Source organism: Pseudomonas sp. NPDC087029 (assembly GCF_044745345.1).
GTDB lineage: Bacteria > Pseudomonadota > Gammaproteobacteria > Pseudomonadales > Pseudomonadaceae > Aquipseudomonas > Aquipseudomonas faucium.
Genome location: NZ_JBIVAB010000011.1, coordinates 113,914 through 170,939 on the forward strand (window position 1 = coordinate 113,914; position 57,026 = coordinate 170,939).

The 57,026-nt window shown below is 64.6% G+C and carries 49 protein-coding genes and 1 other RNA gene (2 of these 50 only partly in view); 19 read left to right on the forward strand and 31 right to left on the reverse strand.

What is annotated here, in order from left to right:
* Window positions 1–189, reverse strand: partial view of a glyoxylate carboligase gene (gene gcl, locus ACIPG5_RS18120; protein WP_176517160.1) — the start only. The gene continues 1,587 nt to the left of window position 1, outside the view; the window shows 189 of its 1,776 coding nt (coding positions 1–189); its start codon is at window positions 187–189; the stop codon falls past the left edge of the window.
* 257 nt (window positions 190–446) lie between these two features.
* Here gcl and ACIPG5_RS18125 point away from each other — a divergent pair, with 257 nt between their 5' ends.
* Complete coding sequence (locus tag ACIPG5_RS18125) at window positions 447–887, forward strand: heme-binding protein (protein ID WP_176517158.1); 441 nt, start codon at window positions 447–449, stop codon at window positions 885–887.
* Between the two features lie 97 nt (window positions 888–984).
* On the opposite strand, the gene ACIPG5_RS18130 is transcribed toward ACIPG5_RS18125, so the two are convergent.
* The gene (locus tag ACIPG5_RS18130; protein WP_176517156.1) at window positions 985–1,596 is read right to left on the reverse strand and encodes a TetR/AcrR family transcriptional regulator; all 612 of its coding nucleotides are present in this window, start codon (window positions 1,594–1,596) and stop codon (window positions 985–987) included.
* A 266-nt stretch (window positions 1,597–1,862) separates the two neighbouring features.
* Here ACIPG5_RS18130 and ACIPG5_RS18135 point away from each other — a divergent pair, with 266 nt between their 5' ends.
* Genes ACIPG5_RS18135 through ACIPG5_RS18155 form a run of 5 tightly spaced genes read left to right on the forward strand, consistent with a single transcriptional unit; the run spans window position 1,863 to window position 11,455 of the window.
* The gene (locus ACIPG5_RS18135; RefSeq protein ID WP_401376919.1) at window positions 1,863–2,933 is read left to right on the forward strand and encodes an efflux RND transporter periplasmic adaptor subunit; all 1,071 of its coding nucleotides are present in this window, start codon (window positions 1,863–1,865) and stop codon (window positions 2,931–2,933) included.
* Between the two features lie 10 nt (window positions 2,934–2,943).
* The gene (locus ACIPG5_RS18140) at window positions 2,944–6,012 is read left to right on the forward strand and encodes an efflux RND transporter permease subunit (protein ID WP_401376842.1); all 3,069 of its coding nucleotides are present in this window, start codon (window positions 2,944–2,946) and stop codon (window positions 6,010–6,012) included.
* Window positions 6,009–9,095 carry an efflux RND transporter permease subunit gene (locus ACIPG5_RS18145; protein ID WP_401376844.1) on the forward strand — a complete coding sequence of 1,029 codons (3,087 nt, stop codon included), beginning with the start codon at window positions 6,009–6,011 and terminating at the stop codon, window positions 9,093–9,095. Before ACIPG5_RS18140 ends, ACIPG5_RS18145 begins: the two co-directional genes overlap by 4 nt.
* Window positions 9,092–10,498, forward strand: coding sequence for an efflux transporter outer membrane subunit (locus ACIPG5_RS18150; RefSeq protein WP_176517151.1), 1,407 nt, complete (start codon window positions 9,092–9,094; stop codon window positions 10,496–10,498). Before ACIPG5_RS18145 ends, ACIPG5_RS18150 begins: the two co-directional genes overlap by 4 nt.
* 48 nt (window positions 10,499–10,546) lie before the next feature.
* Window positions 10,547–11,455 carry a DUF808 domain-containing protein gene (locus ACIPG5_RS18155; protein ID WP_401376847.1) on the forward strand — a complete coding sequence of 303 codons (909 nt, stop codon included), beginning with the start codon at window positions 10,547–10,549 and terminating at the stop codon, window positions 11,453–11,455.
* Here ACIPG5_RS18155 and ACIPG5_RS18160 read toward each other — a convergent pair.
* Window positions 11,445–13,388 (reverse strand): LTA synthase family protein, encoded by a 1,944-nt coding sequence (locus ACIPG5_RS18160; protein ID WP_401376850.1) that lies wholly within the window; start codon window positions 13,386–13,388, stop codon window positions 11,445–11,447. The genes ACIPG5_RS18155 and ACIPG5_RS18160 overlap by 11 nt on opposite strands.
* A gap of 151 nt (window positions 13,389–13,539) precedes the next feature.
* On the opposite strand from ACIPG5_RS18160, the gene ACIPG5_RS18165 reads away from it, so the two are divergent.
* Window positions 13,540–13,848 carry a hypothetical protein gene (locus tag ACIPG5_RS18165; RefSeq protein ID WP_176517148.1) on the forward strand — a complete coding sequence of 103 codons (309 nt, stop codon included), beginning with the start codon at window positions 13,540–13,542 and terminating at the stop codon, window positions 13,846–13,848.
* Window positions 13,849–13,918: 70 nt separating this feature from the next.
* On the opposite strand, the gene ACIPG5_RS18170 is transcribed toward ACIPG5_RS18165, so the two are convergent.
* The 7 genes from ACIPG5_RS18170 to puuE all read right to left on the reverse strand — a co-directional run bounded on the left by ACIPG5_RS18170 (window position 13,919) and on the right by puuE (window position 20,874).
* Complete coding sequence (locus ACIPG5_RS18170) at window positions 13,919–14,701, reverse strand: outer membrane protein OmpK (protein ID WP_176517146.1); 783 nt, start codon at window positions 14,699–14,701, stop codon at window positions 13,919–13,921.
* Between the two features lie 354 nt (window positions 14,702–15,055).
* Window positions 15,056–15,841 carry an outer membrane protein OmpK gene (locus ACIPG5_RS18175; protein ID WP_176517145.1) on the reverse strand — a complete coding sequence of 262 codons (786 nt, stop codon included), beginning with the start codon at window positions 15,839–15,841 and terminating at the stop codon, window positions 15,056–15,058.
* 140 nt (window positions 15,842–15,981) lie between these two features.
* Window positions 15,982–17,337 (reverse strand): nucleobase:cation symporter-2 family protein, encoded by a 1,356-nt coding sequence (locus ACIPG5_RS18180; protein ID WP_176517144.1) that lies wholly within the window; start codon window positions 17,335–17,337, stop codon window positions 15,982–15,984.
* Window positions 17,338–17,508: 171 nt separating this feature from the next.
* Complete coding sequence (locus ACIPG5_RS18185; RefSeq protein WP_176517143.1) at window positions 17,509–18,837, reverse strand: urate hydroxylase PuuD; 1,329 nt, start codon at window positions 18,835–18,837, stop codon at window positions 17,509–17,511.
* Between the two features lie 43 nt (window positions 18,838–18,880).
* Window positions 18,881–19,384 (reverse strand): ureidoglycolate lyase, encoded by a 504-nt coding sequence (locus ACIPG5_RS18190; protein WP_016393761.1) that lies wholly within the window; start codon window positions 19,382–19,384, stop codon window positions 18,881–18,883.
* Between the two features lie 48 nt (window positions 19,385–19,432).
* A complete protein-coding gene (gene uraD / locus ACIPG5_RS18195; RefSeq protein ID WP_176517142.1) occupies window positions 19,433–19,948 on the reverse strand; it encodes a 2-oxo-4-hydroxy-4-carboxy-5-ureidoimidazoline decarboxylase in 516 nt (171 codons plus the stop codon).
* A complete protein-coding gene (puuE, locus tag ACIPG5_RS18200) occupies window positions 19,948–20,874 on the reverse strand; it encodes an allantoinase PuuE (protein WP_176517141.1) in 927 nt (308 codons plus the stop codon). Before puuE ends, uraD begins: the two co-directional genes overlap by 1 nt.
* A gap of 375 nt (window positions 20,875–21,249) precedes the next feature.
* Here puuE and uraH point away from each other — a divergent pair, with 375 nt between their 5' ends.
* Window positions 21,250–21,603: a hydroxyisourate hydrolase gene (gene uraH, locus ACIPG5_RS18205; protein WP_054884130.1), complete on the forward strand. Its 354-nt coding sequence runs from the start codon at window positions 21,250–21,252 to the stop codon at window positions 21,601–21,603.
* A 60-nt stretch (window positions 21,604–21,663) separates the two neighbouring features.
* Here uraH and ACIPG5_RS18210 read toward each other — a convergent pair whose 3' ends face one another.
* Window positions 21,664–22,407 carry an RHS repeat-associated core domain-containing protein gene (locus ACIPG5_RS18210; RefSeq protein WP_401376859.1) on the reverse strand — a complete coding sequence of 248 codons (744 nt, stop codon included), beginning with the start codon at window positions 22,405–22,407 and terminating at the stop codon, window positions 21,664–21,666.
* Between the two features lie 162 nt (window positions 22,408–22,569).
* Entirely contained in the window at window positions 22,570–23,919 is a 1,350-nt protein-coding gene (locus tag ACIPG5_RS18215; protein ID WP_176517138.1) for an NCS2 family permease, read from the reverse strand.
* Between the two features lie 284 nt (window positions 23,920–24,203).
* Here ACIPG5_RS18215 and ACIPG5_RS18220 point away from each other — a divergent pair, with 284 nt between their 5' ends.
* The gene (locus ACIPG5_RS18220) at window positions 24,204–24,959 is read left to right on the forward strand and encodes a GntR family transcriptional regulator (protein ID WP_176517136.1); all 756 of its coding nucleotides are present in this window, start codon (window positions 24,204–24,206) and stop codon (window positions 24,957–24,959) included.
* Window positions 24,960–25,176: 217 nt separating this feature from the next.
* Window positions 25,177–25,875: an aquaporin Z gene (aqpZ, locus tag ACIPG5_RS18225; RefSeq protein WP_176517134.1), complete on the forward strand. Its 699-nt coding sequence runs from the start codon at window positions 25,177–25,179 to the stop codon at window positions 25,873–25,875.
* Here the strand turns inward: aqpZ and guaD are convergent.
* The 4 genes from guaD to xdhA form a co-directional block, all read right to left on the reverse strand.
* Window positions 25,872–27,176 carry a guanine deaminase gene (guaD, locus tag ACIPG5_RS18230; RefSeq protein WP_314620165.1) on the reverse strand — a complete coding sequence of 435 codons (1,305 nt, stop codon included), beginning with the start codon at window positions 27,174–27,176 and terminating at the stop codon, window positions 25,872–25,874. The genes aqpZ and guaD overlap by 4 nt on opposite strands.
* A gap of 10 nt (window positions 27,177–27,186) precedes the next feature.
* Window positions 27,187–28,032 carry a xanthine dehydrogenase accessory protein XdhC gene (gene xdhC / locus ACIPG5_RS18235; RefSeq protein ID WP_236237135.1) on the reverse strand — a complete coding sequence of 282 codons (846 nt, stop codon included), beginning with the start codon at window positions 28,030–28,032 and terminating at the stop codon, window positions 27,187–27,189.
* 161 nt (window positions 28,033–28,193) lie between these two features.
* Complete coding sequence (gene xdhB / locus ACIPG5_RS18240; protein ID WP_401376866.1) at window positions 28,194–30,593, reverse strand: xanthine dehydrogenase molybdopterin binding subunit; 2,400 nt, start codon at window positions 30,591–30,593, stop codon at window positions 28,194–28,196.
* Complete coding sequence (gene xdhA, locus ACIPG5_RS18245) at window positions 30,586–32,040, reverse strand: xanthine dehydrogenase small subunit (protein WP_314619895.1); 1,455 nt, start codon at window positions 32,038–32,040, stop codon at window positions 30,586–30,588. The genes xdhB and xdhA overlap by 8 nt, the downstream gene beginning before the upstream one ends.
* 266 nt (window positions 32,041–32,306) lie before the next feature.
* Between xdhA and ACIPG5_RS18250 the strand changes: the two genes are divergently transcribed.
* From ACIPG5_RS18250 to ffs, 5 genes are all read left to right on the forward strand, one after another.
* A complete protein-coding gene (locus ACIPG5_RS18250; RefSeq protein WP_176517129.1) occupies window positions 32,307–32,966 on the forward strand; it encodes a GntR family transcriptional regulator in 660 nt (219 codons plus the stop codon).
* 3 nt (window positions 32,967–32,969) lie between these two features.
* A complete protein-coding gene (gene smc, locus ACIPG5_RS18255; protein ID WP_401376871.1) occupies window positions 32,970–36,458 on the forward strand; it encodes a chromosome segregation protein SMC in 3,489 nt (1,162 codons plus the stop codon).
* A gap of 205 nt (window positions 36,459–36,663) precedes the next feature.
* Entirely contained in the window at window positions 36,664–37,566 is a 903-nt protein-coding gene (zipA, locus tag ACIPG5_RS18260) for a cell division protein ZipA (protein ID WP_176517125.1), read from the forward strand.
* A 99-nt stretch (window positions 37,567–37,665) separates the two neighbouring features.
* Window positions 37,666–39,996: an NAD-dependent DNA ligase LigA gene (ligA, locus tag ACIPG5_RS18265; RefSeq protein WP_401376874.1), complete on the forward strand. Its 2,331-nt coding sequence runs from the start codon at window positions 37,666–37,668 to the stop codon at window positions 39,994–39,996.
* A 263-nt stretch (window positions 39,997–40,259) separates the two neighbouring features.
* An RNA gene (gene ffs / locus ACIPG5_RS18270) (signal recognition particle sRNA small type) lies at window positions 40,260–40,356 on the forward strand.
* 26 nt (window positions 40,357–40,382) lie between these two features.
* On the opposite strand, the gene ACIPG5_RS18275 is transcribed toward ffs, so the two are convergent.
* Window positions 40,383–40,856: a helix-turn-helix domain-containing protein gene (locus ACIPG5_RS18275; protein ID WP_401376877.1), complete on the reverse strand. Its 474-nt coding sequence runs from the start codon at window positions 40,854–40,856 to the stop codon at window positions 40,383–40,385.
* Window positions 40,857–40,938: 82 nt separating this feature from the next.
* Between ACIPG5_RS18275 and ACIPG5_RS18280 the strand changes: the two genes are divergently transcribed.
* On the forward strand, window positions 40,939–41,427 hold the full coding sequence (locus ACIPG5_RS18280) for a DUF2938 domain-containing protein (RefSeq protein WP_401376880.1): 489 nt from the start codon (window positions 40,939–40,941) through the stop codon (window positions 41,425–41,427).
* A 42-nt stretch (window positions 41,428–41,469) separates the two neighbouring features.
* Here ACIPG5_RS18280 and ACIPG5_RS18285 read toward each other — a convergent pair whose 3' ends face one another.
* Window positions 41,470–42,237 carry an ABC transporter substrate-binding protein gene (locus ACIPG5_RS18285; protein ID WP_176517119.1) on the reverse strand — a complete coding sequence of 256 codons (768 nt, stop codon included), beginning with the start codon at window positions 42,235–42,237 and terminating at the stop codon, window positions 41,470–41,472.
* 123 nt (window positions 42,238–42,360) lie between these two features.
* On the opposite strand from ACIPG5_RS18285, the gene dnaX reads away from it, so the two are divergent.
* From dnaX to recR, 3 genes are all read left to right on the forward strand, one after another.
* Window positions 42,361–44,391 (forward strand): DNA polymerase III subunit gamma/tau, encoded by a 2,031-nt coding sequence (gene dnaX, locus ACIPG5_RS18290; RefSeq protein ID WP_401376883.1) that lies wholly within the window; start codon window positions 42,361–42,363, stop codon window positions 44,389–44,391.
* A gap of 64 nt (window positions 44,392–44,455) precedes the next feature.
* Entirely contained in the window at window positions 44,456–44,791 is a 336-nt protein-coding gene (locus ACIPG5_RS18295) for a YbaB/EbfC family nucleoid-associated protein (protein WP_012315418.1), read from the forward strand.
* 88 nt (window positions 44,792–44,879) lie between these two features.
* The gene (gene recR / locus ACIPG5_RS18300) at window positions 44,880–45,482 is read left to right on the forward strand and encodes a recombination mediator RecR (protein ID WP_176517115.1); all 603 of its coding nucleotides are present in this window, start codon (window positions 44,880–44,882) and stop codon (window positions 45,480–45,482) included.
* Between the two features lie 132 nt (window positions 45,483–45,614).
* On the opposite strand, the gene ACIPG5_RS18305 is transcribed toward recR, so the two are convergent.
* The 13 genes from ACIPG5_RS18305 to ccoN form a co-directional block, all read right to left on the reverse strand.
* Window positions 45,615–46,163 (reverse strand): adenine phosphoribosyltransferase, encoded by a 549-nt coding sequence (locus ACIPG5_RS18305; RefSeq protein WP_236237127.1) that lies wholly within the window; start codon window positions 46,161–46,163, stop codon window positions 45,615–45,617.
* Window positions 46,164–46,263: 100 nt separating this feature from the next.
* Entirely contained in the window at window positions 46,264–46,755 is a 492-nt protein-coding gene (locus ACIPG5_RS18310) for a hypothetical protein (protein WP_401376888.1), read from the reverse strand.
* 102 nt (window positions 46,756–46,857) lie between these two features.
* Complete coding sequence (gene fnrA, locus ACIPG5_RS18315) at window positions 46,858–47,592, reverse strand: Crp/Fnr family transcriptional regulator FnrA (RefSeq protein WP_176517109.1); 735 nt, start codon at window positions 47,590–47,592, stop codon at window positions 46,858–46,860.
* Window positions 47,593–47,778: 186 nt separating this feature from the next.
* On the reverse strand, window positions 47,779–49,161 hold the full coding sequence (gene hemN / locus ACIPG5_RS18320; RefSeq protein ID WP_176517107.1) for an oxygen-independent coproporphyrinogen III oxidase: 1,383 nt from the start codon (window positions 49,159–49,161) through the stop codon (window positions 47,779–47,781).
* Window positions 49,162–49,315: 154 nt separating this feature from the next.
* Complete coding sequence (locus ACIPG5_RS18325; protein ID WP_401376892.1) at window positions 49,316–49,999, reverse strand: sulfite exporter TauE/SafE family protein; 684 nt, start codon at window positions 49,997–49,999, stop codon at window positions 49,316–49,318.
* The gene (gene ccoS / locus ACIPG5_RS18330) at window positions 49,992–50,204 is read right to left on the reverse strand and encodes a cbb3-type cytochrome oxidase assembly protein CcoS (RefSeq protein ID WP_286911996.1); all 213 of its coding nucleotides are present in this window, start codon (window positions 50,202–50,204) and stop codon (window positions 49,992–49,994) included. Before ccoS ends, ACIPG5_RS18325 begins: the two co-directional genes overlap by 8 nt.
* Complete coding sequence (locus ACIPG5_RS18335) at window positions 50,183–52,657, reverse strand: heavy metal translocating P-type ATPase (RefSeq protein WP_401376896.1); 2,475 nt, start codon at window positions 52,655–52,657, stop codon at window positions 50,183–50,185. The genes ccoS and ACIPG5_RS18335 overlap by 22 nt, the downstream gene beginning before the upstream one ends.
* Before the next feature lie 64 nt (window positions 52,658–52,721).
* Complete coding sequence (locus tag ACIPG5_RS18340) at window positions 52,722–53,252, reverse strand: FixH family protein (protein ID WP_176517101.1); 531 nt, start codon at window positions 53,250–53,252, stop codon at window positions 52,722–52,724.
* A 15-nt stretch (window positions 53,253–53,267) separates the two neighbouring features.
* A complete protein-coding gene (ccoG, locus tag ACIPG5_RS18345) occupies window positions 53,268–54,683 on the reverse strand; it encodes a cytochrome c oxidase accessory protein CcoG (RefSeq protein WP_401376899.1) in 1,416 nt (471 codons plus the stop codon).
* 281 nt (window positions 54,684–54,964) lie between these two features.
* Entirely contained in the window at window positions 54,965–55,942 is a 978-nt protein-coding gene (gene ccoP, locus ACIPG5_RS18350; protein ID WP_176517099.1) for a cytochrome-c oxidase, cbb3-type subunit III, read from the reverse strand.
* A complete protein-coding gene (locus tag ACIPG5_RS18355) occupies window positions 55,939–56,136 on the reverse strand; it encodes a cbb3-type cytochrome c oxidase subunit 3 (RefSeq protein WP_176517098.1) in 198 nt (65 codons plus the stop codon). The genes ccoP and ACIPG5_RS18355 overlap by 4 nt, the downstream gene beginning before the upstream one ends.
* 5 nt (window positions 56,137–56,141) lie before the next feature.
* A complete protein-coding gene (gene ccoO, locus ACIPG5_RS18360) occupies window positions 56,142–56,750 on the reverse strand; it encodes a cytochrome-c oxidase, cbb3-type subunit II (protein ID WP_176517097.1) in 609 nt (202 codons plus the stop codon).
* Window positions 56,750–57,026: the 3' end of a cytochrome-c oxidase, cbb3-type subunit I gene (ccoN, locus tag ACIPG5_RS18365; protein ID WP_236193459.1), read on the reverse strand. 1,166 nt of this gene lie beyond the right edge of the window; 277 of the gene's 1,443 nt are visible here — the last part of the coding sequence; its start codon lies off the right edge, out of view; it ends in the stop codon at window positions 56,750–56,752. Before ccoN ends, ccoO begins: the two co-directional genes overlap by 1 nt.

The window sequence follows — 57,026 nt, forward strand, 5'->3', positions numbered from 1 at the left end:
GCGGGTGTAACCCTCGGCCATGTGCGAGGCGCCTTCGACGTGACGAGCGAGGACGTGATCGATGCCACCCACTTTCTTCAGGGCCGAGTACAACGGGTTGATGGCAGCCCCCGGGATGCCGAACGCGGTATCTACACCTTCACGGCGCATGACCAGAACGGCTGCATCGATTGCTCTCATTTTGCTCATGGTTTGTGCCTCATCGATTTTGTAATTGTATACAACTTGCTTTGTGCCAGAGTGTATTCATGGCAGGCGGCTTAGGTCAACGGGTTTTCGTCGGCAGGCATTGCTTTCGTTCGAGCGCCCATGAAAACGGTGGTTTGCGAACTCGCATACGATCGTTTCAATTTATTGTATACAAAAAGTCATTCAGTTGTGTTCTATTGCCTTATCGCTTTTTCACCTGCCCTCAGGGCTTCTCACAACAAGAAGAGGACCTTTCCATGAACGTTTTGAACCTGAAAGTCGCTGTCAGCCTGGTCAACGCCGCGCTGGCAGCGGGCCGCAAGATCAATGCCGCGCCGTTGACGGTCGCGGTGCTGGATGCCGGCGGGCACCTGTTGGCGCTGCAACGCGAGGACGGCGCCAGCCTGATTCGCCCAGAGGTGGCCACCGGCAAGGCCTGGGGTGCGATCGCGCTGGGCAAGGGCTCGCGCCTGCTGGCGCTGGATGCGCAGCAACGGCCGGCGTTTTTCGCGGCGTTGAACGGGCTGGGTGAGCGCCCGGTGGTGCCGGCGCCGGGGGGCGTGTTGATTCGTGATCAGGACGGCAAGGTGCTGGGAGCGGTAGGGATCAGTGGCGATACGTCGGATATCGACGAGCAGTGCGCGATCAGTGCGATCGAAGAGGTGGGGTTGAAGGCGGATGCGGGGGTGGCTGCCTGATTCTTTATTGACTGGGCCGGCCTCATCGCCGGCAAGCCGGCTCCCACAGGGCGCTCAGCGCATCCTTGTGGGAGCCGGCTTGCCGGCGATCGGGCCTTCAGGCCGCTTCGGGCTCGCAGCCCTTGAGCACCAGCCGAATGATGGTTTCGGCGGCTGCTTCATAATCACTGTCGGCCAGCTTGGCCTTGCCGGTGATCACCGAAATCTGCCAGTCGAAATCGGCGTAGGTCTGCGTCGCCGCCCAGATGCTGAACATCAGGTGATGGGGGTCGACATGGGCGATCTGCCCACGCTCGATCCAGCGCTTGATGCACTCGATGTTGTGGTGGGCCTGCTCGTTGAGCTGCTCGACCTGGTTGGGCGACAGGTGCGGCGCGCCATGCATGATCTCGCTGGCGAACACCTTCGAGGCATGCGGCAGGTCGCGCGAAATGCGGATCTTCGAGCGGATGTAGGCGCTTAGCACTTCCTTCGGATCACCGTCGGCATTGAACGGCGTCGAAGCCTGCATGATCGGCGCGATGATGCTTTCCAGGACCTCGCGATAGAGGTTGTCCTTGGACTTGAAGTAGTAATACACGTTCGGCTTGGGCAGGCCGGCCTTGGCCGCGATATCGCTGGTCTTGGTGGCGGCGAAACCCTTGTCGGCGAATTCTTCACTGGCTGCGCGCAGGATCAGCTCCTTGTTGCGCTCGCGAATGGTACTCATGGTGCTGGCGGTCCTTTGACGCTGCGAGCCCGGATGGTAGCACTGAATGCCACGCTGTCGCTTGCCTGAACGAAATGCGCGTGGCCCGTTGCCGGCGCCGCCGCGCTGCTAGAGTTTCAACTCGACGACCCATTGCCTGGCAGCGGCCTGCTGTCGGCCCCACGCCCGGTTGGTCGCCTGACCCCTGGATCGACTTGAGCGGACGCACTGTCGTGGGCAAAGGCAAACGAATCACACACCGGTTGCTGCTCGGCCTGGGAGGGCTGCTGCTGGTCTTGCTGGCCTGCTGGTGGTGGTCGCGGCCCGCGCACCTGCAGCGCCCGGCAGCTGCCGGCGAGCCGGTGGCTGCGGTGGCCGTGGCGGTCCAGGATGTGCCGGTGTACATCGACGCCCTGGGCACGGTCACGCCCTCGCGCAGCGTCAGTGTCAGCACCCAGGTCAACGGCATTCTCGCCACCGTGGAGTTCCAGGAAGGCCAGGCCGTGCGCCAGGGCCAGGTGATTGCACGGATCGATGACCGGGCGATCAAGGCCCAGCTGGCGCAGGCGCGTGGCGTGCTGGCCCACGACCAGGCGGTGCTGGACAACGCCCGGCGCGACCTGGCGCGGTTTCGCGAACTCATCAAGGCCGGCTCGGTCAGCCAGCAGACCCTCGACACCCAGGCATCGACCGTCGAGCAGCTGGCCGGCACCGTGGCCGCCGACCAGGGGGCGGTGCAGAACCTTGAAGTGCAACTGGGCTATTGCACCATCACCTCGCCGGTCGATGGCGTGGTGGGCTTGCGCCAGGTGGACCCGGGCAACTATGTCAGCACCACCAGCACCACGCCGATCGCGGTGATCACCCAGATGCGCCCGGCCACGGTGGTGTTCGCCGTGCCCGAGGATGACCTGGGCAAGATCCACCAGGCCCAGGTGCAGGGGCCGGTGAGCGTGCTGGCCTTCGACCGCGACAAGCGCGTGCTACTGGCCACCGGTACGCTCCTGGCGCTGGACAACCAGGTCGACACCAGCACCGGCACGGTCAAGGTCAAGGCGCGTTTCGACACGGCCGGCAATGCGCTGTTTCCCAACCAGTTCGTCAATGCCCGGCTCAAGGCCGATACCCTGCAGCAGGTGCCGGTGGTGCCGACGCGGGCCATCCAGCATGGCAGCCAGGGCGATTTCGTGTTCATCGCCCAGGGCGCCAAGGCGCAGTTGCGCAAGGTGCGCAGTGGGCCTGCGAGTGGCGAGCTCACGGCGATTCTCGAGCAAGGCGTGCGGCCCGGTGAGCAGGTGATCACCGAAGGCGCCGACAAGCTCGACGACGGCTCGCCGATCAAGGTCGTGGCGCCATGAGCCGCAGCCAATGAATATCTCGCGCCCGTTCATCGAGCGGCCGGTAGCCACCTGCCTGCTGATGTGCGCGGTACTGCTGCTGGGCATCCTCGGTTATCGCCTGCTGCCGGTCTCGGCGTTGCCGCAGGTCGACTACCCGACCATCCAGGTGTTCACCCAGTACCCCGGCGCCAGCCCCGAGGTGATCAGCTCGTCGATCAGCGCGCCGCTCGAACGCCAGCTGGGCGAGATGCCGGGGCTGCGCTCGATGGGCTCGACCAGCTCGGACGGCGCCTCGGTGCTGACCCTGCAGTTCGACCTGACGCTGTCGCTGGACGTCGCCGAGCAGGAAGTGCAGGCAGCGATCAATGCCGCCGGCACATTCCTGCCGGCCAACCTGCCGTACCCGCCGGTGTACAGCAAGGTCAACCCAGCCGATGCGCCGGTGCTGACCTTGTCGCTGACCTCCGACGTGCTGCCGTTGACCAAGGTCCAGGACCTGGCCGACACGCGCCTGGCGCAGAAGATTTCGCAGATCGCCGGGGTCGGCCTGGTGACCATCAGCGGCGGCCAGCGCCCGGCCGTGCGCATCGAGGCCAACACCTCGGCGCTGAACAACCTGGGCCTGTCACTGGAAGACCTGCGCAGCTCGCTGGGCAGTGCCAACGTCAACCAGGCCAAAGGCAACCTCGATGGCCGCTACCAGGCCTATTCGATCGGCGCCAACGATCAGTTGCAGCAACCCGAAGACTACCGCGACCTGGTGATCGCCTACCGCAACGGTGCGGCGATTCGCCTGTCCCAGGTCGCCAGCTCCATCCTCGGCGCAGAAAACCCGCGCCAGGCGGCCTGGACCAACGGCACCCCGGCCATCGTGCTGAACATCCAGCGCCAACCGGGGGCCAACGTGATCGACGTGGTGGACCGGGTCCAGCGGCTGCTGCCGACCCTGCGCGCCAGCCTGCCGGGCACGCTCAAGGTGGCCGTGCTCACCGACCGCACCCAGACCATCCGCGCCTCGGTCAGCGACGTGCAGTTCGAGCTGGGCGTGGCCGTGGTGCTGGTGGTGCTGGTGATCCTGCTGTTCCTGCGCAACCTGGCCGCCACCCTGATCCCGGCCTTGACCGTGCCGTTGACGCTGGTCGGCACGCTGGCGGTGATCTACACCCTGGGCTTTTCCCTGAACAACCTGACGTTGATGGCGCTGACCATTTCCATCGGTTTCGTGGTCGACGATGCCATCGTCATGGTCGAGAACATCACCCGCTACCTGGAAGCCGGCGACACGCCGCTGCAGGCGGCGCTCAAAGGCGCGGCGCAGATTGGTTTCACCATCGTCTCGCTGTCCATCGCGCTGATCGCGGTGATGATCCCGCTGCTGTTCATGGGCGATGTGGTCGGGCGGTTGTTCCGTGAGTTCGCCATGACCGTGGCCGTGACCATCGTCATTTCCGCGCTCATCACCCTGACCCTGACCCCCATGCTCTGCGCTCGCCTGCTGCGCCACCGGCAGAAAAGCCAGGCAAGCGACCTGTTCACCCGTGTCGAGGGCCGTTACCTGCGCGGCCTGGACTGGGTGCTGGCGCACCGTGGCCTGGCGCTGTTGTCGGTGCTGTTGACGGCGGCATTGACGCTGCTGACCTTGCTGGCCATGCCCAAGGGCTTCTTCCCCGAGCAGGACACCGGCCTGATCCAGGGTATTTCCCAGGCGGCGCCCAGCACCTCGTTCCAGGGCATGCAGCAACAGCAGCAGCGCCTGGTCGCGCGCATTCTGCAAGACCCGGCGGTGCAGAGCCTGTCGTCGTTCGTCGGCATCGACCAGAACAACCCGACCCTCAACCAGGGCAGTCTGCTGATCAACCTCAAGCCACGCGGCGAACGTGACAGCGCCGCGGCGGTGATTCGCCGGCTGGCCGACGCCAACGCCGACGATGCCGGCATCCGCCTGTACCTGCACGGCGTGCAGGACCTGACCCTGGATGCCACGGTATCCACCACTGCCTACCGCCTGGGCCTGCAGGCCGGCGACATGCAGACCCTCGAACAGTGGACCGGCAAGCTGCTGGCGGCGATCCGCCAGGACCCGACCTTCACCGACGTGCAGAGCCAGGCGATGCAGTTCGGCAACCAGGTGCAACTGGACTTCGACCGCGCCACCGCCTCGCGCCTGGGCGTCACCCCCCAGGCCATCGACGATGTGCTGTACGACGCCTTTGGCCAGCGCCAGGTCTCGACCTTGTACACCCAGCTCAATCAATACCATGTGGTGATGGTCAGCGACCGCCCGCCACGCAACCTTGCCGACCTGCTGACAGGCCTCTACGTGGGCCTGCCCGGTGGCGGCGTGGCGCCGTTGTCGAGCATGGCCACGCAGAGCGTGCAGCGGGTGCCGCTGACGCTCAACCGGCTCGGCCAGTTCCCCTACGCCGACATCGCCTTCAACCTGGCCCCGGGGCAGTCGCTGGGGGCGGCCGTAGACCGGCTCAAGGCCATCGAAACGCAACTGGGCATGCCGGCCTCGGTGCAGCTGTCGCTGGAGGGGGCGGCGGCGACCTTTGCCGATTCGCTGGGCAACCAGGCGTTTCTGGTGGGCGCGGCGATCGTCGTGGTGTACCTGATGCTGGGCATCCTCTACGAAAGCTTCGTGCACCCGGTGACCATTCTTTCCACCCTGCTGTCGGCGGCGCTGGGCGCGTTACTGGCGTTGCTGATCACCGGCACGCAGTTCGACATCATCGGCCTGATCGGTATCGTGCTGCTGATCGGCATCGTGATGAAGAACGGCATCATGATGGTCGACTTCGCCCTGGAGCTGCAGCGCGGTGAAGGCGCCGAGCCGCTGGCGGCGATCCGCAAGGCCGCGCAGCTGCGCCTGCGGCCGATCCTGATGACCAGCCTGGCCTCGCTGTTCGGTGCGCTGCCCTTGGCGTTCGGCAGTGGCGTGGGCTCCGAACTGCGCCACCCGCTGGGCATCGCGATCATCGGCGGGTTGCTGCTGAGCCAGGCGCTGACGCTGTTTTCCACCCCGGTGATCTACCTGGCCATGAACGGCCTGGGGCAGCGCTTCAGGCGGCGCCGCGCGTTGCTGGAGGCGCCATGATCAACCTCAGCGCGCCGTTCATCCGGCGCCCGGTGGCCACGGCGCTGCTGGCCCTGGGCCTGGCCCTGTTCGGCGCCCTGGCGTTCACCTTGTTGCCGGTGGCGCCGCTGCCGGAAGTCGACTTCCCCACCATCAGCGTGCGCGCATCGCTGCCGGGCGCCGACCCCTACACCGTGGCCACCTCGGTGGCCACGCCGCTGGAGCGCCAGTTCGGGCAGATCGCCGGGGTCACCCAGATGACCTCCTCGAGCACCCTGGGCGCCACGCGGATCAACTTGCAGTTCGACCTGGATCGCAACATCGATGGCGCCGCGCGCGATGTGCAGGCAGCGATCAATGCCGCGCGCAGCAACCTGCCCAGCGACCTGTCGGGCAACCCGACCTACCGCAAGGTCAACCCGGCCGACTCGCCGATCCTGATCATCGGCCTGACCTCCGCAAGCGCCACCCCGGCGCAGATGTACGACGTGGCCTCCACCTTGCTCGAGCAGCGCCTGCTGCAGACCCGCGGGGTGGGCGATGTCACGGTTGGCGGCGGGGCCTTGCCGGCCGTGCGCGTGGAGCTCAACCCCGACCGGCTCAACCACTACGGCATCAGCCTCGAGCAGGTGCGCACGGCCATCGCCAGCGCCAACGTCAACCTGCCCAAGGGCGCCCTGGACCTGGCCGGGCAGAATCACCTGCTGGCGGCCAACGACCAGCTGTACAACCCGGGCGACTATGCGCCGCTGGTGGTCAAGCATGACGGCGGCAGCCTGGTGCGCATCGCCGACCTGGGCCAGGTGCGCGAGGATGTCGAAGACCTGCGCAACTTCGGCCTGTTCAACGGCAAGCCGGCGGTGCTGCTGGTGTTGTTCAAGCAGCCCGGGGCCAACGTGATCGACACGGTCGATGCAGTGAAGGCGCAGCTGCCTTTGCTGCAGGCGTCGATCCCGGCGACCATCAAGCTGAGCATCCTGATGGACCGCAGCACCACCATTCGCGCCTCGCTGCGCGATGTGGAAATCACCCTGCTGGCGGCCATCGCCCTGGTCACGCTGGTGACCTACGGCTTCTTTCGCGACTGGCGCAGCACCCTGGTGCCGGCCATCGCCGTGCCGTTGTCGCTGCTGGGCACCTTTGCCGGCATGTATTTTCTGGGCTACAGCCTGAACAACCTGTCGCTGATGGCGCTGACCATCGCCACCGGTTTCGTGGTGGACGATGCGATCGTGGTGGTGGAGAACATCATGCGCCACCTCGAACGTGGCGTGCCGCGCCTGCAGGCGGCGCTGGACGGCGCCGGCGAGGTGGGCTTCACGGTGTTGAGCATCAGCGTCTCGCTGGTGGCGGTGTTCATCCCGCTGCTGCTCATGGGCGGCATCGTCGGGCGCTTGTTCCGCGAGTTTTCCGTGACCTTGTCGTTGTCGATCGTCATCTCGATGCTGATCTCGTTGACCATCACCCCGGTGCTGGCCAGCGTGCTGCTGCGCCCACCGGCGCAGGCGCACGCGGGCGATACGCCAGATTCGCGGTACCACCGCTTCTACGACCGCAGCCTGTCCTGGGTGATCGGCCATTCGCGCTTGATGGGGCTTCTGACCCTGCTGGTGCTGGGCTTGGCGGTGGTGCTGTACGTACTGGTGCCCAAGGGCTTCTTCCCGCAGGAGGACAGTGGCCGGCTGTCGGGGACCATCCTGGCGTCGCAGAGTGTGTCCTATGCCGCGATGCAGGCTGACTTTCGCGAGATCAACCGCCAGGTGGTGAGCAACCCCAATGTCCAGACCGTGGGCGGGTTCGTCGGCGGTGGCGGTGGAGGCGGGTCGGGGGCGATCAACAGCGCCCAGCTGTTCGTCGCGCTCAAGCCCAAGGGCGAACGCCAGGCCAGCGCCGACCAGGTGATCGCGCAGATCCGCCACGCCCTGGGCGCGATGCCGGGTACCCGGCTGTACCTGCAGTCGGCCCAGGACATCACGGTCGGCGGCCGGCAGAGCGGCGCGCAGTTCCAGTACACCCTGACCGCGGACGACCAGGCCAGCCTCGACCAGTGGGTGCCCAAGGTGGTGGCGGTGCTGCGCGGCTTGGCGCAGCTCACCGACGTCAACACCGACCAGCAGAACGCCAGCCTGATGACGCACCTGCAGGTCAACCGGGATGCCGCGGCGCGGCTGGGGGTGAACATGGCGGCAGTGGACCAGACGCTGTACGACGCCTTTGGCCAGCGCCAGGTGTCGACCCTGTACCGCGCCGCCAACCAGTACCACGTGGTGATGAGCCTGGCGCCGTCCTACTGGAGCGACCCGGCGGTGCTCAAGACCCTCTACCTGCCCAGCAGCCAGGGCGCAACGCCACTGGTGCCGCTGGCCGCCGTGGCCAGCCAGGCGCTGGCGCGCACGGCGATTGCCATCAACCACCAGGGCACCTTCCCGGCCGTCACGGCGTCGTTCAACCTGGCGCCAGGGGTGTCGATCGGCCAGGCCACCGCGCTGGTCGATGCGGGCGTGGCGCAGCTGCGTATGCCCGCCAGCGTGGTGGGGGAGTTTGCCGGTACCGCGCAAGTGTTCAAGGCCTCGCTGGCCAGCGAGCCGTTGCTGATCGTCGCGGCGCTGGTGTCGGTGTACATCGTGCTGGGCATCCTCTACGAAAACCTGGTGCACCCGCTGACCATCCTCTCGACCCTGCCCTCGGCGGGCGTCGGTGCGCTGGTGGCGCTGCTGCTGACCGGCACGGAACTGTCGATCATCGCCTTGGTGGGGGTGATCCTGCTGATTGGCATCGTCAAGAAGAACGCGATCATGATGATCGACTTCGCCCTGCACACCCGCCGCACCCAGGGCCTGGATGCGCGGGCAGCGATCCGCCAGGCCTGCCTGGTGCGGGTGCGGCCGATCATGATGACCACCCTGGCGGCGACCCTGGGCGCGCTGCCGCTGGTGCTGGGCAATGGCTACGGCGCCGAACTGCGCCGGCCGCTGGGCATCTCGATCATTGGCGGGCTGCTGTTCAGCCAGCTGCTGACGCTGTACAGCACGCCGGTGATCTACCTGTGGCTGGACCGCCTGGCAAGCCGGCTGCGTGGCACCGGCAAGGAGCAAGGCAGATGAACCTGCGCAGCGCTTGCCTGGCCCTGTGCCTGTTGCTGGGGGGCTGCATGGTCGGGCCCGATTACCAGCGCCCGGCGATGGCGCTGCCCCAGGGCTTCAAGGAAGGCGGGCAATGGCAGCGCGCGGCCGCCAACCCGCAGGGCGCCCTGGACAGCCGCTGGTGGCTGGGCTTTGGCGATGCCCAGCTGAACAGCCTGATCGAGCAGTCGGCGCGGGCCAACCAGTCGATCGTCGCCGCCGAAGCGGCCTGGCGCCAGGCCAGGGACCAGGTGGCCATCAGCCGCGCCGGGCTGTGGCCGACCGTGACCGCGGGCCTTTCGGCGACGCGCGGCGTCGATGGCGGCGGGGCGACCTTGTCCAAGGGCACCGGCAGCGGCGTGCAGCAGACCGTCAGCGCCACCTTGGGCGCCAGCTGGGAGCCGGACCTGTGGGGGCAGGTGCGGCGTACCCTCGAATCGAGCGAAGCGCTGGCGCAGGCCTCCGATGCGCAGCTGGCCGGGGTGCGGCTGTCGATTGCCAGCAGCGTTGCCAGCAATTACCTCGGCCTGCGCCAGCTGGACCTGGACATCGCCTTGCTCGAACGCCAGCAGCAGCTCAACCAGCAGCTGCTGGACATGACCCAGGCGAGCTTCGTGCAAGGCGCCGCGTCCAACGACCAGTTGCTGGTGGCCCAGGACCAGTTGAGCACGGTGGTGGCCGCGTTGCAGACCGCCCAGCGCAGCCGCGAGCAGTTCGAGCATGCCTTGGCCGTGCTGGTCGGCCAGGCACCTGCGCAGTTCAGCATCGCGCCGCGCAGCGACTATGCCTTCGCCGTGCCGCACCCGCCGCTGAGCCTGCCATCGCGGCTGTTGCTGCGCCGCCCCGACGTGATTGCCGCCGAACGCACGGCGGCGGCGGCCAATGCCCGCATCGGGGTGGCCGAGGCGGCGTTCTACCCCACCCTCGACCTCAGCGCCGAAGTCGGTTTTCGCGGCAGTGCGCTGGGTGGCCTGTTCAGCGTGCCCAACCGTATCTGGAGCCTGGGCCCGGCGCTGGCGGCCACCTTGTTCGACGGCGGCGCTCGCGAGGCCAGCCTGCGCCAGGCGTATGCCGGCTACGACGAGGACGTGGCCAACTACCGAGGGGCCGTGCTGGCTGCGCTGCAGAACGTCGAGGACAACCTCTCGGCGCTCAACCATCTGCAGCGCCAGGCCGACACCTTCGGCCAGATCCACCAGCGCAACCAGCAGCTGTTCGCCAGCCAGCAGACCCAGCAGCGGGTGGGCGTGGTCAGCCAGCAAGCGGTGGTGACCCAGCAATTGCTGCTGTTGCAGAGCGAGCAGAACTTGCGCGATGCCCAGGGCCAGCTGAGCCAGGCCAGCGTCGCCCTGATCCAGAGCCTGGGCGGCGGCTGGGCACCCTGAGCGGCGCGGAGTATGCTGCAGGTTTTGCTTCGTAGGGAAACGTGAACCATGGCCGCAAGCAGTCTGCTGGTATTGATCGACGACATCGCCACGGTGCTCGACGATGTCTCGCTGATGACCAAGGTCGCGGCGAAGAAGACCGCCGGGGTGCTTGGCGACGACCTGGCGCTCAATGCCCAGCAGGTCACCGGTGTGCGCGCCGAGCGCGAGATCCCGGTGGTGTGGGCGGTGGCCAAGGGCTCGTTCATCAACAAGGCGATATTGGTGCCGGCGGCGCTGCTGATCAGTGCGTTCATCCCCTGGGCGGTGACCCCGCTGCTGATGGTCGGCGGTGCCTACCTGTGCTTCGAGGGCTTCGAGAAGCTCGCGCACAAGTTCCTGCATGGCAAGGAGCAGGACAGCGCCCAGCAAGAGGCGCGCAAGCAAGCCGTGGCCGATGCCAATGTCGACCTGGTGGCCTACGAGAAAGCCAAGATCAAGGGCGCGGTGCGCACCGACTTCATCCTTTCGGCGGAGATCATCGCCATTACCCTGGGCACCGTGGCCGATGCGCCGCTGACCCAGCAGATCATCGTGCTGTCAGGCATCGCCATCATCATGACCATCGGCGTGTACGGGCTGGTGGGCGGCATCGTCAAGCTCGATGACCTGGGCCTGTGGCTGACGCAGAAGGCGTCGAGCGTGGCCCGGGCGGTGGGCAACGGCATCCTGCGCGCCGCGCCCTACATGATGAAGAGCCTGTCGGTGATCGGCACCGCGGCGATGTTCCTGGTCGGTGGCGGCATCCTGGTGCATGGCATCGCGCCCCTGCATCACGCCATCGAGGCGTTCAGCGAGGGGCGCGGTGGGGCGCTGACCGGCGCGCTGCTCAACGGCGTGGCCGGGGTGCTGGCCGGCGCCGTGGTGCTGCTGGTGGTCAGCGCCGCTTCCAGGCTGTGGCGGGCGATCAGGGGCTGACCACCACGTTGCTGTCGGCCGGTTTCCAGCTCAGCAGGCCCTGGCTGAAGCCATAGGCGGCGCTCTGGTAGTAGGCGATGGCCCGGCGTACCAGCGGGTTGTCATTGCCCACGGTGGTTTCGCGGCTGTTGCCCAGGGCATCCTGGTGCACGCGCATGCCGCCGCGCGGGCTGAGGATGGCCAGGTCCTGGCCGTCGAACAGGCCCAGGTGCTGGTAGTTGCCGATCAGCACCCGTGGCGGCAGGGCATCTTCCTTGAGCAGGTCGCGGCCAAAGAAGGTCGAGGTGTAGTTCAGGTTGAGCAGGCCGAGCACGGTGGGCGCCAGGTCGATCTGGCTGGCCAGCTTGCCATCCTCGCGCGCTTCGACCAGCTTGGGCGCGTAGATCCACAGCGGGATCTGGTAGTTGTTCACCGGCAGGTCCTCGACACCGGCGCTGCCGGCGGTGTGGTCGGCGACGAAGATGAACAGGGTGTTGTCGAACCAGGGCTTGGCCTTGGCCTGTTCGAGGAACTCGGCAATGGCGTGGTCGGTGTACTTCACGGCGCCTTCACGGCCTTCACCGGACGGGATGTCGATACGCCCGTCGGGGTAGGTGTAGGGGCGGTGGTTGGAGGTGGTCATCAGCTGCAGGAAGAACGGCTGCTGCTTGGCGTGGTCGGCATCGGCCAGCTTCAGGGTCTGGCGGTACAGGTCTTCGTCGGCCATGCCCCAGGCGTTCTTGAAGCTGATCTCGCTTTCATCGACGCTGCTCTGGTCGACGATGCGGTAGCCATTGCCGCTGAAGAAGGCGTTCATGTTGTCGAAGTAGCCGCGCCCGCCATAGACGAACACCGCATCGTAGCCCACCGCCTTCAATTGCTGGCCGAGGCTGGCGTAACCGCTTTCGCGGCCGATGCGCTTGACGATCGAGCGCCCCGGGGTGGGCGGGATCGACAGGGTGATGGCTTCCAGGCCGCGGTCGGTGCGCGTGCCGGTGGCGTAGAAGTTGTTGAAGTACAGGCTCTGGCGGCGAAGTGCATCGAGGTTTGGCGTGAGGTTGCGTTCATCGCCATTGCTGCCCATGTACTTGGCGCTGAAGCTTTCGATGGTCACCAGGATGATGTTTGGCGTGCGCTGCGCACCGTCGGCGCGGACCTGGCGGCGGATGTCCTGCGGGTCGCTGCCTTCGAGCTGCACGCGCGGTTCGGCCAGCTCCTTGTGCATCTGCGCGCCGACATCGGCGGCGTCCAGGCTTGCATAGAACTGGGTGTAGTCCAGTTCGTTGTTACGGAAGGCGGCGAAGAACTGGTACGGGCCGTTGCTGGCCAGCTCGCGCTGGTAGGCGTTGCCGCCCTGGCCACGGGGGAACTGCTGGTCGATCACCAGCACGTTCAGGCCCACCAGCACGGCCAGCTGGGCAACGCCGAGCAGGCGCTGGCGCGCTGTCGCGGCGGGTGCGGCCAGGGCCTGGGCCAGCGGCTTGCGCAGCAGCAAGGCAAGCACCAGGGCGACCACGGCGATGGCGCTGAGCAGGGTTGGCAGTGGGTAGGACTCGCGGATGTTGTCCAGCACTTCCTTGGAGTACACCAGGTAGTCGACGGCGATGAAGTTGAAGCGCACGCCGAACTCGTCCCAGAACAGCCATTCGGCCACGGCGACGAACAGCATCACGAACAGGCTCAGCACCAGCAGCGCGCCCAGCAGCCAGCGATGCCCGCGGGTACGCCACAGCCCGGCGGGGCACAGTGCCACGTAAACGCCCAGCGGCAAGGCGGCGTAGACCAGGAAGCTGAGGTCGTAGAGGGCACCGCCGAAGAACAGCGAGAAGTAATTGCCGCTCACTTCATCCAGGTGGGTAACCAGCAGCACGATCCGCGTCAGCAGAAAAATACCGAACCAGAGTGAGCAAACAAGTAGCAGGTACCGCCACGGGGCGGACAGGGAATTGCGCATGGAGTTGGCCTGTTGTCTTTCTTGGATATGCGAGGACAGGCAGTGTAGAAGGGACTTTGAAAAAAATCTGTCAAAATTTCGCAGTGCGTGAAATGCAACGCGCACTTATAGTCGCAGGCCTTGGCATTTAATCGTATCGGGAGGTGGGAACATGTTTGGCAGTGTATTGACTTACGATACCTATCACTTGGCGCTCTACCTGCTCACGGCCCTGGCCTGGGCGGCCTTGGGCTTTTTCCTGCTGCTGCGGGGGCTGGATCTGCAGGCGCTGTACCGCTGTTGCGCGATGTTCGGCCTGGCCCTGGCGATCAATGCGGTAATGCTGGTGTTGGATATCTTGCGAATACTCGAACATCACCAGGTGGAATTGGCGTTGCTGGTAATTGGCATGGCCTTGCCGCTCTCGATTATTTTGACCTTCAAGGCAAATTCTTTTGTAAATAAGCGAGCGCTTAAATAAGTGTAAGTGATCGCTTACACGTTTGCCGGTGACAGCGTCGATGGCCTCGACGCTGTCACGATTCAGCCGATCAGAAGTGCACTTTGACCAGGAAGCTGGCGGTGTTCTGGTCGGTGGTGAAGCCTTCGGAATCCTTGATCCCGTACTTGTTCTTCCAGTAGTCGTACTCGAAACCGACGTACAACTGCTTCTCGCCCAGGTGCAAGGCCTTGCCCAGGTCGTACTTGACCTGCGGGTTGAAGTGCAGGTTGGCGTGGTAGTCGCCACGGCTGTTCTGGTCGTTGTCGACCACCCAGTCCATGTAGCCGTCGATGAGGATGTCGGACGAGCCCACAGGCAGGGTGTAGGACCACACCGGGGTGATCTGCCAGACGTTGTCACCCGGGCGGCTGCCGTCGGTGGTGCGCTGGTAGAAGTTCAGCTGGAAGTAGTCGAAGCCTGGGATCGCCAGGTCGAAGCCCGGGCCGATCAGGTACGACTCGGTATCACCCTCGCCGAACTCATAGGTCATGGCCAGCAGCACGTCCTTGACCGGGCCGAACTCCAGCTTCTGGTCGAAGATCTTGCCGAACGACAGGCGCGGGCTGATCTCGCCGTAGTAGGTGTTGGGGCCGTTGTTGAAGTCCTTCTTGCCGTTGTAGAAGATCTTGTCGACGAAGATGAAGTTGTCGCCGTACTTCCAGCCATCGGCGTGTTCGAAGGTGACCGTCTGCTGCACTTCAGGGTTGACCTTGAAGTTCTTGCCCCACAGGTAGGTCAGGCTGTTGTTCTGCCACTGCAGCAGGTCGTCGGCGTAGGTCGCGCCGCAGGCCAGCAGGCCGCCGGCGAGAATCAGGCTGTTGATGGTACGCATTGCGAGTGTCGCTCCCTTGTTTTGATCTGTTGTCAGCGCTCGTAAAGGCGCTGTTCTTGTCTTTTGAGTCAGCTTTTTTCGATAGGCCACAGCTGTTTGGCAAGAGCTGCGCCAACTTTTCCGGGTTGGCGGCAACGGTCCTGCTCGACTCGTTCTGAACGGATGAAAATGGGTATTTCAGGCTGGCAACACGTTGGCCAACCGCCCGAATTCATTGACTGAGCGGTCAGTAAACGCAGGCAGAATCCATCCTGCCCTGATCGAGGGGGCGCGCAGATTACTGGCTTGCGCGCCCGGCCTCAAGTGCTCCATCTTGGAACACGCTGTTACAAAGTTGTGCGTTCGGTCAGGTTATCAGAAATGCACCTTGATCAGTGCACTGGCAACGCTCTGATTGCTTTCCAGGTTGCCGCGGCTGTCGATACCGTACTTGTCCTTCCAGTAGCTGTACTCGAAGCCCACGTACAGCTGCTTGGCGCCCAGGTTCAGGGCCTTGCCCAGGTCGTACTTGACCTGTGGGTTGAAGTGCAGGTTGGCGTGGTAGGTGCCGCGGCTGTTCTGATCGTTGTCGGGCACCCAGTCCATGTAACCGTCGATCAGAATGTCGGACTTGCCCACCGGGATGGTGTACGACCAGCCAGGGGTGATCTGCCAGACATTGTCGCCAGGGCGGCTGCCTTCGGTGTTGCGCACATAGAAGTTGAGGGTGAAGTAGTTGAAGCCCGGGATGTCCAGGTCGAAGCCGGGGCCGATCAGGTAGGCCTCGTTGTCGCCTTCACCGCGTTCGTAGGTCATCGCCAGCAGCACGTCCTTGACCGGGCCGAAGGCCAGCTTCTGGTCGAAGATCTTGCCGAACGACAGGCGCGGGCTGAACTCACCGTAGTAGGTGGTCACGCCTTTGCCCGGGTCGGGCTTGCCGTTGTAGAAGATCTTGTCGATGAACAGGAACGTGTCGCCGTACTTCCATTTGTTGGCGTGCTCGAAGGTGATGGTCTGCTGGATGTCGGGGTTGACCTTGAAATCCTTGCCGTACAGATAGGTCAGGCTTTCGCCATGCCAGAGCAGCCAATCGCCTGCGTGCGCGGGGAGGGTGGCCAGCAGGCTGCTGCCCAGCAGCAGTGACGAGGTGATGCGCTTCATGTTGTGATTCCCGGACTTATTGTTTTTGTTGGCGGTTTTTTCGGCGCGCAGGCGCCCCGAGCAGCCCATTCCGGCGGGCCGACGGTGTAGCGGTTACTGCGGGTATGAGCAGGGGCGGCAAAGCTGCCGCCCCGCTAGGCTCAATGCTGGTGACAGGCGTCGTTGTGCGCGGCGCGGTCGGCACCGCCGAGGATGTTGAACAGCACGTTCAGCACCAGGGCACTGACCGTGGCCATGGCGATGCCGCTGTGGGTGATGGGTTCCATCCACTGGGGCATCTGCGCGAAGAACTCCGGACGGACCACGGGGATCAGGCCAAAGCCGACGCTCACTGCAACCAGCAGCTGGTTGCGACGGTCGCCGATGTCCGCTTCCTGGAGGATCTTGATCCCGGTGGCGGTGACCATGCCGAACATGGCGATGGACGCGCCGCCCAGTACCGCAGGCGGGATCGAGGCGATCAGGAAGGCCGCCTTGGGCAGCAGGCTGAGCAGGATCAGCAGGGCGCCGGCGACCACGGTGACGTAGCGGCAGCGTACCCCGGTCATCTGCACCAGGCCGATGTTTTGGGCGAAGGAGGAGTGGGTGAAGGTGTTGAAGAAACCGGCGACGAACGACGCACCGGCATCGCACAGCAGGCCGCGACGCAGCATGCCAGGCGTGACTTCACGATCAGTCACCTTGCCCAGGGCCAGGAACATGCCCGTGGACTCGACGAAGATGATCACCACCACCAGGCACATCGACAGGATCGGTGCCAGGCTGAAGGTCGGCATGCCGAAGTGCAGTGGGGTCACCACTTGCAGCCACGGCGCCTCGTTCAGGCCAGACAGGTCGACCATGCCGATGGAGCCGGCCAGGATGTAACCCAGGCCCATGCCCACCAGGACCGAAACGTTGACCCAGAAACCGCGCATGAAGCGGTTGATCAGCAGGATCACCGCCAGCACCAGGCCAGCCACCATCAGGTAGATGGGCGAACCGAAGGCTTCTGCCTCATGGCCACCACCGGCCCAGTTGACCGCGACCGGGAACAGCGACAGGCCGATCGAGGTAATCACGGTACCGGTGACCAGCGGTGGGAAGAAGCGCACCACCTTGGACATGAACGGCGCAATCAACATGCCGAAGAAGCCGGCAGCGATGGTTGCACCGAAGATCCCCTGCAGGCCTACGCCGGGCATGCCGGCCATGGCCACCATGCTGCCGACGGCAGCGAAACTGGCGCCCATCATCACCGGCATGCGGATCCCTACCGGGCCGATACCGAACGACTGGATGATGGTGGCTACGCCTGCGACCAGAAGGTCGGCGTTGATCAGGAAGGCAACTTCTTCACGGGACAATCCGGCAGCCTGGCCGATGATCAAAGGCACGGCAATCGCGCCTCCGTACATCAACAGAACATGTTGCAGGCCTACCAGGATCAGTTGGAACAGGGGCAGGGGCTGTCGCGGCGGCGCAACTGGAATGTACGCCTTGCGTGACTCGGACATGCAGCACCTCGAGTTTTGTTTTTATTCTCGGATCCAAGCGCCAGGCCAAGGCCTGGTCGCTCGATGCTTGCTTGTTGCGTGTTGCTTGCAGCGTGGGCCGGCAAGCCGGCCCATTCGCGGCGCAAGGCCGCTCCCGCCAGGGCGCGCGGACGCCCCGGCGGGACAGGTGTATCAGTTGACCTGCGCGCCTTTGGCGATCCAGTCACCGACCAGCTTGCGCTCCTCGGTGGTCATCTGGGTGATGTTGCCCAGCGGCATGATCTGGCTGGCGACCGCTTGCGCCTGAATGCGCGCGGCCTGGGCCTGGATCTGCTGCGGGGTGTCGAACATCACGCCGGCAGGGGCAGCGCTGAACAGTGGGCTGGTCGGTTTCGACGAGTGGCACACACTGCAGCGTTCCTGGATGACTTTGTGGATCTTGTCGAAGTCGCCACCAGCAGCCTGCGCGGTCGCTTCGGCCGGCGCTTGTGCGGGTGCGGCTGGCGCTTGGGAAGCCTTGGCGGCGTCTTCGGCACGTTGCTCGGCAGCGGTCTTGCCACCCACTGCAGTTGCCGGCAGCGGTTGGTACTCGATCTTCGCCGCCGCCTGCTCAGGCGCAACAGCCATCGGCTTGGGGCCGGTGACGTAGGCCAGGCAGATCATCGCCAGCGCGCCCACAGGCAGGGTCCAGGCGTACTTGTTGCTGTCGTGGCGGGTGTTGAAGTAGTGGCGGATCAGAACCGCGGCTACTGCGATACCGGCCAGGATCAGCCAGTTGTACTGGCTACCGTAGGTGCTCGGGAAGTGGTTGCTGATCATGATGAACAGCACCGGCAGGGTGAAGTAGTTGTTGTGACGCGAACGCAGCAGGCCCTTGGCCGGCAGCACCGGGTCGGGGGTCTGGTTGTTCTCGATCGCCGCCACCAGCTGGCGCTGGGCCGGCATGATGATGCGGAACACGTTACCGACCATGATGGTACCGATGATCGCGCCGGTGTGCAGGTAGGCACCACGGCCGCTGAACACCAGGCTGAAGCCGAAGCAGGCAGCGATGATCAGCACGAACAGCACGGCGCCGAGCAGGGCAGGGTGCTTGCCCAGTGGCGAGTCGCACAGGAAGTCGTAGATGAACCAGCCGGCGATCAGCGAACCGATACCGATGGCCACGCCTTCGGCACCGCTCAGGGTGCTGCCGGGTGCCAGCAGGTACAGGCTGGGGTTCCAGTAGAACACCACGCACAGCAGGGCAATACCGGACATCCAGGTGAAGTAGGCTTCCCATTTGAACCAGTGCAGGTTCTCGGGCATTTTCGGGGGTGCGAGTTTGTATTTCTCCAGGTGGTAGATACCACCGCCGTGAATCGCCCAGAGATCACCCGACAACCCATCGCGCGGGTTGCTTCGATTCAGGTGGTTCTCCAGCCAGACGAAGTAGAACGATGCACCGATCCAGGCGACACCGGTGATCATGTGAACCCAGCGAATGCTCAGGTTCAGCCATTCGTGAAGGTGTGCTTCCACAGTATGTACCTCTGCCAGTCACCGTTTGATGACTGACCTTTTCTTATTGGTGGGGATTGAGGATCAGCATCTGTTCCTCGGTGAAGTAATGCTCATCGCAGTTGTTGCCAGAACCACTGCGATCAACCACCAGGAAATCATCCCGCTTTTCGATCGTCAGCACCGGGTGGTGCCAGACGCCGCGATGGTAATTGACGCCCTGCCTGCCATTACTGCGGAAGGCACGGACCAAGCCTGATACAGGTGCATCGCCAACGGGCGCGACCACGATCAGAAAGGGGTTGCCGAGCAGCGGGATGAAAGCCTGGCTGCCCAGCGGATGGCGCTCCAGCATGCGCACGGTCAGCGGCATGTCCTGCGCGTCGGCGCGGAAGATGCTGATGATGGCGTTGTCTTCAGGCTCGGCGGTCTCGACCGTGGCGAGCTTGTGAAAGCGCATGGTCGAGCCGTTGTTGATCATGAAGTGGTCGCTGCCATCGGTTTCGATCACGTCTCCGAAAGGGGCGAAGGCTTCTTTGGTCAGGGGCTCGATCATCAGGGTGCGCATGCGGTTATCTCTTCTATTGTTCGTTTTCTGTTTGGGTTCGGCTGTTGCTTACAGCTGCAGCAGGCGGAACAGGGCGATCAGGTTGATCTGCGCCAGGGCTTCCTTGAATTCGGCATCGGCGTCGTTGTGGATGCGTTTTTCGAAGGCGGCGAGGATCTGGTGCCGGTTGCTGCCCTTGACCGCCATGATGAACGGGAACTGGAACTTGGCCTTGTAGGCGTCGTTCAGTTCGGTGAAACGGGCGAACTCCTCGGCGGTGCACTGGTGGATACCGGCGCCGGCCTGCTCGTTGGTGCTCGATTCGGTCAGCTCGCCCTGGATCGCGGCCTTGCCGGCGAGGTCCGGGTGAGCGTTGATCAGCGCCAGCTGGTCGGCGTGGTTGGCGCTGAGCAGGATGTCGCTCATGCGCTGGTGCAGCGCCTCGATCTCGTCCAGCTCACCCAGCTGGCCCAGGTCATAGGCTTTTTCGGCGACCCACGGCGAGTGCTCGTAGATGTCGGCGAACACCTTGACGAAGGCGTCACGGCCCAGGGTGGATGGCTTGAGGGTCTTGAAGGCGGTCATCAGGCGTTCTCTTTCTTGTACGGGTGGGTGGTGTGCCAGTGGCGGGCGATATCCGCGCGACGGGCGAACCAGACCTGCTCATGGCTCTTGGCGTAGTCGACGAAGCGCTTGAGCGCGGCCAGGCGCGCCGGGCGGCCGACCAGGCGGCAGTGCAGGCCGATGGAAAGCATTTTTGGCGACTCGGCACCCTCGGCGTAGAGCACGTCGAAGGCGTCCTTGAGGTACTGGAAGAACTGCTCGCCGCAGTTGAAGCCCTGGACCTGGGTGAAGCGCATGTCGTTGGTGTCCAGGGTGTAGGGGATCACCAGGTGCGGCTTGCCGGTCGGGTTGTTCGGTTCCCAGTAGGGCAGGTCGTCGTCGTAGGTGTCGCTGTCATACAGGAAACCGCCTTCTTCCATGACCAGGCGGCGGGTGTTCGGGCCGGTGCGGCCGGTGTACCAGCCCACCGGGCGCTCGCCGGTCAGTTCGGTGAGGATGCGGATGGCCTCGAGCATGTGCTCGCGCTCCTGGGCCTCGTCCATGTTCTGGTAGTCGATCCAGCGGTAGCCGTGGCTGCAGATCTCATGGCCGGCTTCGACCATGGCGCGGATCACGTCGGGGTGGCGCTGGGCGGCCATGGCCACGGCGAACACGGTCAGCGGTACGCCGCTGTCCTTGAACAGCTTGAGCAGGCGCCAGACGCCGGCGCGGCTGCCGTATTCGTACAGCGACTCCATGCTCATGTTGCGCTGGCCCTGCAGCGGCTGGGCGGCGACCATCTCGGAGAGGAAGGCTTCGGACTCTTTGTCACCGTGCAGGATGTTGCGCTCGCCGCCTTCTTCGTAATTGAGCACGAACGACAGCGCGATGCGCGCGTTGCCCGGCCATTGCGGGTGAGGTGGGTTGTTGCCGTAACCGATCAGGTCGCGAGGGTAGTCAGCGCTCACTGCAGTCTTCCTTCTTGTGTGTTGGTGCGGGGTGGGCGGGCCGCGTCGGTATGTCGCACCACCGGATGGGCTAATTGTATACAACTTCTGAAATCTTTTGTAAGCCTGTTTTTCCGCATTTCTTCCCTTTTGTCGCCTGAGAATCGGTTGCAAGAAACCTGCCTGATTGGTCAGCTAATGACAGATGGGTGTGCGCAGGGCTTGAATTTGCGACGCAAAGCCGTGAACAGAGGGGTGCGACGGATGGGCTCAAAAAATTGTGTACAATCTGCCGCTGAAATGTCTTAATAACGCCATTTCCGCCCATCGTCGGCCCTTTGCCGTGGCGATGGCTGTGTATTTTTTGCCCACAGATTGAACAAGAGGCGACAAGCAATGGGACGTTTGACCACACACGTACTGGATGCCGCTCACGGCTGCCCGGGCAGCTCGATCAAGGTCGAGCTGTATCGCGTCGAAGGCCAGCAACTGGAGCTGGTGAACACTGCCCTGACCAACAGCGATGGCCGTGTCGACGCCCCGCTGCTGCAGGGTGACGACTACCGTACTGGTGTCTACCAGCTGCAATTCAGCGCTGGCGCTTATTACCGTGCCCGCGGCGTACAGCTGCCGGACACGGCGTTTCTGGATGTTGTCGTGCTGCGCTTTGGCATCGACGAGAAGCAGGAGCACTACCACGTGCCGCTGCTGATCTCGCCGTATAGCTATTCGACCTATCGCGGAAGCTAGTTGGTCGCTAGAAGAATCTTCGTAGGTCCTTTGGCCCGCTCTCACACTGGCGGGCTTTTTTTATTGTCGAATTCGCGTTCGCTGGCCTGCTGGGGCGCGCAGTATCCGGCCTGTTCGGTAGTCGGAATGAACTATAGAGCCTGCGAGCAGCCCGCCTGCGGAGTTGAAGACCACCCCGACCGATGCAGCCCCTGCCTGTTCATTGTTACCGTGTTGAATGGCGTCCTTTGCCACTTTGCCCCACTCGAAACTGGATCCGAAGAAAAGAGACGGTTCGCTCAAGCTCAATTTCTTGTGTGGGCTCTGGCTGGCGGACGCATCCTGAGAGCGGGTGATATAGCTGTCAGCCTTCCAGTCCGGAATGCTGTTATCCCCATGGCTCCCCAGGGCATCATTGATCAGCGCTGTGGCTTTTCCCCATTGTGAGGACGTGTCGACATTCTCGTGCAGGCGTTTGCGAGTGGGAGAGAACTGCTCAACTGGAATATCGCCAGGTGTGAATATATTGCTGAACGTGTTGACGATACCTTTGAAAAAGGGGCTCTTTCCTTCTGGGTCGGTCATGTTTATTGGGTCGCCCAGGCAATACGCATAGGGGTTCATTCCCCCTTTGTCGAAAGGGCTCAACGCATCGGGGCTGTGGAACCTCATGAGCCTTGGGCTGTACGCTCGATACCCGTTGCCTAACAGGTAAAGGCCGGTAAATGCCTCTTGAAACTCGCCGTTGAAGCCCAGCTGGCTTTTGCGCAGCGTGCTATGGCCATAAGGGCTATAAGCGCGTGTGGGGAGGGCCGGATTGTGCATGGTCAGCCTCTTGGTGATAACGCCTGTGAGTGCTGAATGACTTGTATCAAGCCCCTCTATACCTTGCACCTGACAAAAATATCAGTCGCCCCTCGCCAAGCCTCTGCAAAAGTTGCCACATGAAAAAGGGCGCCGAAGCGCCCTTTGTATGTGCGGTCAAACTCAGAGGAACACGAACTTGGCAATGAAGATCGCGCACAGTACCCACAGGCTGGCCGAGATCTCTTTGTACTTGCCAGTACCTGCCTTCAACGCCACATAGCTGATGAAGCCCAGGGCAATACCATCGGCCACCGAGAAGGTCAGCGGCATCATGATGACCGTGACGATCGCCGGAATGCTGTCGGTGGCCTCATCCCAATGGATGTGCGCCATGCTGCCCATCATCAGCATGGCCACATAGATCAGCGCACCGGCAGTTGCGTAAGCCGGAATCATCCCCGCCAGCGGGGCGAAGAACATCGCGGCGATGAACAGGATGCCGACCACGACAGCGGTCAGGCCAGTGCGGCCACCCGCCGCGACACCGGCGGCACTCTCTACATAACTGGTGACCGGCGGCACGCCGACCACGGCGCCGAACACGCTGGAGGCACTGTCGGCCTTCAGCGCCCGCGACAGGTTCTCGATGCGCCCGTCCGGTGCCACCAGGTTGGCGCGCTGGGCCACGCCCATCAGGGTGCCGGCGGTGTCGAACATGTGCACGAACAGGAACGCCAGCACCACGCTGATCATGCTGACGTTGAACACACCCGCCACATCCATGGCCATCCAGGTCGGCGCCAGGCTCGGCGGCATCGACATCACCCCGCCGAATTTCACCAGGCCCAGGCCCCAGCCGGCCAGGGTTACGCCGATGATGCTGATGAGGATGGCGCCGAACACGCGCTTGTAGCTGAGGATGGCGATCAGCAGGAAGCACACCGCCGCCAGCAGTGGGCCGGGCTCATGCAGTGAGCCCAGCTTGATCAGGGTGGCCGGGCTGTCGACGATGATGCCCGCAGTCTTCAGGCCGATCAGCCCGAGAAACAATCCGACGCCGGCCCCCATGGCATGGCGCAGGCTGACTGGAATGCTGTTGAGCAGCCATTCGCGCACTTTCGACAAGGTCAGGAACATGAACAGCACGCCCGAGACGAACACCGCCCCCAGCGCGGTTTCCCAGTTGTAGCCCATGGTGCCGACCACGGTGTAGGTAAAGAAGGCGTTCAGCCCCATGCCCGGCGCCAGGCCCACCGGCCAGTTGGCGTACAGGCCCATCAGCAGGCAGCCGAGTGCGGCGGCGATGCAGGTGGCGACGAATGCCGCACCGTGATCGATGCCGGCGTCGGCCATGATGTTGGGGTTGACGAAGATGATGTAGGCCATGGTGATGAAGGTGGTCACCCCGGCGATCAACTCGGTGCGGACGGTACTGCCGTGTTGCTTGAGTTTGAAAATCCGTTCCAGCCAGCTCGTTTCGAGTGGTGGAGCGAGATCCAGCGTAGGTGCGTCGGATTTGCGGCTTTCCACAGCGAATACTCCTCAAGTCTTTCTTGTTGTTGTTGGAGCCAGTGACCTGCGCAATGCACTTGGTGGCTCCGCGAGGGAAGGCAGACGCCTGACACGCTTTGTTGACTCGCGGGTCAAGAAGTTGCCCGATGGATTATGCGTTTGTGTACAAAGAATGCAAATAATGTTTTATCTTTTGTGCGCAGAAACCGCCGTGCAACGGCTATATAGGTAAAAGCCCACCTGCAGAAACGGCTCAGCCTGTGTACAATGGCGCCATACTTTCCTTCGTGCCTCGAGAGCCCATGAACGAACAGCTGCAACCTCTGAAGAAACCTGCACGTGCCGGCAAGCCTGGCCGCAGCGGTACCCAGGACGACATCGTCTATGCGCATATCTTCGAGGCGATCCTCGAGCAGCGACTGGCGCCGGGCACCAAGTTGAGCGAGGAAGCGCTGGGCGAGATCTTTGGCGTCAGCCGCACCATCATCCGCCGCGCCTTGTCGCGCCTGGCCCATGAAAGCGTGGTGCTGCTGCGGCCCAACCGCGGTGCGGTGGTGGCCAGCCCAACGGTGGAGGAGGCGCGCCAGGTGTTCTTCTCGCGGCGCATGGTCGAGCGCGCCATCACCGAGCTGGCGGTGCAGCATGCCACCCTCGAGCAGCTCAACGAATTGCGCCACATGGTGCGTGAAGAGCGCGACAGCTTCTCGCGCGGCGACCGCGGCGCCGGCATTCGGCTTTCCGGCGAGTTCCACCTCAAGCTCGCCGAGGCGGCGGGCAATGCCCCGCTGGTCAGCTTCCAGCGCAGCCTGGTCTCGCAGACCTCGCTGATCATCGCCCAGTACGAGAGCGGCAACCGCTCGCACTGCTCCTATGACGAGCACATGCAGCTGATCGATGCCATCGAGGCGCGCGATGCCGAACAGGCCGTGAGCCTGATGATGCACCACATGGATCATATCGACAGCAAGCTGAACCTTGACGAGGAAAGCGCCTCGGACGATTTGCACGCGGTGTTCTCGCACCTGCTGAAAAAGCCCAAGGCGTCCGTCAAGGGTTGATCGTTTGCAGCGGGGGCCGCTTTGCGTCCCATCGCCGGCAAGCCGGCTCCCACAGATCTAGCGCATGTGGGAGCCGGCTTGCCGGCGATGGGGAGCAAAGCGGCCCCTTGCGTTGACTGGTTTTTCACCAAATCCCTGATAAATTGCTTATTGCAAACCCCTTTCCAGGTAGTTGGGCTTGCGCAGTCCCTGCGTTCAACTACTTAGAGGAAAGGTCATGACGACGTCTTTAGGTGTGCGTATGGGTGCCGAGCTGGTCGGTACCTTCTGGTTGGTCCTGGGCGGTTGCGGCAGCGCAGTGCTCGCAGCCAGTTCCCCCCTCGGCATCGGCGTGCTCGGTGTCGCCTTCGCTTTCGGTCTCACGGTCCTGACCATGGCCTTCGCCATCGGCCACATCTCCGGCTGCCACCTCAACCCTGCCGTGTCGTTCGGGCTGGTGGTGGGTGGGCGTTTCCCGGCCAAGGAGTTGCTGCCCTACGTCATCGCCCAGGTGATCGGGGCCATTCTGGCGGCGGCAGTGATCTACTTCATCGCCAGCGGCAAGGCCGGCTTCGAGCTGTCCTCGGGCCTGGCTTCCAACGGCTATGCCGACCATTCGCCCGGCGGCTATTCGCTGGCGGCGGGGTTCGTCAGTGAAGTGGTGATGACCGCGATGTTCCTGGTGATCATCATGGGGGCCACCGATGTACGCGCACCGGCCGGCTTCGCCCCCATCGCCATCGGCCTGGGCCTGACGCTGATCCACCTGATCTCGATCCCGGTGACCAATACCTCGGTCAACCCCGCGCGTAGCACGGGGCCGGCACTGTTCGTCGGTGGCTGGGCCTTGCAGCAGCTGTGGCTGTTCTGGCTGGCGCCGCTGATCGGGGCTGCGATCGGCGGCGCGCTGTATCGCGGCCTGGCAAAAGCCCCTTAGCGCTGGTGCACGCAACGGCCGGCGGCGTAGGTTTCACGCACCGTGCGGTCGTCGCCCAGGGTGGTGAGCACGAACAGGGTTTCCTCGATGCTGGCGGACTGCTGAATGCGGTAGTCCAACAGCGGCGTGGCCTTGTAGTCGAGCACCACGAAGTCGGCGTCGTTGCCAGGGCGCAGGCTGCCGATGCGGTCGTCCAGGCGCAGCGCCCGGGCGCCGCCGAGGGTGGCCAGGTACAGCGACTTGTAGGGGTGCAGGCGCACGTCCTGCAGCTGCATCACCTTGTACGCCTCGTTCAGGGTGTTGAGCAGCGAGAAGCTGGTGCCGGCACCGACATCGGTACCCAGGCCCACGTTGACCTTGAACTTCTCCGCTTGCGGCAGGTTGAACAGGCCGCTGCCCAGGAACAGGTTGGAGGTCGGGCAGAAGGCGATGGCCGAGCCGGTTTCGGACAGGCGCTGGCATTCTTCGTCGCACAGGTGCACGCCATGGGCGAACACCGAGCGCTCGCCGAGCAGCTCGAAGTGGTCGTAGACGTCCAGGTAGCCTTTCTGCTCGGGGAACAGCGACTTGACCCAGTCGATTTCCTTGAGGTTCTCGGACAGGTGGGTGTGCAGGTACACGCCTGGGTGTTCCTTGAGCAACTGGCCGGCAACCGACAGCTGCTCCGGGGTGCTGGTGGGGGCGAAGCGCGGGGTTACCGCGTAGTGCAGGCGGCCCTTGCCGTGCCAGCGTTCGATCAGTGCCTTGCTCTGGGTGTAGCTGGTTTCGGCGGTGTCGGTGAGGTAGTCCGGGGCGTTGCGGTCCATCATCACCTTGCCGGCGATCAGGCGCAGGTCCAGGCGCTCGGCCTCTTCGAACAGGGCATTGACCGACTCGGGGTGCACGCTGCCGAACACCAGGGCGGTGGTGGTGCCGTTGCGCAGCAGCTCCTTGAGGAAGATCTTCGCTACCTTGTCGGCATGGGCCTTGTCGGCGAACTGCTTTTCGCAGGGGAAGGTGTAGGTGTTGAGCCAGTCCAGCAACTGTTCGCCGTAGGAGCCGATCATGCCGGTCTGCGGGAAGTGGATGTGGGTGTCGATGAAGCCTGGGGTGATCAAGGCGTCCTGGTAATGCACCACTTCGATGTCGGCGTCCAGCGTCGGCAGCAGCTCGCTGGCGTGGCCGAGGGCGCTGATGCGGCCCTCGTCGATCACCAGCAGGCCGTCTTCGAAGTATTCATGGGAGGCGTCCAGGCCCACCTCGGCCGGGTCGGCGATGCTGTGCAGGATGGCGGCACGGTAGGCTTTGCGGGTCAGGGTCATAACACACTCGTCAAAGGGCTTGGCTGCGCCGGGAAGGCGGCAGCAGTTGGGCAATAGGGCCAGCATTCACACCAGCGTCGTGCTGGCCGAAGCAGGCGTTGTAGGTGGCAATGATTTCGGCGGCGATGGACACGGCGATCTCGATCGGCAGCTTGCCCTTGACCTCGGCCAGGCCCATCGGGCAGCGCATGCGCGCCATCAGCGCGTCATCGAAGCCGCGCTCGCGCAGGCGGTGCTCGAACTTGACCCGTTTGGTCTTCGAGCCGATCAGGCCGAACCAGGTGAAATCATTGCGCTTGAGGATGGCGGCGGTCAGCTCCAGGTCGAGCTGGTGGTTGTGGGTCATGACGATGCAGTAGCACCCGGCGGGCAGCTCGGCCACTTCGTCGACCGGCTCCTCGCTGACCACCTTGGTCACCCCGTTGGGGATGAGTTCGGGGAATTCCTGTTCGCGCGAATCGATCCAGCGCACCCGGCAGGGCAGCGCGGCGAGCAAGGGTACCAGAGCGCGGCCGACATGGCCCGCGCCGAATACGGCGATCTCTGCCTGCACCGCGGCCATTGGCTCGAACAGCAGCACGGTGGCGCCGCCGCAGCACTGGCCGAGGCTGGCGCCGAGGCTGAAGCGCTCAAGGTGCGGGGTGCTGCGGTGCTCCTCGAGCATCTGCCGGGCGATGTGCAGCGCCTTGTATTCCAGGTGGCCGCCGCCGATGGTGTCGTACAGGCCGGTGGCGCTGACGACCATCTTCGAGCCGGCGTTGCGCGGGGTCGAGCCGCGCTCCTCGATGATGGTCACCAGCACGCAGGCTTCGCCGCGGGACTGGTGGTCGGCGAGGGCGTTGATCCATTGGTGCATGATTCAACCTCTCTTGAGATCGATACGGTCCCTGGTAGGAGCGGCCTTGCGTCGCGAAAGGGCTGCGCAGCAGCCCCAACAATCTATGCAGTAGCCGAGATCTTGGGGCCGCTTCGCGACCCTTTCGCGACACAAGGCCGCTCCTACAGGAAACCTCGCTGTCAGTGAGTCACGGTTTCCAGTTCTTGTTCGGCGCTTTGCTGCTGAGCTGCCGCCTGGCGCATCTGCTCGCAACCCCACAGCACCCGCTCCGGCGTCGCCGGCGCGTCGATATCCGGCTGCACCTTGTAGTCGGCCATGCTGGCCACGGCATCCTTGATCGCACACCAGGCAGCGATGCCGAGCATGAACGGCGGCTCGCCCACGGCCTTGGAGTGGAACACCGTGTCTTCCGGGTTCTTGCGGTTTTCCACCAGCTTCACGCGCAAATCCAGCGGCATGTCGGCCACGGCCGGGATCTTGTAGCTGGCCGGGCCGTTGGTCATCAGCTTGCCCTTGGCGTTCCACACCAGCTCCTCGGTGGTCAGCCAGCCCATGCCCTGGATGAAGCCGCCTTCGACCTGGCCGATGTCGATGGCCGGGTTCAGCGAGTCACCCACATCGTGCAGGATGTCGGCGCGCAGCATCTTGTATTCGCCGGTCAGGGTGTCGACCACCACCTCGACGCAGGCGGCGCCGAAGGCGAAGTAGTAGAACGGCCGGCCACGCGCCTGGCTGCGGTCGTAGAAGATCTTCGGCGTGCGGTAGAAGCCGGTAGTGGACAGCGACACCTGGGCGAAGTAGGCCTGCTGCACCAGCTGCTCGAAGCTGACGATCTGGTCGCGCACGCGCACATGGCCGTTGCGAAACTCCACGTCTTCCTCGGTTACCTGGTAGTGCCGCGCGGCGAACTCGGTGAGGCGCTTCTTGAGGATCTCGGCGGCATTCTGCGCCGCCTTACCGTTCAGGTCGGCGCCGCTGGAGGCGGCGGTCGGCGAGGTGTTGGGCACCTTGTCGGTGTTGGTGGCGGTGATCTGGATGCGGCTGAAATCGACCTGGAAGATCTGCGCCACCACCTGCGCCACCTTGGTGTTCAGGCCCTGGCCCATTTCGGTGCCGCCGTGGTTCAGGTGGATGCTGCCGTCGGTATAGATGTGGATCAGTGCACCGGCCTGGTTGAGGAACGTGGCGGTGAACGAGATGCCGAACTTGACCGGGGTCAACGCCAGGCCTTTCTTGAGCACCGGGCTGTTGGCGTTGAAGCGGCGGATCGACTCGCGGCGCTCGGCGTAGTCGCTGCTGGCCTCGAGCTCCGCGGTCATCTCTTCGAGCATGTTGTGCTCGACGGTCTGGTAGTAGTGGGTGACGTTGCGCTCGGTCTTGCCGTAGTAGTTGGCCTTGCGCACCGCCAGCGGGTCGCGGCCCAGGTGGCGGGCGATGTGGTCCATCACCTGCTCGATGGCGACCATCCCCTGTGGGCCGCCAAAGCCGCGGTAGGCGGTGTTGGAGGCGGTGTTGGTCTTGCAGCGGTGGCCATGCACGGTGGCATCGCCCAGGTAGTAGGCGTTGTCGGAGTGGAACATGGCGCGGTCGACGATCGAGCCGGACAAGTCCGGCGAGTAGCCGCAGTTGCCGGCCAGGTCGAAGTTGATGCCGTGCAGCCGGCCCTCGTCATCGAAGCCCACGTCGTATTCGACGTAGAACGGGTGGCGCTTGCCGGTCATCATCATGTCTTCGACCCGCGGCAGGCGCATCTTGGTCGGCTGGCCGGTCAGGCGCGCGATCACCGCGCACAGGCAGGCCGGGCTTGCGGCCTGGGTTTCCTTGCCGCCGAAGCCACCGCCCATGCGGCGCATGTCCAGCACCACCTTGTTCATCGGCACATCGAGCACTTCGGCGACCAGCTTCTGCACTTCGGTGGGGTTTTGCGTGGAGCAGAACACGATCATGCCGCCGTCTTCGGTGGGCATCACCGAGGAGATCTGCGTCTCCAGGTAGAAGTGCTCCTGGCCGCCGATGTGCAGGGTGCCCTGCAGGCGGTGCGGGGCGCCGGCCAGTGCGGTGGCCGAGTCACCGCGCTGGTGGGTGTGGCTGTCGAGCACGAAGTGCTTCTTGCGAAACGCCTCGACCACATCCAGCACCGGCTCCAGGTCTTCGTACTCGACGATCGCGGCCATGGCGGCGCGGCGGGCGGTTTCCAGGTCGCGGGCGGCCACGGCGAGCACCGGCTGGCCGAAGAACTCGACCTTGTCGATGGCCAGCAATGGGTCGCCGGCGACCACCGGGCCGATGTCCTTGAGGCCGGGGATGTCTTCGTGGGTGATGGCGATGCGCACGCCTTCGAAGGCATAGCACGGCGTGGTGTCGATGCGCAGGATGCGCGCATGGGCGCGGTCGGCGGTGCGCGCATAGACGTGCAGCTGGTTGGGGAATTCCAGGCGGTCGTCGATGTACAGCGCTTCGCCGGCCACGTGCTTGTCGGCGCTGTCGTGCTTGACGCTGCGCCCGACCCCGGTGGTCAGGTCCTGGCTGAACAGTTCGGCCATCTCGGCCTGGCTCTTGACGGCGTGATGGTTAGACATAGTCGGTCACCCGGGTTTCGATGTGCGGCGTTTGCAGTTCGATGAAGTACTTGCGCAGCAGGTTCTGCGCGGTCAGCAGGCGGTACTCCTTGCTGGCGCGAAAATCGCTGAGCGGGGTGAAGTCTTCGGCCAGGGCCTGGCAGGCGCGCTCGATGCTGGCCTGGTTCCACGGCTTGCCGCGCAGGGCGGCCTCGCAGGCGCGGGCACGCTTGGGGATCGCGGCCATGCCGCCGAAGGCAATGCGCACGCCGCTGACCACGCCCTGTTCGATGCTCAGGTTGAAGGCTGCGCACACTGCCGAGATGTCGTCGTCCAGGCGCTTGGAGACCTTGTAGGCGCGGAAGGTCCAGTCGTTGCTGGCGCGCGGCACGATGATCTTCTCGATGAACTCGCTGTCCTGGCGGGCCGTGATGCGGTAGTCGATGAAGTAGTCTTCCAGCGCCATGCTGCGCTGGCGGTCGCCCTGGCGCAGGACGATCTGCGCATCCAGGGCGATCAGCAAAGGGGGCGAGTCGCCGATCGGCGAGGCATTGCCGATGTTGCCGCCCAGGGTGCCCTGGTTGCGGATCTGCAACGAGGCGAAGCGGTGCAGCAGGTCGCCGAAGTCCGGGTATTCCTCGTTGAGCGCGCCGTAGCAGTCGGTGAGCGGGGTGGCGGCGCCGATTTCCAGGTGGCTGGCGGTCTTGTCGATGCGCTTGAGCTCGGCGACGTGGCCGACGTAGATCATTACCGGCAGGGTCTTGTGGAACTGGGTCACTTCCAGCGCCAGGTCGGTACCGCCGGCCAGCAGGCGGGCTTCAGGGTGCGAGCTGTACAGGTCGGCAAGGTCGGCCACGGTCAGCGGCACCAGGCAGCGCTTGTCGCCGCTGTTGAGTTCGCCGGTCTGGGTCGGGGTGATGGCCTTGAGGCGGCTGATGGTCTGCGCCTGCTGGGCATCGAACTGGTCGCGGCAGGGCAGGCGGCAGCTCTGCTCGGCGGCGTCGAGGATCGGCCGGTAGCCGGTGCAGCGGCACAGGTTGCCGGCCAGGGCTTCCTGGGCCTGGTGCAGGTCGTGGCCCTGGCTGTTTTTCTGCAGGGCGAACAGGGACATCACGAAGCCAGGGGTGCAGAAGCCGCATTGCGAGCCATGGCAGTCGGCCATGGCCTGTTGCACGCTGTGCAGCTGGCCCTGGTGCTTGAGCCCTTCGACGCTGATCAGTTGCTTGCCGTGCAGGGAGGAGACGAACGTCAGGCACGAGTTGAGGCTGCGGTAGCGCAGGCTGTCCTCGCCTTGTTCGTTCTGGGTGAGCTCGCCGACCACCACGGTGCAGGCGCCGCAGTCGCCACTGGCGCAGCCCTCCTTGGTGCCGGGTTTGCCCAGGTGCTCGCGCAGGTACTGCAGCACCGTCATGTTCGGATCCAGGGCGTGCTCACTACGCAGCTCCTGGTTGACGAGAAACTGGATCACGGGGAAGGCCTCGCAATGGTTTTATTGTTGTTGAGCGGACAATAAGCAGACCTGACGAAGTGGTCAATATTTTTCTGACTTTCAAGTCAGGAAAATCCACATGTCGGCGCCCGACCGGTCAAACTGCCCATATTCAAAGCATAGATCGCGCCGGCCCGGTGACTGCCCGGCGGCCCAAATAAAGCGCCGTGCCCCTCTGCGCGAGCGCTGGGCAAGTGCGCTACAATCCGCCACTTGTGTCAGTTCAATGATTTTGAAGGAAAACCATGACGTTCAAGGCGCCGGACAGCCTCTCCGAGCAGATTGCCGATTACCTGGCCGAACGCATCATCCGCGGCGAACTTGCGCCGGGTGAGCGTATCCAGGAGCAGAAGGTCACACAGGCTCTGAATGTCAGCCGTGGCTCGGTGCGCGAAGCGCTGTTGATCCTCGAACGTCGCCATCTGGTGGCGATCCTGGCGCGTCGTGGTGCCCATGTGACCCGGCTCGACGAGCGCAGCGTGCGCAGCCTGTGCGCGCTGATGGGGGAGTTCTACATCCTGCTGGGCAACGCCGTTGCACAAAAATGGCGCAGCGATGCCGACCTGCGCCCGTTCCTGGAGATCCAGCAGCGCCTGCAGCAGGCGCGTGAGCAGCAGGACATCAAGGCATTCGTGGGCGAAAGCTTCGCGGTGATGCGCGCCGCCTACCCGTTCGCCGACAACCCCTACCTGCAGGAAACCGTGGAAAACCTGCAGCCGGCCATGAGCCGCGCCTACTACCTGGCCCTGGACCAGCGCCAGGCCAGCATGCTCGACTACCTGGACCTGTTCGCCCGCCTGCTCGACGCCGTGGTCGCCCGCGACCTGCCGCGCATCCGCGAGGTACTCACCGCCTATTGCCAGCGCAGTTGCGAGCTGGTGCTGGCGGCGCTGGCCCGAGGCTGATCGATGCGCCTGAAGTGCATTCGCCTGGCCGGGTTCAAGTCGTTCGTCGACCCCACCACGGTCAACTTCCCCAGCAACATGGCGGCCGTGGTCGGCCCCAACGGCTGCGGCAAGTCCAACATCATCGATGCGGTGCGCTGGGTGATGGGCGAAAGTTCGGCAAAGAACCTGCGCGGCGAGTCGATGACCGACGTCATCTTCAACGGCTCCACCAGCCGCAAGCCGGTCAGCCAGGCCAGCATCGAGCTGATCTTCGACAACAGCGAAACCACGCTGCTGGGCGAGTACGCGGCCTACGCCGAGATTTCCATCCGCCGCAAGGTCACCCGCGACGGGCAGAACACCTACTACCTCAACGGCACCAAGTGCCGGCGCCGTGATATCACCGATATCTTCCTCGGCACCGGGCTGGGCCCGCGCAGCTACTCGATCATCGAACAGGGCATGATCTCCAAGCTGATCGAGGCCAAGCCCGAGGAGCTGCGCAACTTCATCGAGGAGGCGGCCGGCATCTCCAAGTACAAGGAGCGCCGCCGCGAGACCGAAAGCCGCATCCGCCGCACCCAGGAGAACCTGGCGCGCCTGACCGACCTGCGCGAAGAGCTGGAGCGCCAGCTCGAACGCCTGCACCGCCAGGCCCAGGCGGCCGAGAAGTACCGCGAATACAAGGCCCAGGAACGCCAGCTCAAGGCGCGCCTGGCGGCCCTGCGCTGGCGCGACCTGGACGAGCGGGTGCGCCAGCGCGAGGCGGTGATCGGTGACCAGGGGGTGGCCTTCGAGGCGCTGGTGGCCGAGCAGCGCAACGCCGACGCCAGCATCGAGCACCTGCGCGACGGCCACCATGAGTTGTCCGAACGCTTCAACCAGGTGCAGGGCCGCTTCTACTCGGTGGCCGGCGATATCGCCCGGGTCGAACAGAGCATCCAGCATGGCCAGCAGCGCCTGCGCCAGCTGCAGGACGACCTCAAGGAAGCCGAGCGCACGCGCCAGGAAACCGAGTCGCACCTGGGCCATGACCGCACCCTGCTGGCCACCCTCGGCGAAGAGCTGGCGATGCTCGAGCCGGAGCAGGAACTGACCCTGGCCGCCGCCGAGGAGGCCGCCGCCGCCCTCGAAGAGGCCGAGCTGGGCATGCACGGCTGGCAGGAGCAATGGGACAGCTTCAACACCCGCTCCGCCGAGCCGCGGCGCCAGGCCGAGGTGCAGCAGGCACGCCTGCAGCAGCTGGAGGCCAGCCTGGAACGCCAGGCCGAGCGCCAGCGCAAGATGGCCGAGGAGCGTGACCAGCTGGGCGCCGACCCGCAGGATGCGGCGATGCTCGAGCTTGCCGAACAGCTTGCCAGCAGTGAAATGTCGCTCGAAGCGCTGCAGCTTTCGGAAGGGCAGGTGGTCGAGCAGTTGGAGGGTGTGCGCGAGGCGCTGCAGCAGGCCACCCAGGCCCAGCAGCAACAGCAGGGCGAGCTGCAGCGCCTGGGTGGCCGCCTGGCCTCCCTGGAAGCCTTGCAGCAGGCCGCCCTGGAGCCGGGTGCAGGCGCTGGCGACTGGCTGCGCGGCCAAGGCCTGGAGCAGCGGCCACGCCTGGCTGAAGGGCTGCGCGTGGCGCCGGGCTGGGAGCTGGCGGTGGAAACCGTGCTGGGCGCCGACTTGCAGGCGGTGCTGGTCGATGAGTTCGCCAGCCTGGATTTCAGCGCCCTGGAGCAAGGCGAACTGCGCCTGCTGCTGGCGGCCGACGCAGCGCCGTGCCAGCCCGGCAGCCTGCTCGACAAGGTCGAAGGGCGCACCGACTTGGCGCCTTGGCTGGGCCAGGTCCGGCCGGTCGAAGACCTGGCCCAGGCCTTGGCCCAGCGCGCCTCGCTGGGTGAAGGGCAGAGCCTGGTCAGCCGCGATGGCTATTGGGTTGGCCGGCATTTTTTGCGCGTCAGCCGGGGCGGCGAAGCCCAAGGTGGGGTGCTGGCCCGTGGCCAGGAAATCGAGCGCCTGGGCCAGGAGCAGCTGGAGCAGGAGGCTGCGCTGGAGCAGCTTGAAGAGCAACTGCAAGTGCTGCGCGAGCAGCAGCTTGGCCTTGAGGAGCAGCGTGAAGCGCTGCGCCGCCGCACCCAGGAAGAAAACCGCCTGCATGGCGAACTGAATGCCAGCCTCAGCGCCGGCCGCGCCCGCGCCGAACAGGTCGAATTGCGCCGCCGCCGCCTGCAGGAAGAATTGAGCGAACTGCAGGAACAGCGCGCGCTGGAGCAGGAGCAGCTGGGCGAGTCGCGCCTGCTGCTGCAGGAAGCCCTCGAGCTGATGGCCCAGGACACCGAGCAGCGCGAGCAGTTGATGGCCCGCCGCGATACCTTGCGCGAAGGCCTCGACCGCATCCGCCAGCAGGCGCGCCAGCACAAGGACCACGGCCACCAGCTGGCCGTGCGCCTGGGCTCGTTGCGTGCCCAGCATGACTCCACGCGCCAGGCCCTGGAGCGCCTGGAGCAGCAGGCCGCGCGCCTGGGCGAGCGCCAGCAGCAGCTGAACCTGAACCTGGAAGAGGGCGAGGCACCGCAGGAAGAGCTGCGCCTGAAGCTCGAAGAGCTACTTGAGCGGCGCATGAGCGTCGACGAGGAGATGCGCCAGGCCCGCCTGCACATGGACGAGGCCGACCGCGCCCTGCGCGACGCCGAGAAGCGCCGCACCCAGGCCGAGCAGCAAGCCCAGTTGCTGCGCGGCCAGCTGGAACAGCTGCGCCTTGAATGTCAGGGCCTGGATGTGCGCCGCAAGACCTTGCAGGAACAATTGCTCGCCGACGGCTACGATTTGCAGGGCGTGCTCGCCACCGTCGAGGCCGATGCCAGCGAGCAGGGCACCGAGCAGGAGCTGGAGCAGATCGAGGCGCGCATCCAGCGCCTGGGCGCGATCAACCTGGCGGCCATCGAAGAGTACGAGCAGCAGTCCGAGCGCAAGCGCTACCTGGACGCCCAGGACGCCGACCTGGTCGAGGCGCTGGAGACGCTGGAGAACGTGATTCGCAAGATCGACAAGGAAACCCGCAACCGCTTCAAGGATACCTTTGATCAGATAAATGCCGGATTACAGGCACTTTTCCCAAAAGTTTTCGGTGGTGGCAGCGCTTATCTGGAACTGACGGGCGAAGATCTACTCGATACAGGGGTGACGATCATGGCGCGCCCGCCGGGCAAGAAGAACAGCACCATCCATTTGCTGTCCGGCGGCGAGAAGGCACTGACCGCATTGGCGCTGGTGTTTGCCATCTTCAAGTTGAACCCCGCACCGTTCTGCATGCTCGACGAGGTCGATGCGCCGCTGGACGATGCCAACGTCGGGCGTTACGCCCGGCTGGTCAAGGAAATGAGTGAAAGCGTGCAGTTCATCTACATCACCCATAACAAGATTGCCATGGAGATGGCGGACCAGTTGATGGGCGTGACCATGCACGAACCGGGTTGCTCACGTCTTGTTGCAGTTGATGTGGAGGAGGCGCTGGCCATGGTAGACGCCTGATTAGCGAAGATGGGTCGCATTCTGTAGGTAAATGCCCCCCGTCATGTGCGACAGACGGTGTAAAGTTGTCTTTGGTCGTGCTAGCTTAATGTCACTCGTTTTTTGCGTGGGTAAAACGCCTGTCAGAACATAGAGTTGGCGCCACGTGTTAAAGGGCTTTGAACCCTTTGTTTTCAAGCATATTTTTATAGAGGCACGGGATTACATGGAAATCGGTCTGCGCGAGTGGCTGATCGTCATCGGCATCATTGTCATCGCCGGTATTCTTTTCGACGGCTGGCGCCGCATGCGCGGCGGAAAAGGCAAGTTGAAATTCCGTCTGGATCGCAGTTACTCCAACCTGCCGGACGAGGAGGGCAGCGCTGAAGTGCTCGGCCCGTCGCGGGTGCTGGATGCCCACAAAGAGCCCGAACTGGACGAGAGCGACCTGCCTTCGCTCAGTGCCCCGGCGCGGGAGCGCGAACGCGAGCGTGAGCCCAAGCCGGCCAAGGCCAGCAAGCGCGCCAAGCGCGCCGCCGAGGCCGCGGCAGTGCAGGCCCAGGGTGACCTGAACCTGGCCGCCGAGCCCCGTGAACCGGACCTGTTCGCCGACGCCGACGAAGATTTCGCTGCCGAGGACAACCGCACCAGCAGCTTCACGGCGACCGGCAATGCCGCCGCCAAAGACCTGCCGCCGGTGGAAGAAGTGCTGGTGATCAGCGTGATCTCGCGCGATGAAGGTGGCTTCAAGGGCCCGGCACTGCTGCAGAACATTCTCGAAAGCGGCCTGCGCTTCGGCGAAATGGATATCTTCCACCGCCACGAAAGCATGGCCGGTCACGGCGAAGTGCTGTTCTCCATGGCCAACGCGGTCAAGCCCGGCATTTTCGACCTGGACGACATCGACCACTTCAGCACCCGTGCGGTGAGCTTCTTCCTTGGCCTGCCGGGCCCGCGTCATCCCAAGCAAGCCTTCGACGTGATGGTGGCCGCAGCCCGCAAGCTGGCCCACGAGCTCAATGGCGAGCTGAAGGATGACCAGCGCAGCGTGCTGACCGCCCAGACCATCGAGCACTACCGCCAGCGCATCGTCGAGTTCGAGCGCCGCGCGCTGACCCAGAAGCGCTGATGCTGTTAAGCGAGCGGACCTTGCCTCGGTCCGCTCGCCCCGTTACAAGCGCAAGAGCAGCCAAGGGCTGCTCTTTTGCTTTGCAAGAGAGCCAGAAGAATGAACGCCGAATCCCGAATCCACGCCCTGCGCGCCGAACTCGACCAGCACAACTATCGCTACTACGTGCTTGACGAGCCGAGCGTGCCCGACGCCGAATACGACCGCCTGTTCAATGAACTCAAGGCGCTGGAGGCCGAGCACCCGCACCTGGTGACCCCGGACTCGCCCACCCAGCGCGTCGGCGGTGCCGCCCTGGCGGCGTTCAGCCAGGTACGCCATGAAGTGCCCATGCTCAGCCTGGGCAACGCCTTCGAAGAAGCCGACCTGCGTGAATTCGGCCGCCGCGTGGTGGATGGCCTGGACCAGCCTGGCGCGGTCGACTTCAGCTGTGAACCCAAGCTCGATGGCCTGGCGGTCAGCCTGCTGTATCGCGATGGCCAGCTGGTGCAGGGCGCCACACGCGGCGACGGCACCACCGGTGAAGACATCAGCGCCAACGTGCGCACTGTGCGCAATATCCCCCTCAAGCTGCAGGGCGAAGGCTGGCCGGCGATACTCGAGGTGCGCGGCGAAGTGTTCATGAGCAAGGCCGGTTTCGACCGCCTCAACGCCGCCCAGGCCGAAGCCGGAGGCAAGACCTTCGCCAACCCGCGCAACGCCGCGGCCGGCAGCCTGCGCCAGCTCGATTCGAAGATTACCGCCAGCCGGCCACTGGAATTCTGCTGCTACGGCGTGGGGCAGGTGTCGGCCAGCATCGGCGAGAGTCATATCGGCATTCTCGAGCAGCTCAAGCAGTGGGGGCTGCCGATCAGCCGCGAGCTCAGGCACGCCGCGGGTATCGAGGAGTGCCTGGCCTACTACCGCGACATCGGCGAGCGGCGCAACAGCCTGCCCTACGAGATCGACGGCGTGGTGTTCAAGGTCAACAGCCTGGCTGCCCAGCGCGAGCTGGGTTTCCGCGCCCGCGAGCCGCGTTGGGCCATCGCCCACAAGTTCCCGGCCATGGAAGAGCTCACCGAAGTGCTGGACGTGGAGTTCCAGGTCGGCCGTACCGGCGCGGTAACGCCCGTGGCACGCTTGAAACCGGTCAAGGTGGCTGGTGTTACCGTGTCCAACGCCACCCTGCACAACATGGACGAAATCGCCCGCCTGGGCCTTCGCATCGGCGACACGGTGATCATCCGCCGTGCCGGCGACGTGATTCCGCAGGTCATGCAGGTGGTGCTGGAGCGCCGCCCCGAGGATGCCCGCCCGGTGCAAGTGCCGAGCGAGTGCCCGGTGTGCGGTTCGCAGGTCGAGCGCACCCAGTTGATCAAGCGCAGCAAGGGCAAGGAAACCACCAGCGAAGGCGCGGTGTACCGCTGCGTCGGGCGCCTGGCCTGTGGGGCTCAGCTCAAGCAGGCGATCATCCACTACGTGTCGCGCCGCGCCATGGACATCGACGGGCTCGGCGAGAAGAGCGTCGAGCAGCTGGTCGATGAAGGCCTGATCGGCTCGCCGGCCGACCTGTACAAGCTCGAGTTCGACCAGGTCGTCGGCCTGGAAGGCTTTGCCGAGGTGTCCAGCAAGAAGTTGCTGGATGCCATCGAGGCCAGCAAGCGCCCGACCCTGGCGCGTTTCATCTACGCCCTGGGCATCCCCGACGTGGGTGAAGAGACCGCCAAGGTGCTGGCGCGCTCGCTGGGCAGCCTTGCGCGGGTGCAGCAGGCGCTGCCCCAGGTGCTGACCTACCTGCCGGATATCGGCCTGGAAGTGGCCCATGAGATCCACAACTTCTTTGAAGACGAGCACAACCGCAAGGTGATCGAGCAGCTGCTGGCCTGTGGCATGCAGTTGCAGGACGAAGGTGAGCTGGCCGCCGAGTTCGCCGCCAGCACCACCCTGGCCGGGCTGATCGCCAAGCTCGACATCGCCTCGGTGGGGCCTACCGGGGCAGAAAAGCTGGTGGCCAAGCTGGGCAGCCTGGACAAGATCATCGAGGCCGACGGCATCGACTTGCGCCAGGCCCTGGCGGCGAAGCAGGCCGATGCGGTGCGCGAGTTCTTCAAGGATGAGGCGAACCAGCAGCTTGCCCGCGACATCGAGGCCCAGTTGCTGGCGTTTGGCATGCACTGGAGCTGCGAGAAGAAAGTGGCCGAAGGCTTGCCCCTGGCCGGGCAGACCTGGGTGCTGACCGGCACCCTTGAGCGCATGAGCCGCGACATTGCCAAGGAGAAGCTGGAAAGCCTGGGGGCCAAGGTGTCCGGGTCGGTGTCCGGCAAGACCCACTGCGTGGTGGCAGGCCCGGGTGCAGGTTCCAAGCTGGCCAAGGCCAGTGAGCTGGGGGTGAAGGTGCTGGATGAGGATGCGTTCGTCGTGTTCCTGGGTGAGCAGGGCATCGCTGTCTGACGCAACGCGTTCGCTGTAGGAGCGGCCTTGTGTCGCGAAAAGGCTGCGCAAGCAGCCTCGGCAATCTCGAAACGTTGCAACATTCTGGGGCCGCTTGCGCAGCCCTTTCGCGACACAAGGCCGCTCCTACAATGGCCGATGTTCCTCTCTAAAGGACAAGTCATTGAGAAATGATGACTTTTTCTCCCCCAGAGGTTGTATCTGCTCCCAAGACCAGTACAATGGCGCCACTCGCTGCTCAGCGAGGCGCGTAGTGGTGGCCCCATCGGTCCCCCCGCATTGATTACCCGTTAACCTGGTCAGGCCCGGAAGGGAGCAGCCATAGCGGGAACATCGAGTGCCGGGGTGTGGCTGGTGGGGCCGCCTCCATTTCTGGCCTGGGAAAATCAAGTGCTGTTGCCTCTTGGGTCGCCATCCTCTCGGCATCTGCCTGAGTTGTTCCTGGGCATCTCGCCCTTCAGGCTTTGGTAATCCCGTTTTTTTCCATGCCCCGCCGCTGATAGCTTCATCAGCCGCTGGAATTTCGGGCAGGCCAGATGATCCTCTTCAGGGCACTGCGCCGCATGTCGCAGCCCCTTGCTCATCGCCTGCAACTGCCTGATGCGCGCATCCAGTTCATCCGCCTTGGCTATCAGCATCTGCCGGTCCACCTGCAGATTGACCAGCATCGCGCCCACTTCATCCAGAGAAAACCCCGCAGCCTGACCCAAGGCAATCAGCGCGAGCCGGTCTGCCACGTCAGCAGCAAACTGCCGGCGTTGCCCTTGCCCGGCGAGTGATTTGAGCAAGCCTATCTTCTCGTAATAACGCAGCGTCGATGCAGGTACACCTGTGCGTTTGGCGACATCGGCAATGTCCATTTCCGGCCCTTGACTTGAAGTTGACTTCAACTTCTATGCTGCGCGGCAGGGTGATGACCGTCAATCTTCGAGGGCTTGTTCAATGACGTTTTCTGCGATGTTTCTTGCTGCGTTGCCCATCGGCATGGGTGCCACGGTGGTCATGGACTTGTGGGGCCTGCTGCTGAGGCGGCTGGGTGTGGCCACGTTGAACTTCGCCATGGTCGGGCGTTGGGCAGGGCACGCGCTCGAGGGGTGCATATGGCACCAGGCGATTGCCAAGGCCGAACCGGTGCGCCACGAGCTGGCGTGGGGTTGGGTGATTCATTACGCCATCGGTGTGCTGTTCGCCATGCTGTTGATCGCGATGGCAGGGGAAAGCTGGTTGCAGGCGCCCACGTTGGGGCCTGCGCTTGGTGTCGGTATGGGCACGGTGGTGGCGCCGCTATGTTTCATGCAGCCGGTGATGGGGGCAGGGTTCTTTGCATCTAGAACGCCTGCGCCTGCGCGTAACTGTTTGAAGAGTCTGGTGACGCATATGGTGTTCGGGGTGGGGTTGTTTCTGAGCGCGGCGATGATCGCCTGGCCCTAATACGTGAATGCGAGCTCAAGGCTAGCCGCGCAGTCCACCTGTTCAGGGGCGGGCCGCCGAAACCCCCTCTGTATGCCCCGTAACCCCATAGCGCCGGGTAATCCGCTCGATCTCCCCGGATTCCTTCATCCGCACCAGCGCCCGCAAGACACCCTGGGTCGGTATCGCCGGGTCGTTGCGCACCATGCAGCCCAGCGCCTGCTCCTCCAGCACCGCCAGCACCTGCAGGCGCTGCTCGGGAGGCAGCTGCTTATTGAACCATTGCAGCGACAGTTCATTGCTCACTGCATGCCGATAACGCCCGATCTGCAACTTTTGCAGCGCCAGCTCCTGGCTGCGGCTGTCCTCGCGGCGCAACCGCCCCTGCGCGAACAACGGCTCCAGCGTGGCATAGGCATAACCCAGCACGGTGCCAATGGCCTGCTCCGGCAGTTGCTCCGGGCGGGTAGGGCCGCTGTCGCTGGCGCGCCCCACCAGCACATCGCGCTGCTCGAACAACGGCACGCTCCAGACGAAATTGCCCGGCCGGTCATTGAACCACTGGGTGCTGACATAGCAACGCACGTCGATATCGCCATCCTCCATCGCCTGTTGCAGGCGCAGGCGGGCCAGCACGTGGTACTCGGGCAGGGCGCCGGCTTCGCGGGCCAGGGCCTGTATCAGATCGAACATCAAGCCTTCCACCGGCTGGCCGTTTTCCAGGCGCACCAGCGGCATGCTCCAGCTCTCGGCCACGGAAAACCGCAGTACGGTCGGGTCTGCCAGGCCGTGGGTCGACCAGAGCAGCAGCAGGGCCAGCAGTCTTCGCACTGCACATCCTCCTTGAACAGCGTGCCAGTGGCTAAGCTTAGTCGAACCATGCAGGGTGCAATTTTGGCCCCGCTCCGCTAGCATTAGCGATCTTCCGCTCGATCAGGCTGCGATGGTTTTTCGATGAGTTATCAGGTTCTTGCACGAAAATGGCGTCCGCGCTCGTTCCGCGAAATGGTCGGCCAGGCCCATGTGCTCAAGGCCTTGATCAATGCCCTGGACAACCAGCGCCTGCACCACGCCTACCTGTTCACCGGCACGCGGGGCGTGGGCAAGACCACCATTGCACGCATCATCGCCAAATGCCTGAACTGCGAAACCGGCATCACCTCCACGCCCTGTGGCACCTGTTCGGTGTGCCGGGAGATCGACGAGGGGCGTTTCGTCGACCTGATCGAGATCGACGCCGCCAGCCGCACCAAGGTCGAGGACACCCGCGAACTGCTCGATAACGTGCAGTACGCGCCAAGCCGTGGGCGCTTCAAGGTCTATTTGATCGACGAAGTGCACATGCTCTCCACTCACTCCTTCAACGCCTTGCTCAAGACGCTGGAAGAGCCGCCACCCTACGTCAAGTTCATCCTTGCCACCACCGACCCGCAGAAGCTGCCGGCGACCATCCTTTCGCGCTGCCTGCAGTTCTCGCTGAAGAACATGAGCCCGGAGCGGGTGGTCGAGCACCTGAGCCATGTGCTGCAGGCCGAGAACGTGCCATTCGAGCCGGATGCCCTGTGGCTGCTTGGCCGCGCCGCCGATGGCTCGATGCGCGATGCCATGAGCCTGACCGACCAGGCCATCGCCTTCGGTGAGGGCAAGGTACTGGCGGCCGATGTGCGCGCCATGCTCGGCAGCCTCGATCATGGCCAAGTCTACGGCGTGCTGCAGGCGCTGCTCGAAGGCGATGCGCGGGCGCTGCTCGAAGCGGTGCGCAACCTTGCCGAGCAAGGCCCGGACTGGAGCGGCGTGCTGGCCGAAATGCTCAACGTGCTGCACCGGGTGGCCATCGCCCAGGCCCTGCCGGAAGCGGTGGACAACGGCCAGGGCGACCGCGACCGGGTGTTGGCGCTGGCCTCGGCCTTGCCGGCAGAGGACGTGCAGTTCTATTACCAGATGGGCCTGATTGGCCGCCGCGACCTGCCATTGGCGCCGGACCCGCGGGGCGGCTTTGAAATGGTCCTGTTGCGGATGCTGGCCTTCCGCCCGGCCGATACCGACGATGCGCCGAAGCCCGTACTAAAGCCGGTGGGGATCAGCCAGGCCACAGCTGATCCAGCAAACCCAGTGGCAGCGCCGGCGGTGGTGACGCCTGCCGTTGCTGTCGTGGAGCCTGCTCCTGCCCCGGTAGCGGCGCCAGCGCCTGCTGCGCAGCCTGCACCTGAACCCGAGCCCGAGCCCGTTGCGCCCGCGCCGGTGGTGGAGGAAGTCATCGACTTGCCTTGGGAAGAGCCCGCCGCCGCGCCCGTGCCGGTCAGCGTAGAGCCCGAACCCGAGCCCGAGCCCGAGCCCGTTGCGCCCGTGGCAGCGCCTGCACCTGCCCCAGAGCCGGCCTATGACGAGCCGCCGTTCGACCCGTCCGCCTACGCCTCGGCCGGCATGGAGCGCGACGACGAGCCGCCGATGGACGAGGACTACTACGGCGGCGAAAGCGACCCGGTGGGCTTCAGCTACCTCGACGAACTGGCCGAGCACGTGCAGGAAGAGGCCCCCGTGGCCACCCCCGAGCCATTGCCTGCGGCAGCACCGGCCACCGGTCTTGCGTTGCAATGGCTAGAATTATTCCCACAGTTGCCTGTCTCCGGTATGACAGGCAACATCGCCGCGAACTGTACGCTGATGGCTGCAGAGGGTGACGATTGGCTGCTGCACCTGGACCCGGGCCAGGGCGCGCTGTTCAACGCCACCCAGCAGCGCCGCCTGAACGAAGCGCTCAACCAGCACCTGGGGCGCACCCTGAACCTGCGGATCGAGCTGATCCGCCCCGAGCAGGAAACCCCGGCCCAGGCCGCATCGCGCAAGCGTGCCGAGCGCCAGCAAGATGCCGTGAGCGCGATCGAACAGGATCCGTTGATCCAGCAGATGATCAAGCAGTTCGGCGCCACGGTGCGGCAGGATACTATTGAGCCTGTAGATGCCCTGGTCAGCCAGGCGCAGTAACGGATAACCGTGCGGCCGGCCCTTTGCCAGGCCGCATCACATGACCCAATCGAGGTATACCCCCATGATGAAAGGTGGCATGGCCGGCCTGATGAAGCAGGCCCAGCAGATGCAGGAAAAAATGGCCAAGATGCAGGAAGAGCTGGCCAACGCCGAAGTGACTGGCCAATCCGGTGGTGGCCTGGTCAGCGTGGTGATGACTGGCCGTCATGACGTCAAGCGCGTCAGCATCGACCAGAGCCTGATGTCGACCGAGGAAGACGACAAGGAAGTGCTGGAAGACCTGATTGCCGCGGCACTGAACGACGCCGTGCGCAAGGTCGAGCAGAGCAGCCAGGAAAAAATGGGCGGCATGACCGCTGGCATGCAGCTGCCGCCGGGCTTCAAGATGCCGTTCTGATCGTTTTCTGCTTCACAATGGGGAGCAACGGCCACGCGGCCGTTGCTCCCTTGTTCATTCTGTTTGGTGAAATGACAGGCCCGCATACATGAGCTTCAGCCCCCTGATCCGTCAACTGATCGATGCTTTGCGCATCTTGCCCGGCGTCGGCCAGAAAACCGCCCAACGCATGGCCCTGCAGCTGCTGGAGCGCGACCGCAGTGGCGGCACTCGCCTGGCACAGGCCCTGAGCCAGGCCATGGACGGCGTCGGCCACTGCCGCCAGTGCCGCACCCTGACCGAGCAGGAGCTGTGCCCGCAGTGCGCGGACCCGCGCCGCGACGACAGCCAGCTGTGCGTGGTGGAAGGGCCGATGGATGTATATGCGGTGGAGCAGACCGGCTATCGCGGCCGCTATTTCGTGCTCAAGGGGCACCTGTCACCGCTGGACGGCCTGGGGCCGGAGGCGATTGGCGTGCCGCAATTGATGGCGCGGATCGAAGAGCAGGGCAGTTTCACCGAGGTGATCCTGGCAACCAACCCGACGGTGGAAGGTGAGGCGACGGCGCACTACATTGCGCAGCTGCTGGCGGAGAAAGGCTTGGTAGCTTCGCGGATTGCCCATGGCGTGCCATTGGGCGGCGAGCTGGAGCTGGTCGATGGCGGGACGCTGGCGCACGCCTTTGCCGGGCGCAGGCCGATTTCTCTTTGATTGCATGGGGCTGCTGCGCAGCCCAATCGCCGGCAAGCCAGCTCCCACAGGTACAGCGCAAGCCTCGAGAGCGATGCAGCCACTGTGGGAGCCGGCTTGCCGGCGATTGGGCCGCCAAGCGGCCCCCTTGACTCAGTATTCGCTCAGGGAAAACTCGGTCAGGCAGAAGGTCGGCACCCCAGCCGCCTGCAGCCGGCGCGACCCATCCAGCTCCGGCAAATCGATGATCGCCGCCGCCTCGAACACCTGGGCCCCGGTACGGCGCACCAGGTTGGCGGCCGCCAGCAATGTACCGCCGGTCGCGATCAAATCATCGAAGATCAGCACCGAATCGCCTTCGCACAGGCTGTCGGCATGCACTTCCAGGAAGGCTTCGCCGTACTCGGTCTGGTACCCCTCCGACAACACGTCAGCTGGCAGCTTGCCCTGCTTGCGGAACAGGATCAGCGGCTTGTTCAGTTGGTGGGCGATGATCGAGCCGATCAGGAAACCGCGCGCGTCCATGGCGCCGATGTGGCTGAAGTCAGCCTCCACATAGCGCTCGATGAACTGGTCGGCCACATAGCGCAGCCCGCGTGGCGACTGGAACAGCGGGGTGATGTCGCGGAAGATCACGCCCGGTTTGGGGAAGTCCACTACCGGGCGGATCAGGGCTTTGAGGTCGAAGGCGTCGCTGTGCATTGTTGCGGGTATCCTGGAATACGAATGCGCCAGTATACCTTGAACTGCGTTTGCTCGAGGCTGCGTTCAACCCCCGTCTATCGCGGGTGACTTGACGTTATCAGGCGGCAAACCACCGGATTTCATCGATATGCACCGACCCCGCGCGCGTGGTGCGAAATTCGATTTGCTTGAGGGTTTTGCTGCCTATCTGATCGAGAGGCGTTGGGGTGGTCTCGCCGTCGATATACACGGCTAGAAAAGTCTCGAAATCATCGTGAGTGAGTTTGGATACATCAACGCGGCCCACGAGTTCGGGGTACTCGGCTTGCAGGTCGGCTTCCGTAAAATCGGTGATCAGCATTTGCTTCCAGCTCAAGCGGGTGATTGGATGCTTGAATGACAGCCGCACAATAGCGCGGTCAGCAATCGAAAGTACCTTCCCCAGTACCGGCTCAGTGGACTGTTGAACGCCCGATGGTTTGCCATCCAGGCTTTCTTGCTCAAGGGTGAACCAGTGGTTCGACCAGCGGGTAGTCTCGTACTTTTTGCCCGTGGTGAAGGTGACAAGCTCGGCGCGTTCGAAGTTCTCTACTGTTCCGACAGTGCTCATGATGAGTTCCCTTCATGTAGTGAGATTGGGAACCCATCTTTGATTAGCAAACGGCTACCAGCAACTGGCAAAAATATCAGGTGGCAAGTTGCAGCGCCGCTTTCAGACCTCCATCGCACCACCGGCCAGCGCACAGAGCTGGATCGGGTCGAGGATGTGCACTTCCTTGCCTTCGGCGCGGAGCAGGCCGTTCTGCTGGAAGCGGGTGAACACCCGCGAAACGGTTTCCACCGCCAGGCCCAGGTAGTTGCCGATCTCGTTGCGCGACATGCTCAGGCGGAACTGGTTGGCCGAATAGCCGCGGGCGCGGAAGCGTGCGGACAGGTTGACCAGGAAGGTGGCGATACGTTCGTCGGCGGTCTTTTTCGACAGCAGCAGCATCATCTGCTGGTCGTCGCGGATTTCGCGGCTCATCACCCGCATCAACTGGCGGCGCAGTTGTGGCAATTGCACCGAAAGCTCATCCAGGCGCTCGAAGGGAATCTCGCACACCGAGGTGGTCTCCTGGGCCTGGGCCGAAACCGGGTAGGCTTCGGTGTCCATGCCGGACAGGCCGACCAGTTCGCTGGGCAGGTGGAAGCCGGTGATCTGCTCCTCGCCGCTGTCGCTCAGGCTGAAGGTCTTCAGCGCGCCGGAACGTACCGCGTAGACCGAGCCGAAATTGTCGCCTTGGCGGAACAGGAACTCGCCTTTCTTCAGCGGTCGTCCGCGCTTGACGATGTCATCCAGTGCATCCATGTCTTCCAGGTTGAGCGAAAGAGGCAGGCACAGGGGCGCCAGGCTGCAATCCTTGCAATGGGCCTGGTTGTGAGGGCGCAGTTTGACTGGCTCGGACATTTGAATCGATCCTTGTGGGAAAGCACACATAAGACGTAAGGGTAACCTACGGCATAGGGTGTAGGCCAGCGTGCGCTATTTTGGTGCGCCCTGGCCGAACCCCAGCTGCTTGATGCCGGGGGTCCGTTCTCGCCCATAGTGTGCCTGGCAAGGCCGCTTGTCCATGCGGTTAATCGCCTCGCCCGGCTAGATAACTCGGGAGAATCGCTGGCGGTTGTGCATCGCCAGGTAGGCATCGAAGAGCATGCACACCGAGCGTGCCAGCAGGCGCCCGGCCGGCAGGATGCGGATGCCCTTGTCGTCGAGGCTGATCAGGCCGTCGCGCTGCAAAGTCTGAAGTTCCGGCCACAGTTCATTGAAGTAGCCGCGAAAATCCAGGGTGAAGGCCTCCTCTATGGTTTCGAAATCCAGCTCGAAATGGCAGATGAGCTGCTGGATCACCGCCCGCCGGATGCGGTCGTCGTGGTTGCACAGCAGCCCGCGCTGGGTCGCCAGCTGGGCGTTGGAGAGGCTGTCCTGGTAGGTGTTGAGGTCACTGCTGTTCTGGCAGTAGAGGTCGCCGATCTGGCTGATCGCCGACACCCCGAGGCCGATCAGGTCGCAGTGGCCGTGGGTGGTGTAGCCCTGGAAGTTGCGCTGCAGCGTGCCTTCCTCCTGGGCCACCGCCAGTTCGTCGTCGGGCAGGGCGAAGTGGTCCATGCCGATGTAGCGGTAGCCGGCGGCGGTGAGCTGTTCGATGGTGTTGTGCAGCATCTCGAGCTTGGCCGCAGGCCCCGGCAGGTCGCTGGCGTCGATGCGCCGCTGGGGCATGAAGCGCTCGGGCAGGTGGGCGTAGTTGAACACCGAGAGGCGGTCGGGTTGCAGGCGGATCACTTCTTCCACCGTGCGCGCGAAACCTTCCGGGGTCTGCTTGGGCAGCCCGTAGATCAGGTCGAGGTTGACCGAGCGGAACTGCAGGGTGCGCGCCGCCTCGATCAAGGTGCGGGTTTGCTCCAGGCTCTGCAGGCGGTTGACTGCCCGTTGCACGGCCGGGTCCAGGTCCTGCACGCCGAGGCTGACGCGGTTGAAGCCCAGCTCGCGCAACAGGCCCATGGTCGACCAGTCGGCCTCGCGCGGGTCGATCTCGATGCCGTAGTCGCCGGAGTCATCGTCCAGCAGGTTGAAGTGCTGGCGCAGGGTGGCCATCAACTGGCGCAGCTCGACGTGGCTGAGGAAGGTCGGGGTGCCGCCACCGAAGTGCAGCTGTTCGACCCGCTGTTTCGGGTCCAGGTGGCAGGCGATCAGCTGGATTTCCTGCTCCAGGCGCTGCAGGTAGGGCGCAGCGCGGCCCCGATCCTTGGTGATGACCTTGTTGCAGGCGCAGTAGTAGCAGATGTTGGCGCAGAACGGCACGTGCACGTACAGCGACAGCGGGCGCACCGCTCGCCGGCTCTCGCGCAGGGCGTGGAGCAGGTCGAACGAGCCCACTTCGCTGTGCAGTTGCACCGCGGTGGGGTAGGAGGTGTAGCGCGGGCCGGCCAGATCGTAGCGACGGATCAGGTCGGCATCCCAGCGTAGATCTTCGAACATGTGGGCGGTCCCGGAATGAGCAGCAGTGTCCGGAGTCTAGGGGCGCCTGCAGGCGGCCATCTTGATTTGTATCAAAAGGCCTCGGGGCCGCCGGGCGGCTCAAAAAATGTTTTTGATCGGTATCAAAGGGCGTTCAGCTGCCAAAGGCGCCCGCTCAATGCCCCATCAGCCAGTGCTGATGCGGCCCAGGCATCGTCCACAGGCCGAACAGGATCACCAGCAAGCCGCCCGCCATGCGCACGCTGCGCCGGCGCAACAGGCTGTTCACCCGCTCCGCCGCCAGCCCCGTGGCCAGCAGAACCGGCCAGGTGCCCAGCCCGAACGCCAGCATCAGCGCAGCGCTGTAGCCGGCATTGCCCTGGCTTGCAGCCCACAACAAGGTGCTGTACACCAGCCCGCACGGCAGCCACCCCCACAGCGCGCCCAGCAGCAGCGCCCGCGGCAGGCTGGAGACCGGCAGCAGGCGCGAGGCCACGGGCTGGATATGCCGCCACAACCCTTTGCCCAGCGCCTCGATGCGTGTCAGCCCGCTCCACCAGCCCGCCAGGTACAGGCCCATGGCGATCAGCAGCAGCGCCGCCACCACTCGCAAGGCCAGGGCCGCCGGGCTGCTGGCCACGGCCCAGCCGGCCAAGCCCAGCAGCAGGCCGGCGCAGGCGTAACTGAGGATGCGGCCCAGGTTGTAGGCCAGCAACAGGCGCGCGCGCCGGGCACGTTGTTCGGGTGGGATGGCCAGGGTCAGGGCGCCCATCAGGCCGCCGCACATGCCCAGGCAATGGCCGCCGCCGAGCAGGCCGAGGATCAGCGCCGAGCCGAGCAGGGCAAGCAGGTCAGGCACGGGGCGGTGTTTCCTGGTCGTCGGGCTTGGTGGTTTCGTCGTTCACGGCGGCCTGGTGGCGCGGGTCCTGGTCGTCGAACAGGATGCTGTGGGCGGGGCTGTCGAGGTCGTCGTACTGGCCGCTGTCCACCGCCCAGAAGAAAATGTACACCGCCACGCCGACGAGCAGCAGGGCGGCCGGGATCATGACATAGAGGGCGGGCATGCGGGCTTCCTTCCAGGGTGTGCCGGGCCGCTTGCGGGGCTGCCCGCGCCGGCGGGCAGGCGGGTCAGGCGCAAGGCGTTGAGCACCACGATCAGCGAACTGACCGACATACCGATGGCCGCCCACACCGGAGTGATCCAGCCGAGCGCGGCAAACGGCAACATCAGGCCATTATACAGGGTTGCCCAGAGCAGGTTCTCGAGGATGTTGCGGCGGGTACGGCGGGCCAGGTCGAAGGCTTGCACCAGTGCCTGCAGGCGGTTGCTCAGCAGCACCGCGTCGGCGCTGGTCTTGGCAAGGTCGGTGGCGCTGCCCATGGCGATGCTGATGTCGGCGGCCGCCAGCACCGGCACGTCGTTGACCCCATCACCCAGCATCAGCACCTTGCAGCCGGCCGCCTGCAGGGCCTTGAGGCGGTCCAGCTTGTCGTCCGGGCGCAGGCCGCCGATGGCCTGGTCGATGCCAAGCTGGGCGGCCACCTCGGCGACCATCGGCGAGCTGTCGCCCGACAGCAGCAAGGTGCGCCAGCCGCGTGCCTTGCAGGCGGCCAGCAGGGCCGGGGCGTCATCGCGCAGGCGGTCGTCGAGGCCGAACCAGGCCAGCGGGCCCTGGCGGTCACCCAGCAGCAGCCATTGCCCGCGCGGCTCCGGCACGGCGGGGATCTCGGTGCCGCTCAAGGCGCACACGAAAGTGGCCTGGCCAATGCGCAGGCGCTGGCCCTCAACCTGGCCCTCCAGGCCCAGCCCCGGCACGCTCTGCACATCGTCAGCGGCACTGGTGGTGCGGCCGAAGGCGCGGGCGATGGGGTGTTCGGAGCGGTTCTCCAGGGCGGCGGCCAGGGCCAGGCAGCGGTCGGCCGGCAAATCGCCGAGCGGGCGGATGCTGCGCAGGGCCAGGCGGCCTTCGGTGAGGGTGCCGGTCTTGTCGAAGATGACCGTGTCGATCTGGTTCAGGCCCTCCAGCACGTGCCCACGGGTGATCAGCAGGCCGAGCTTGTGCAGGGTGCCGGTGGCGGCGGTGAGGGCGGTGGGGGTGGCCAGCGACAGCGCGCAAGGGCAGGTCGCCACCAGCATGGCCAGGACGATCCAGAACGCCCGCGCCGGGTCTGCGTGCCACCACCACAGGCCGATGGCCACGGCCGCCAGCAGGCTGAACAGCAAGAACCACTGCGAGGCGCGGTCGGCGATTTCCGCCAGGCGCGGCTTTTCGCTCTGCGCACGTTCCAGCAGGCGCACGATGGCCGACAGGCGCGAATCATGGCCAAGCGCTTCGACCTCCACGTGCAGGGTGCTTTCCACATTCAGCGTGCCGCCGGTTACGCGCTCGCCTGCCTGGCGTGGCTGCGGCAGGTACTCGCCGGTGAGCAGCGACTCATCGACGCTGGAGCGGCCCTCGACGATGCGCCCGTCAGCGGGAATCACCGCGCCCGGCAGCACCTGCACGGTGTCGCCGCGCTGCAACTCGCCAAGAAGGATGCGCTCGGCATGGCCAAAGGCATCCAGGCGCAGGCACGAGGCCGGCAGCAGGTTGACCAGTTGCGCGGTGGCCGCCGCCGTGCGCTCGCGGGCGCGGCGTTCCAGGTAGCGCCCGGTGAGCAGGAACAGCGCGAACATGCCCACGGTGTCGAAGTACAGCTCGCCGCTGCCGGTGACGGCGGTCCAGATCCCGGCGCCGAAGGCCAGGCCGATGGCCAGCGAGACCGACACGTCCATGGTCAGGTGGCGCGTGCGCAGGTCGCGGGCAGCGCCCTTGAAGAACGGCGCGCAGCTGTAGAACACGATCGGGATGGTGAGAAACAGCGCGACCCAGCGCAGGATGGTGTGCATTTCCGGCGACAGGTCGATGTTGAATTCCGGCCAGGTGGCCATGGTCGCCATCATCGCCTGGAACCACAGCAGCCCGGCCACGCCCAGGCGGCGCAGGGCGCTGCGGTTTTCCCGGGCGAGCTGCTCGGCGGCCTGGTCGGGCTGGTAGGGGTGGGCGGCGTAGCCGATCTGGCGCAGTTCGGCCAGCACCTTGGACAGCGGCAGCTGCTGGTCGTCCCAGTCGAGCAGCAGGCGGTGGTTGGACAGGTTCAGCCGGGCCTCGGCGACCCCGGGCAGGTTGCGCAGGTGCTTTTCGATCAGCCAGCCGCAGGCGGCGCAGCTGATGCCTTCGACCATCAGGGTGGCTTCGGCCCGCTCGCCGGCATGGCGCACGAAGGCCTGCTGCACGTCGCTGCGGTCATACAGGGCCAGTTCGTCCTGCAGCTGTTTGGGCAGCGCCTCGGGGTTGGCGCTGCTGTCGCTGCGGTGCTGGTAGTAGTGCTCCAGGCCGCCGGCGACGATCGACTCGGCCACTGCCTGGCAGCCGGGGCAGCAGAACTGCCGGGGCTCGCCGAGGACCGTGGCGGTGAAGCGGCTACCGGCGGGGACGGGCAGGGCGCAGTGGTAGCAGGGGGTGGGCTGGGTCATGTTGGAACTGTCTTGAGGCTTGGGAATGCCGGGGCCGCAAGGCAGCCCCAAGGGCATTGGCGGTTCATTGCTGGTGCTCGGCACCTTGCAGCGCTTCATCACCCAGTTGCATGGCTACCCCATGCTCGACCTTTTCCTCCTCGAACAAGCGCCACACATGCTCATCCTGGCTGCCCAGCAGCTCGACGAAGCGCCGGCCCTCGACCTTGTCGTCGAGCTGGCCGACATAACGCCCGGCCTCGCTGCGGCTGAGCAACACCTTGCGGTCCTTGTCCGGCTGGGTAGGCGAGATCAGGTTCAGCTCCAGGCTCTGCGGGTCGCTGTTGCCGGTCAGGCGCACGTCCACCTCGCCGGTCAGCTCGTCCAGGTGCACGCTGGCCTTGAGGTTCAGGGTCTGCGCCAGCAGCTCGCGGTCCAGTGAGCGGTTGATGCCCTTGCCGGCCTCGTAGTAGTTGTCGTTGACCAGGTTGTCCGGGTTGCTCACGGCGATGCTGACCATGGTCAGGCTCAGGCACACCGAGGTGGTGAGGATGCCGATGATGATCCAGGGCCAGAGGTGCTTGTACCAGGGGCTGGTGGCGGTGGCGGCAGGCATTGTCAGTATTCTCTCTCAGCGGATCTGTGGGCCGATGAAGCGGCTCTTGGCATTGACCTCGGCAGCGCTGTCGTCGGCGCTCTTGAGGATGAAGGTGATTTCGTTGGTGGTCGAGGGCAGTTTCTCGGGCGCCACCGACAGTTGCACCGGCAGGCTGACGATGTCGCCGGCCGCCACGCGGATTTCGCGCTGGCCTTCCAGGCGCAGGTCCGGCAGGCCAGTGGCGTCCAGCACGTAGACGTGGTCGCGCTGGTCCTTGTTCATGACCTTGAGGCTGTACACGTTCTCGATCCGCCCCTGGGCATTCTCGCGGTACAGCACGCGGTCCTTGCTGACGTCGAAACCGACCAGCGAGCGGGTGGCGAAGGCCGTGGCCAGGGCGCCGATCATCACCAGCAGCACCACTGCGTAGCCGATCAGGCGCGGGCGCGCCATGTGGGTCTTCTGCCCTGACAGGTTGTGCTCGGTGGTGTAGCTGATCAGCCCTTTGGGGTAGTTCATCTTTTCCATGATGCTGTCGCAGGCGTCGATGCAGGCGGCGCAGCCGATGCACTCGATCTGCAGGCCATCGCGGATGTCGATGCCGGTGGGGCAGACCTGCACGCACATGGTGCAGTCGATGCAGTCGCCCAGGCCCTGGGCCTTGTAATCCACGTCCTTCTTGCGTGGGCCACGGGTTTCGCCACGGCGCGGGTCGTAGGAAACGATCAGCGTATCCTTGTCGAACATCACGCTCTGAAAGCGCGCATAGGGGCACATGTACACGCACACCTGCTCGCGCAGCCAGCCGGCGTTGCCGTAGGTGGCCAGGGTGAAGAAGCCGACCCAGAAGTAGGCCCAGCCGTCGGCTTGGCCGGTGAAGAATTCGATGACCAGTTCACGGATCGGCGAGAAGTAGCCGACGAAGGTCATGCCGGTGATGAAGCCGATCAGCAGCCACAGGCTGTGCTTGGCGAACTTGCGCAGGAACTTGTTGCCGCTCATGGGCGCGCGGTCCAGCTTCATGCGCTGGTTGCGGTCGCCTTCGGTGACTTTCTCGCACCACATGAAGATCCACGTCCACACGCTCTGCGGGCAGGTGTAGCCGCACCACACGCGGCCGGCGAAGACGGTGATGAAGAACAGGCCGAAGGCGGCGACGATGAGGATGCCCGAGAGCAGGATGAAGTCTTGTGGCCAGATGGTGGCGCCGAAGATGTAGAACTTGCGTTCGGGCAGGTTCCACCACACGGCCTGGTGGCCACCCCAGTTCAGCCACACGGTGCCGAAGTACAGCAGGAACAATACCGCCCCGCCGACCATGCGCAGCCTGCGGAACACGCCGGTGAAGGCGCGGGTGTAGATTTTCTCGCGAGAGGCGTAGAGGTCGACGGAGTCCTTCCCTTTGCTGGCAGGCGGGGTGACGTCATGTACCGGAATTTGCTTGCTCATCATCAAGTCCCACGGCAGTGGAGAAACGCCGTGGCCAGTGCGTGCCGGCCACAGTCTCGCGCCTTCTGCTGGCGCGCTGCGATCCATGATACGCCGGTGATGGCACCCTGGGGTCGCGTTGCGACCTTTTGTCGCATTGGGTTCACGATAGGAATCGTGATATGGCGGGTGTCAATTGATTCAGGTCATGAAGCGGGTGCTTTTGCTGGCCTCATCGCCGGCAAGCCGGCTCCCACAAGGTCTCCACGAGACTGGGAGGCTTTGTGGGGGCCGGCCCTGCCTTACTCGGCCTTGGCCGGCTCGGCCTGGTGCGACAGGCTGTACACGTAAGCGGCCAGCAGGTGCACCTTGTCATTACCCTGCAGCTGTTCCTGCGCCGGCATCTGGCCCTGGCGGCCATAGCGGATGGTCTGCTGCAGCTGGGCAAAGCTCGAGCCGTAGATGAACGCCTGCGGGTGGGTCAGGTTGGGCGCACCCATCGCTGGCGTGCCCTTGCCCTCAGGCCCGTGGCAGGCCACGCAGTTGGCGGCGAAGATCTTCTGGCCGTTCTCGGCATCGGCCTTGACGCCTTCCGGCAGGCTGCGGCCATCGAGCTTGCTGACCACGAACGCCGCCACATCGGCCACGCCCTGCTCGCCGATCACTTCCGACCAGGCCGGCATCACCCCATGGCGACCGCCCATGATGGTGGTCTTGATGGTTTCCGGCTCGCCGCCCCAGCGCCAGTCGTTGTCGGTCAGGTTGGGGAAGCCGTAGGCGCCCTTTGCGTCGGAGCCGTGGCACACCGAGCAGTTGGAGGCGAACAGCCGCGCGCCCATCTTCAGCGCCTGCGGGTCCTTGGCCACTTCCTCGATGGGCATGGCCGCGAACTTGGCGAAGATCGGCCCGAAGCGGGCGTCGGCCTTGGCCATTTCCTTTTCCCACTCGTGCACGCCGGTCCAGCCGGGCTGGCCATTGCTGAACTCGGTCTGCTTGTCGTTATCCAGGTAGCTGTAGCCTGGCAGGATGCCTTTCCAGTTGCCCAGGCCCGGGTACAGCACCAGGTAGCCCAGGGCAAAGATGATGGTGCCGACGAACAGCCAGAACCACCACTTGGGCAGCGGGTTGTCGTATTCCTCGATGCCATCGAAGGCATGCCCGACGGTTTCGTCGGTGACCTCTTCACGCTGGCCCTTGCGGGTCGACAGCAGCAGCCAGGTCAGCGAGAAGATGGTGCCCAGGGTCAGGACGGTGACGTACAGACTCCAGAAGGTTGTCATTGTTGTTTGCTCCCAGAAGCTTTTGCTTGCGCTTGCTCGACGTGCTGTTTGGCCTCGGGGTCATCCGCGAAGGGCAGTTGCGTGGCTTCGTCGAATTCCCGCTTGCGCCGTGGGTTGAACACCCACAGCGCCAGGCCCACGAACGCCACCATCACCACCACGGTGCCCAGGCCGCGAATCATCCCGATATCCATCAGCGTCACCGTTTGCTTTTGATGATGGTGCCAAGACCCTGCAGGTACGCGACGATGGCGTCCATTTCGGTCTTGCCCTTGACCGCGTCGCGGGCACCGGCGATGTCGGCGTCGGTGTACGGCACGCCGAGGGTGCGCAGCACGTCCATCTTCTTCGCGGTGTCCTTGCCGTCGAGCTTGTTTTCCACCAGCCACGGGTAGGACGGCATCTTCGACTCCGGTACCACGTTGCGCGGGTTGTACAGGTGCGCACGGTGCCAGTCGTCCGAGTAGCGCCCGCCGACGCGGGCCAGGTCCGGGCCGGTGCGCTTGGAGCCCCACAGGAACGGGTGGTCCCACACGCTTTCGCCGGCCACCGAGTAGTGGCCGTAGCGTTCGGTTTCGGCGCGGAACGGGCGGATCATCTGCGAGTGGCAGCCCACGCAACCTTCGCGGATGTAGATGTCGCGGCCTTCCAGTTCCAGCGCGGTGCGCGGCTTCATGCCTTCGACCGGCTTGTTGGTCACGTCCTGGAAGAACAGCGGGACGATCTGGGTCAGGCCACCGATGCTCACGGCGATGACCATGAAGAAGGCCAGCAGGCCTATGTTCTTCTCGACGGCTTCATGCTTCATCAGTGCGCTCCCACGACGACGATCTTGGCGGCTTCTTCAGCCTGCGCCGGGTTGGCGGCGCGAACAGTGCGGTACACGTTGTAGGCCATCAGCAGCATGCCGGAGGCGAAGAACGCGCCGCCCAGGGCCCGGACGATGTAACCCGGGTGGCTGGCCTGCAGGGCTTCGACGAAGGAGTAGGTGAGCGTGCCGTCATCGTTGATGGCGCGCCACATCAGGCCCTGGGTGATGCCGTTGACCCACATCGAGGCGATGTACAGCACGGTGCCGATGGTG

Bases quoted from the DNA above. Each gene is read 5' to 3' on its own strand.
- ACIPG5_RS18125 (WP_176517158.1), top strand. From the start codon at position 447: ATGAACGTTTTGAACCTGAAAGTCGCTGTCAGCCTGGTCAACGCCGCG.
- ACIPG5_RS18130 (WP_176517156.1), bottom strand. From the start codon at position 1,596: ATGAGTACCATTCGCGAGCGCAACAAGGAGCTGATCCTGCGCGCAGCC.
- ACIPG5_RS18140 (WP_401376842.1), top strand. From the start codon at position 2,944: ATGAATATCTCGCGCCCGTTCATCGAGCGGCCGGTAGCCACCTGCCTG.
- ACIPG5_RS18145 (WP_401376844.1), top strand. From the start codon at position 6,009: ATGATCAACCTCAGCGCGCCGTTCATCCGGCGCCCGGTGGCCACGGCG.
- ACIPG5_RS18150 (WP_176517151.1), top strand. From the start codon at position 9,092: ATGAACCTGCGCAGCGCTTGCCTGGCCCTGTGCCTGTTGCTGGGGGGC.
- ACIPG5_RS18155 (WP_401376847.1), top strand. From the start codon at position 10,547: ATGGCCGCAAGCAGTCTGCTGGTATTGATCGACGACATCGCCACGGTG.
- ACIPG5_RS18160 (WP_401376850.1), bottom strand. From the start codon at position 13,388: ATGCGCAATTCCCTGTCCGCCCCGTGGCGGTACCTGCTACTTGTTTGC.
- ACIPG5_RS18165 (WP_176517148.1), top strand. From the start codon at position 13,540: ATGTTTGGCAGTGTATTGACTTACGATACCTATCACTTGGCGCTCTAC.
- ACIPG5_RS18170 (WP_176517146.1), bottom strand. From the start codon at position 14,701: ATGCGTACCATCAACAGCCTGATTCTCGCCGGCGGCCTGCTGGCCTGC.
- ACIPG5_RS18175 (WP_176517145.1), bottom strand. From the start codon at position 15,841: ATGAAGCGCATCACCTCGTCACTGCTGCTGGGCAGCAGCCTGCTGGCC.
- ACIPG5_RS18180 (WP_176517144.1), bottom strand. From the start codon at position 17,337: ATGTCCGAGTCACGCAAGGCGTACATTCCAGTTGCGCCGCCGCGACAG.
- ACIPG5_RS18190 (WP_016393761.1), bottom strand. From the start codon at position 19,384: ATGCGCACCCTGATGATCGAGCCCCTGACCAAAGAAGCCTTCGCCCCT.
- uraD (WP_176517142.1), bottom strand. From the start codon at position 19,948: ATGACCGCCTTCAAGACCCTCAAGCCATCCACCCTGGGCCGTGACGCC.
- uraH (WP_054884130.1), top strand. From the start codon at position 21,250: ATGGGACGTTTGACCACACACGTACTGGATGCCGCTCACGGCTGCCCG.
- ACIPG5_RS18210 (WP_401376859.1), bottom strand. From the start codon at position 22,407: ATGCACAATCCGGCCCTCCCCACACGCGCTTATAGCCCTTATGGCCAT.
- ACIPG5_RS18220 (WP_176517136.1), top strand. From the start codon at position 24,204: ATGAACGAACAGCTGCAACCTCTGAAGAAACCTGCACGTGCCGGCAAG.
- aqpZ (WP_176517134.1), top strand. From the start codon at position 25,177: ATGACGACGTCTTTAGGTGTGCGTATGGGTGCCGAGCTGGTCGGTACC.
- guaD (WP_314620165.1), bottom strand. From the start codon at position 27,176: ATGACCCTGACCCGCAAAGCCTACCGTGCCGCCATCCTGCACAGCATC.
- xdhC (WP_236237135.1), bottom strand. From the start codon at position 28,032: ATGCACCAATGGATCAACGCCCTCGCCGACCACCAGTCCCGCGGCGAA.
- xdhB (WP_401376866.1), bottom strand. From the start codon at position 30,593: ATGTCTAACCATCACGCCGTCAAGAGCCAGGCCGAGATGGCCGAACTG.
- ACIPG5_RS18250 (WP_176517129.1), top strand. From the start codon at position 32,307: ATGACGTTCAAGGCGCCGGACAGCCTCTCCGAGCAGATTGCCGATTAC.
- smc (WP_401376871.1), top strand. From the start codon at position 32,970: ATGCGCCTGAAGTGCATTCGCCTGGCCGGGTTCAAGTCGTTCGTCGAC.
- zipA (WP_176517125.1), top strand. From the start codon at position 36,664: ATGGAAATCGGTCTGCGCGAGTGGCTGATCGTCATCGGCATCATTGTC.
- ligA (WP_401376874.1), top strand. From the start codon at position 37,666: ATGAACGCCGAATCCCGAATCCACGCCCTGCGCGCCGAACTCGACCAG.
- ACIPG5_RS18275 (WP_401376877.1), bottom strand. From the start codon at position 40,856: ATGGACATTGCCGATGTCGCCAAACGCACAGGTGTACCTGCATCGACG.
- ACIPG5_RS18280 (WP_401376880.1), top strand. From the start codon at position 40,939: ATGACGTTTTCTGCGATGTTTCTTGCTGCGTTGCCCATCGGCATGGGT.
- dnaX (WP_401376883.1), top strand. From the start codon at position 42,361: ATGAGTTATCAGGTTCTTGCACGAAAATGGCGTCCGCGCTCGTTCCGC.
- ACIPG5_RS18295 (WP_012315418.1), top strand. From the start codon at position 44,456: ATGATGAAAGGTGGCATGGCCGGCCTGATGAAGCAGGCCCAGCAGATG.
- recR (WP_176517115.1), top strand. From the start codon at position 44,880: ATGAGCTTCAGCCCCCTGATCCGTCAACTGATCGATGCTTTGCGCATC.
- ACIPG5_RS18305 (WP_236237127.1), bottom strand. From the start codon at position 46,163: ATGCACAGCGACGCCTTCGACCTCAAAGCCCTGATCCGCCCGGTAGTG.
- ACIPG5_RS18310 (WP_401376888.1), bottom strand. From the start codon at position 46,755: ATGAGCACTGTCGGAACAGTAGAGAACTTCGAACGCGCCGAGCTTGTC.
- fnrA (WP_176517109.1), bottom strand. From the start codon at position 47,592: ATGTCCGAGCCAGTCAAACTGCGCCCTCACAACCAGGCCCATTGCAAG.
- hemN (WP_176517107.1), bottom strand. From the start codon at position 49,161: ATGTTCGAAGATCTACGCTGGGATGCCGACCTGATCCGTCGCTACGAT.
- ccoS (WP_286911996.1), bottom strand. From the start codon at position 50,204: ATGCCCGCCCTCTATGTCATGATCCCGGCCGCCCTGCTGCTCGTCGGC.
- ACIPG5_RS18335 (WP_401376896.1), bottom strand. From the start codon at position 52,657: ATGACCCAGCCCACCCCCTGCTACCACTGCGCCCTGCCCGTCCCCGCC.
- ACIPG5_RS18340 (WP_176517101.1), bottom strand. From the start codon at position 53,252: ATGCCTGCCGCCACCGCCACCAGCCCCTGGTACAAGCACCTCTGGCCC.
- ccoG (WP_401376899.1), bottom strand. From the start codon at position 54,683: ATGAGCAAGCAAATTCCGGTACATGACGTCACCCCGCCTGCCAGCAAA.
- ccoP (WP_176517099.1), bottom strand. From the start codon at position 55,942: ATGACAACCTTCTGGAGTCTGTACGTCACCGTCCTGACCCTGGGCACC.
- ACIPG5_RS18355 (WP_176517098.1), bottom strand. From the start codon at position 56,136: ATGGATATCGGGATGATTCGCGGCCTGGGCACCGTGGTGGTGATGGTG.
- ccoO (WP_176517097.1), bottom strand. From the start codon at position 56,750: ATGAAGCATGAAGCCGTCGAGAAGAACATAGGCCTGCTGGCCTTCTTC.